Genomic DNA, 57,671 nt, shown 5'->3' with positions numbered 1-57,671 from the left:
TCCTTTGGGGGGCTGCCACCGAACACGCATTCACCAGTCAGAGCTGGCTCACCTTCCGTCAGGCGCTCTCGCTCGGCGGTCACGTCCGCAAGGGTGAGCGCGGCACGAGCGTCGTCTATGCCGACCGGTTTGTGCCGGCCGACGAAAAGCGGCGCGCCAGCGAAACAGGTGACGAAGCGCAGGCCATCCCGTTCCTCAAGCGGTTCACGGTCTTCAATATCGATCAGTGCGAAGGCTTGCCTTCGGAGATCGCAACGACGCCACCTCCGCCACCTGGCCTTATCGAGCCAAAGATTGAATACCTGATCAAGGCGACCGGGATCGACTTCCGCATTGGCGGCAACCGCGCCTTCTACATGCCGGCAGAAGATTATGTGCAGGTACCGCCACCACAAGCCTATTTCGAGCCGATCAACTGGCATCGGACGGCCTTTCACGAGCTGGCGCATGCTAGCGGCCATACATCGCGTCTGAGTCGCGATTTGTCGGGAAGCTACGGAAGCAAGAAGTATGCCTTTGAGGAATTGATCGCGGAGATATCATCCGCATTCGGATGCGCCTCGCTCGGCATCGTGCCGACGGTGCGACATGCCGATTATATCGGCTCCTGGCTTGAGGTGCTGCGAGAGGACAATCGTGCTATTGTGCGAGCTGCCTCGCAAGCCAGCAAGGTTGCGGATTATCTCCTTGGGTTCTTGCCGGAGGAGGTTGGCGACATGACGACGGAGAGAGCGGAACAGGAGGCAGCGTGAGGGTCTCCTCGGCCACCGCGGGTAAGCGAGTGAGAGGGCAGGGTCGTTTTCGCGACGGGTTGAAGGCCGAGAGAGGCTCGCGGCGGCCCGTCGTGGAGACTCGACATCACGAAGGCTGTCCAGAAGATCACCCTGTCGCCCTCACGCGACATTCCCTTCAATAAGCTGGTGCTGAGCCAATCCAATGTTCGCCATGTGAAGGCGGGCATTTCGATCGAGCAACTCGCCGAAAGCATCGCGGCGCGCACCCTCCTGCAAAGCCTCAACGTCCGTGCCGTCGTTGATGCCGAAGGGAACGAGACGGGCATGTTCGAAGTGCCTGCAGGCGGCAGGCGCTATCGCGCCCTCGAACTGCTTGTGAAACAAAAGCGCATGGCGGAGACGCAAGCGGTTCCGTGCGTTGTTCGGGACCAGGGTATCGCGGAAGATGACTCGCTTGCGGAGAATGACGAGCGAGTCGGCCTCCACCCCCTCGATCAGTTCCGCGCGTTCCAGCGCCTCCAGCAAGGTGGCATGAGCGAGGAAGACCGCTGCGTGGCATTTTGTGACCCGGCCGTCGTGAAGCAGCGGCTTCGACTGGCCTCGGTTTCGAGCAAGCTGCACGAGATCTATGCCCACGACGGTATGACGCTCGAGCAACTGATGGCGTTCTCGGTGACAGCCGATCATGTTCGCCAGGAGCAAGTCTGGGAGCAGGTCAGTCGTTCGGGTTACGACGAGCCATACCAGATCCGGCGCTTGCTGACCGAACTAACGGTCCGTGCGTCCGATCGCCGCGCTCGGTTCGTGGGCCTCGAGGCTTACGAACAGGCAGGCGGCGGCGTTTTGCGTGATCTGTTCGAGCAGGACGATGGCGGATATTTGCAGGACCTTGCCTTGTTGGACCGTCTTGTTACCGACAAGCTGAAGCTCGAGGCGGAAAGCATCGCAACCGAGGGTTGGAACTGGATCTCAGTGGCGGTCGATTTCCCCTACGGCCATACCAACGGCCTCCGCGAACTCGAGGGCAAACCTATGGATCTCACCCCGGAGGAGCAGGCCACCATCGACGCACCCAACGGCGAGCATACTAAGCTTGAATCGGATTATCAGGATGCCGACGAACTGCCCGATGAGGTCGACCAGCGGCTCGGCAAGATCGAAGCGGCACTGCTCGCATTCGAACACCGATCGATGATCTACGAGCCGGCCGAGATCGTCCGCACTGGCGTCTTCGTCAGCATCGATTCCGAAGGGCGCCTGTCGGTGGATCGGGGCTATGTTCGGTCGGAGGACGACATGTCCGCGATCGATTCTGACGTCAGGCAGGGCACCGATGCGCAGCCGGTCGAGGGGAAGGAGGGTAGCTCCATTCAGCGCACGTCATCGCGGTCGCAAGTAGCGCTGCTGACACTGAAGAAGATGATGAGGACGCGGCCAAACCTTTGCCGGATCGGCTGATCACCGAGTTGACCGCACATCGTACACTGGCATTGCGCGATGCGCTGGCGGAAAATCCGGCGATCGCGTTCCAGGCGGTGCTGCACAATTTCGTGCTGACTGCCTTCTACGGGTTCTCGTCGACGGGGAGTCCCCTTGAGATCGGACTTCGCACGCCGACCTTCCCCGCTCAAGCCCCCGGCCTGAGGGAGAGCGCGTCCGCGAAGACCGTCGAGGCGCCGCCTGAGTCCTGGAAAGCACGGTTGCCGAAAGGCGAGAAGGACCTGTGGGATGCGCTCACAGCTCTCGACGGTGCCGCTCAGGCGTCCCTGTTCGCTCACTGTGCGTCATTTGCGGTCAACGCTCTCTACGAGCCAGCCAACCACTACGATCAGGGCCGTGTCTCCGCCCATAGTGTTCGCGCGCGTCTCGACCAGGCCAATGTGCTGGCGCGCGCGGTCGGGCTGGACATGGTGCAGGCCGGCTGGCGACCCACCGTCGACAACTATCTTGGCGGGGTCATCAAGCCTCGCATTCTGGAAGCCGTGCGAGAAGCAAGGGGAGAATCTTCCGCGCAGCTGATCGCCCACTTGAAGAAGGCCGACATGGCCAAAGAGGCCGAACGTCTTCTCGATGGTTCGGGCTGGTTGCCGGAACCGCTGCGTCTCGTCGATCCCCATGCGGCGTCACTGGAGCCGGAGGTTGAAGCAGGCCCGCTACCCGAATTTCTCGCCGACGATGAGGATCGGGAGAACGCCGGCGACGATGACCCGCAACAGCTCGACGCGGCTGAGTGACACAGAGCGGGATGGCTCGGGCCATCCCGCAGTTGCCTGGAGACCGGTGTGTAACGCCGGTCCCCATTTTATGGGCGAGCGCTGAGAGGGAGAGCAGGGCCGGGAAGGTTTGAATTGCCGTGGTCTTAAGGGGAGCGCCGCGCGGTTCGACCTGTTCCTGCTCTCCCGAGAAATCCTGCCATGACCGAATCTCTCGCCGGCGGCGCTGCCGCCGCGCCGCTCTCGATGCGTGCCGCCGCAAATCTCACCTCCGCCGCCATCAGGGCCGCGCGACAGCTCCTGACCGAGCTCGAACGCGGCCGTCGCATCGATGCCGCCGTCCTGCGTAGCGCCATGGAGGCAGCCTTCGGCGCCTCAGACGCGGCCGGCGTCTGGAGCTGGAAGACCGCCTATGACGTCTGCGAGGCGGCAACAGTTCTATTTCTTCGCAAGTTCGGTCCGGCCATGCGCGCCAAGGCTGGCTCGACGGCTGCCATGCTGCCAATGCTCGCGAGAATCGCGAGCTGTCTGCCGACCCATACGCGGCGTTCCGAGGACAGTCAGGCGTTCCAGCAATTCTCGACGCCGATCCCGCTTGGGCTGGCCGCATGCGTCGCAGCCGGCATTACGCCTGCCGACCGCGTTCTGGAGCCATCCGCGGGGACCGGATTGCTCGCGATCTTCGCCGAGCTCGCCGGCGGCTCTCTGATGTTGAACGAATTGGCTGAAGGTCGCGCGGCGCTGCTCGATCATTTGTTTGTCAACGTTGAGGTCACGCGGTTCGACGCCGCGCAGATCGATGATCACCTCGACGCGAACGTTGTGCCGAGCGTGGTTCTGATGAACCCGCCGTTCTCCGCGGTGGCGAATGTCGATCGACGGATGGCAGACGCCGCTTTCCGGCATATCGCTTCGGCGCTCGCGCGCCTTTGCGATGGTGGACGCCTCGTCGCCATCGTTGGCGCAGGCCTTGCGCCGGATAACCCGGCGTGGCTAGAGGCCTTTGTTCGCCTCCAGGAGCGCGGACGGGTCGTGTTCTCTGCCGCGATCGACGGCGCCGTCTATGCCAAGCACGGCACTCAGACGGACACGAGGCTGCTCGTAATCGACAAGTGGCCCGCTGCCGATCCGAAGGCTTTTCCTGCATCGCAGGGCATGGCCGGCGATGTTGCCATCTTGCTCAATTGGGTGACCCAGTACGTGCCTCCGAGGCTACCCGTCGCCGCGCCGGTCGTGGCCGACATCGTTAGCCGCCCTGCAATGCCCCGATCGGCGGGCGCTTCCGTATCATGTCTGTCGTCCACTTCGGAAAGCGCAGCGCCAAATCGCGTCGAACTCACGTACGAGACCGTCGAATGGTCGCCGCCGGAAGGCGCCCGCCTCACCGATGCGCTATATGAGGAGTACGGATTACAGTCCATCCGTATTCCCGGATCGTGCTCCCATCCGACGAAACTCGTGCAGTCCGCGGCGATGGCGTCCGTTGCGCCGCCGAAGCCGTCCTACCGTCCGCATCTGCCTTCAAGTCTGGTGGCAGATGGAGTTCTATCGGACGCCCAGGTCGAGAGCATCATTTATGCTGGCGAGGCGCTTTCCGAATTCCTTGCGGGCTCCTGGACCGTCGATGCGACCTTTGATGTTGTGGCGGCCGCGCGCGACGACGCTGAGAATGCCGTCCGCTTTCGCCGCGGCTGGTTCTTGGGCGATGGCACCGGCGCGGGCAAGGGGCGGCAGGTCGCCGGCATCCTGCTCGACAATTGGCTCAATGGCCGCCGCCGGGCGGTCTGGATCAGCAAATCCGACAAGCTGATCGAAGATGCGCAGCGCGACTGGTCCGCACTCGGCATGGAGCGACTGCTCGTTACGCCTCTGTCCCGGTTTCGCCAGGGCACACCGATCCGGCTTTCGGAAGGCATCCTTTTTGCCACCTACGCCACGCTACGCACCGACGAGCGTGGCGAGAAGCTTTCGCGCGTAAGTCAGATCGTTGAATGGTTGGGCTCCGACTTCGACGGAGTGATCGTCTTCGACGAGAGCCATGCCATGCAGAATGCGGCCGGTGGCAAGGGCGAGCGCGGCGATCAGGCGGCCTCTCAGCAGGGGCGCGCAGGCCTGAGGCTCCAGCACGCTTTGCCCAATGCTCGGGTGGTTTATGTGTCGGCGACGGGCGCCACCACGGTCCACAACCTCGCTTATGCCCAACGCCTCGGCCTTTGGGGCGGTGCCGACTTCCCATTCGCCACACGTGCCGAGTTCGTTGAGGCAATCGAGCAGGGTGGGGTCGCGGCGATGGAGGTTCTGGCGCGCGACCTCAAGGCGCTCGGTCTCTACGCCGCCCGCTCATTGTCCTATGAGGGCGTCGAGTACGAACTCGTCGAGCACCAGCTTACACCGGAGCAGGTTCGCATCTACGACGCCTATGCCGATGCGTTCAGCATCATCCATAACAACCTCGATGCGGCGATGCGGGCCGCCAACATCATCGGCGAGACCGGAACGCTGAACGGGCAGGCAAAATCCGCGGCTCGATCCGCCTTCGAGAGCGCCAAACAGCGCTTCTTCGGTCATCTGCTGACCTCGATGAAAACGCCGTCGCTCATCCGGTCGATCGATCGCGATCTCGACGCCGGCCATGCCGCCGTCATCCAGATTGTTTCAACGGGCGAAGCGCTAATGGAGCGCCGGCTCGCCGAGATCCCGACCGAAGACTGGGGCGACGTCCAGGTCGACATCACTCCGCGCGAATATGTGCTCGACTATCTCGCCCATTCCTTCCCGGTCCAGCTCTACGAGCCCTTCACCGACTCGGAGGGCAATCTCTGCTCTCGGCCTGTCTATCGCGATGGCCAGCCAGTCGAGAGCCGGGAAGCCGTCGCACGACGCGGCCGCCTCATCGAGAAACTCGCCTCGTTGCCCCCGGTACCCGGCGCGTTGGATCAAATCGTCCAGCGCTTCGGCACCGACATGGTCGCCGAAGTGACCGGCCGCACGCGCCGTATCATTCGTAAGGGCGACCGGTTGGTGGTACCACCGAGCCGGTTCGGCCAATCTCGCTGAGACATCGGCCTTCATGGACGACGTCAAGCGAATCCTCGTGTTCTCCGACGCGGGCGGCACGGGGAGGAGCTACCACGCCGAGCTGTCGGCCCGGAATCGCCGCTTGCGGGTCCACTATTTGCTTGAGCCCGGCTGGAAGGCGGATGCTGCGATCCAGGGGCTCGGCCGCACAAACCGGACCAATCAGGCGCAGCCCCCGCTGTTTCGGCCCATCGCGACCGACGTGAAGGCCGAAAAGCGCTTCCTCAGCACCATCGCGCGCCGGCTCGACACATTGGGGGCCATTACGCGCGGCCAGCGCCAGACCGGAGGACAGGGCCTCTTCCGGCCCGAGGACAATCTCGAAAGTCAGTACGGGCGCGATGCTTTGCGTCAACTCTACATGCTGCTGGTGCGCGGCAAAGTCGACGGCTGTTCGCTCGAGAAGTTCGAGGATGCAACCGGCCTGAAGCTGACAGATGCCAATGGGCTCAGGGATGACCTGCCGCCGATCACGACCTTCCTGAACAGGTTGTTGGCGCTCACCATCGACCTGCAAAATGTCCTGTTCACTGCTTTCGAGCAGCTCTTGACCGCCCGGATCGAGGGCGCGGTCGCATCGGGCACGTACGATGTCGGATTGGAAACGCTCCGCGCCGAAAGCTTTGTCGTCAGCGGCCGGCGGACGATCTATGTCCATCCGCGCACAGGTGCCGAGACGCGGCTGCTCAGCGTCATCCAGCGCCGGCGTAACCATCCCGTTGGTTTGGATGACGCCCTTACTCGTCTTTCCAATCCTGCCGTCCTGCTGATCAACGAGCGCTCAGGAAGGGCCGCCGTGCAGGTTCCGGCCGCGAGCATCATGCTCGACGACGGCGACATCGAGCGCCGCGTCCGCCTGATCCGCCCTATGGAGCAGCACCAAGTCCGACTGAACATGATGGCGGAGAGCCATTGGGTCGAAGCGGATCGCGAACGTTTTGCCGCGGCCTGGCTGGCGGAGCTCGCCGAGGTGCCTGAGTTCACGGAAAGCACGATCCACGTAGTGGCCGGCTTGCTGTTGCCCATCTGGAAACGCTTGCCGAACGAATCGACCCGCGTCTATCGGCTCCAGACCGATGCGGGCGAGCGCATCATCGGCCGCAAGGTTTCTGCGGCGTGGGTCGCAAACGCCTTCGCGGCGGACGCGCCTACGCTATCGCCGGACACTGCCTTTGCGGCCTTGATGGAAGGACGCACCCTCCTCGATCTCGCGGAAGGGCTCCAGCTTCGTCGCGTCCGGGTGATGGGCGCATGCCGCATCGAGCTATCGGGATTCAACGACACGATGCGCGATCGCCTCCGTGCTTACGGCCTCTTTGGAGAGATCATCTCCTGGAAGCTGCGGATGTTTGTGCCCACAGACGAAAGCGGCGTCGGGATCCTGACAAAGGTGCTCGAAACCTACCCGGTCGCGCGCGTCAGTGAGCGGGTGGCTGCGTGATGTCCCCCGCGCCTTGCGAACTGGCATGCCGCCTCGCGCGCGAGGCCGAGGCCGTGTGCCGATACTATCTCTCCAATGGCAAGCGCGCGGGGCGGTACTGGGTGGTCGGCGACGTCCGCAACAAGCCGGGCCGCTCGATGTTCGTGCGGCTTCAGGAATCACCGAAGGGCCCTGCCGGCAAGTGGACCGACGCTGCGACCGGCGAGCATGGCGACCTCCTCGACATCATCCGCGAATGCCGGGGGTTGCGCGACTTCAGCGCGGCCGCCGAGGAGGCGAGACGGTTTCTGAAGCTGCCTCGTCCCGTGCCCCAGCTGACCTCGAAACCCGTTCGTTCGGTAGCGCCGGCTGGATCGCAGGAAGCCGCCCGTCGGCTCTTTGCGATATCCAGTCCGATCGAGGGGACGGTGGTCGAAAAATACTTGCAGCGTCGCGGGATAACCCACATCCACCATGGTGGCAGCCTGCGCTTCCACCCTCGTTGCTACTATCGACCGGATGAGCATTCGCCCACCGAGACCTGGCCGGCGATGATTGCCCGCGTCACGGACCTCGAGGGGCGGATCACCGGAGCGCACCGAACCTGGCTCGATCCAGACGGCTTTGATCGCGTTCGTCTCGGCAAGGCTCCGATCGACACGCCACGACGGGCTATGGGTGACCTGCTCGGCAACGCCGTCCGCTTCGGTGTGGTGGGCGACGTGCTCGCCGCCGGCGAGGGGATTGAGACCATGCTTTCATTGCGTTACGTGCTGCCGACCATGCCCATGGCTGCCGCGATTTCGGCCAATCATCTCGCAGCAATCATGCTGCCATCTGGCCTGCGTCGGCTCTATATCGCCCGCGATGACGATGCTGCCGGAGATGCCGTACAGGCGATTCTCACCCAGCGCGCCGAAGAGGCCGGCGTTGAAGCGATCACCCTGTCGCCCCGGCTGGGGGATTTCAACGAAGACCTGCACATCTTCGGTCTCGAGGCCCTCCGAGCAGAGTTACGGCTTCAACTCGCACCAGAGGACGTCGTCCGCTTCCTGCATTCGTCGACAGTAGCCGCAGAATAGGCCGGTGCTTCGATCGACGTTGATAGCTCGGTCGTTCCAAGGCCATTGCCGGAAGAGGACGCGACCTCGGCCTTCTAGAGGGCGATCGGACGGCAAGCGGACCGGGCCGGCAATGGCTACGCCCGGCTATTTTCCGCCGCGCGCTGGCGATGAGAAGACATCAGCCATTAGACCGGCGCGCTTTGCATCGCGAAGCAAAATAGCCGGCCTCCGCCATCCTCCGCTGCCGCTTCGGCCCTTGCGGGTTCTGGCCCGTTCCGCCCGCCGTCTGAGTGATCGCCACGAAGGCCGCGATGGGCGCGGCCGATCCGGAAAAGGATCACTCCAATGACCGACAACGACGATATCGAACCGCCGCACGCCTCTTCTCCAACTGACCACGTGCTGACCGAACTACAGCTCTTCGGCTACCGTCCCTTCGACGACCAGCCTGACCCACGACCGCTCCCCGAGGGCAAGATGATCGCTGGCGCCGTCGCCGATGTGTTCGACGCCCTGGTCGCGACGTTGAGCGACACGCGGCTCGAGCCGGACCTGGGCGATCTGCTGTGGTCGACCGTCAACCTGTTCCATCGAGCCGTCGACCGCATCGAACGCCATCTAGACGATAACGAGCAGGCGCAGCAGAAGAGCCAGCGCGAGCAGAATGGCTCTGAGGTCCGATCAGTCGAACTCGAGCGCTTGACGGCCGAGGGCATCACTTTGATCGAGCGCCGCAACTGCCTGGAACTCTTCCGCGATCAGGCCATCGAACGCTTTGAGACTCACACCGGATCCTCCTGGCGCCCTCGATCGGGATCACTGGTGAATCATCGCACGCTGACCGCAGCAATGATCGACTCCCGCGACTTCATCGCAGCAAAACGTCGCGCTGAAACCGAGGTCTTGTTGCCGGAAGGACCGAAGATCGCACTCACCGGCGGGCTAGACTTTAATGACTACCACCTCATCTGGGACCGCCTCGACAAGGTTTACGCCAAGCATCCCGACATGGTCCTGCTCCATGGCGGCTCGCCGAAAGGTGCGGAGCTTATCGCCTCCAAATGGGCGACTAATCACAAGGTGCCTCAGATCGCATTCAAGCCTGACTGGACCAAGTACGCCAAGGCAGCCCCATTCAAACGCAACGACGCCATGCTCGAACTCCTGCCGATTGGCGTCATGCACTTCCCGGGCACAGGAATCCAGGACAACCTGGCGGACAAAGCAAAGCGCCTCGGCATCCCGGTCTGGAGGTTCGGCGGCACATAAGCCGTCTTCTCGCCTCCAAACAGTTGGAGCGGGGGGCATGCGCCGCAACTCCGCCTCCTTTCCGTCTCATGTTCAGAGTTGCGCCGTGGTGGTGGTGGAAGGCGCGACTGGTACATCTATGCACATGGAGCCACCACCATGCTTGCCCTTGGGCTTGCCATCAACACACTCGGCATCGGCTTGTTCTGCTGGGCGATCTTTGCGATCGCTGTGTATGCACTGCCGTTTTTCGTCGCTCTCAGTATCGGAATGACTACGTTTCGGAGCGGCGCCGGCCTCATTGGTGCGGTACTTATCGCGACGGCCGGCGGTGCGCTGACGCTCGTCCTCGGCCAAGTCGCCGTCGCAATTACCCGGTCCTTGGCTTTGCGCATCGCGATCGCGACAGCATTTGCTATTCCCGCCGCCGTTGCCGGCTATCATGTGGTGTTCGCCCTGTCCCAGATTGGGGTGCCTTCGTTGGTTTGGCGTGAAGTCTTCGCTTGCCTGGGCGCGGTTTGCATTGGCGTTACGTCATGGACGCGCTTGATCGTTCCGGCGGAGACCCGCCCGTTCGAGCCGGGTAGGGTGGTGGAGAGTCCGTCCTAACCAGTTCTTACGGCCGGAAGGCCTGAGAGATGACCATTTACCTCCTTCATCGTCGAACAGGTTCGCATAGATCGGCGCGCTGAACGGGAGCGATCGAGCGCGGGAGAGGCAGTCCGCCTCGGAGCTCTCGATCAAGCCGCCGGCGTTCGGGTCTGGCCCACGCAGCCGCGGCGGAGCGGTGTTGCGCCGATCCATTCGTGCGAGACGATACCGCCCTTTGCAGAAAATTGTTTCTCTTTCTGCGCTGAATGGTTCCGACCTCTTGTTCAGCAAAGCCGATATGAGTCATGTCTTCTCCTGAGATTGCGGTTCAGCACGCCGACGCACGTGGCCTCATGGATGGCTTGATCTGGCCGAAGACCGGCTTCGCCTCGATCGTCTGAGCCGCAACGCCGTTGATGCGACTTTCTTCCCCTGGGCTTCGCCCATTCCTCGCGAGTCAAGAAAGTCGCCACAACGGCGTCCTCCGCTGCGCTCCGGCCCGCGGGCGGGTGCGTCGCCGATCGTCTTCGCCCCTAGATCGCCATCGAGGCCGCGGTGGTCGCGGGCTCGAAACACAACAGGAGAAGTGACATGGCTAACATCGGTTCTTTCAAGAAGGTCGGCAACGATTTCCAGGGCGAGATTGTCACCCTGAGCCTGCAAGCCAAGGGCGTCCGCATCGTCGCCGAGACCAACCGGTCCAACGACAACGCCCCCAGCCACCGCATCTATGTGGGGCGCGCGGAGATCGGCGCAGCCTGGTCGAAGCGTTCCGAGGAAGGCCGCGACTACCTCTCACTCAAGCTCGACGACCCCTCGTTCAACGCTCCGATCTATGCGAACCTCTTCGAGGACGAAAGCGGCGAAGGCTACACGCTCCTCTGGTCGCGGCCGCGTAAGAACGGTGAGTAAGCTCGCTCAATCAAGCCCCGCCCGGTTCGCCGGACGGGGCACTTCGCGCCCGGGCTGAGGTGCGGATTACGATTTGCTAAGCCGCGCAGCCCTTTTGAGCGGGTCTTCCGGCTTGCCCCCTAATGCTTCAGCAATCTGCCCGAGCACGGTATCGCTTGCTGATGCGTCGCCGATGGCGCCGACATAACGGCGATTAGACCCGCACGCTCGGCCAGCTCCTCCTGCGTCATTTGTAGATCATGGCGTTTCCGACGCAGAGTCACAGCCATGATCTCTTGAGATCCATGGCGATATGGGAAACTGACCGGAACGATCGTTCTAGCAACGATCGTTTCTATTCGTGTCCGAACATGCTATCGATGTGACGACGCTACGTGCGCGACCGAGCTCGGCCGTGTGTCTACCCAAGGGCTATCCTGGATTCCAACGCGCATCGGAGACCATGGCGTAGCTTATAGGCGTTCTAAAAGCGGGTATGATGCAGGAGCGAGCCCCAGATCCAGACGTAGCTGACAGTGCGCCGAACGAGCCGACGTTGACGGCCTATAACGAACAGCATGTCGTCACGTACGTTCGCCTTCTGCACGGCCGGCGGTGAGGGGGCGGACTGGGGCGAAGTGGCTCAAGTGGTCCGACCGAGAGCCGGACCGTGCGCGGCGCGCATATCAGAGTCATCTTGCTCGTGCCAAATGGGTGACTGAGCAAGGGCGACTCTTACTCGGCGCCTGTCCGGCAAGAACCGCGTCCCCGATCGCGCTTAGAAGACCCACGAACTGCGTAATCGAACGATCCGCCTGGTGCAAGCCGGCCTCGCGTTGATGCGCGGTGGTCACCGCAAAAAATTCTGCGGCCCGGGCGCAGGGATGGGTAGCGTCGTTCCCAAGGCGTGCCGAAAACCGCTCCCTCCATATTCGGCATCCCCCTCCGAGAACCTGCTCCTCCATGATGGCCGCACACACGCTAGCGCCGCCATCCGTGGTGCGCTGTCATCCTGGAGTCCCCAAATGCCCGATCCGATGGCCGGTCTACCCCCGCGCTTCCTGCGTACCCCGGAGGCCGCGCGTTACCTCGGCCTCTCCGGTCGCACGCTGGAGAAGCACCGCACGTACGGCACCGGACCAACATATCGGAAGATTGGCGGACGTGTCGTCTACGCCGTCGATGACCTGAAAGCGTGGGCCGACCGCGGCGCCAAGACCTCGACATCCGATCCCGGCAAGGGGACCGTGCTGCCCGCCAAGAAGCATCCGGCCCTGCGTCCCTATGCAGGTCAGGAACGTCGCTGATAGCCGCGTGAGAGCAGTGACCATGCGGCGCAAACACCATTCCGAGCGCGGCCAGCTTGAGCTCTTTCGGGCGCTGCCCGGCGATCTCGCGCCGCGAGATGCGCAGGATCTGATGGCCTATCCGTTCTTCTCGCTCGCAAAAACGAAGCGGATTGTGCCGATCGATTTCCGCGCAGGTGCGATCTCAATTCGTGTCGAAGCTGTTCCGGAACACGGCATGGCGACCATTTGGGATGCAGACGTTCTGATCTGGGCCGCGTCTCAGATCGTCGAAGCCCGGGATGCGGGCCTGAAGACGTCGCGTCTGATGGCTGCAACGCCATACGAGATTCTAACGTTCGTTGGCCGCGGCACCAGCGCACGCGACTATCACCGTCTGAAGGCGGGCCTCGACAGACTTCAGTCAACGACGGTGCTGACGTCGATCCGCCAGCCGATGGAACGACGACGGCATCGCTTCTCCTGGATAAACGAGTGGAAGGAGACGGCGGATGCAAATGGCCGCCCATTCGGGCTCGAGCTGATCCTGCCGGATTGGTTCTATGCCGGCGTCATCGACGACGCGCTCGTGCTGACGATCGACCGCGCCTATTTCGAGCTCACCGGCGGACTTGAGCGGTGGCTTTATCGTCTTGTGCGCAAGCACGGCGGTCGGCAGGACGATGGCTGGAGCTTTGACCTTGCACACCTCCATGCCAAGTCCGGCATCCTCTCGCCGCTCAAGCACTTTGCTTACGACGTACGTCAGATCGTCCAGCGCCAGACATTGCCCGGTTATCAGCTCGTGCTCACACGGGATCTGAACGGCATCGAGCGGCTGAACTTCGCGCCAACGCCTGTTGATCCCCTGACGGCACGCTTGCGCCGGCGCGGTCTCATTCCAAATTCGGAGGACAACCTGTGAATCAGTTCGTGCTATCGAGGACCGCAACCCTCGTGCTATCGGGGACCCGATCCTCGTGCTATCGGGGACCGGAATCGACCTTAAAGGCTTGTTTCTCTGCGCTTTCCGGCCGCTCTAACTTTACTAACCAGAAATCCTTCGGATTTCTTCTAACGGACCAGGCCGCAAAGCGCTTGGGAGGTGGCCGGCAAAGCCGGCCCGTTCGCCCTGCTGGCCTTCACAAGCCGTACACGCACTTCCCGGCCGTCGAAGCGAACGGCTCCGAGGTCGAGCGTAGGGGAGCGGCGGTATGAGTGATCTTACCGAAGTAGAAGTGCTGTGGCTCGACAAGCGTATCGAAAACCGGATTCGGTTCGGTCGTGTCGTCAAGGAAAGGGAGCTTGAGCGCCATCGGCGCGTCCTGTCATTTGCGCCGGGCAGCATCTTTGCTTTCGCCCGATGGACCTCCAACGACTTTGGGGCAATCATTTCGCGGATCGACATCTTGCGCGCAGTCGCTCCGGGACAGCGCTGCTCGACCGTGCCGTATGTGAAGCCCGGCGGAGAGATTTTGCTGCGTCTGTCCGGCTGGCCGAAGGTCGAACGAGTGCTGCAAATGATCGATGCCGTTGAGGCACTCGGCATCGATCCTGCTGATGTCGCGCCCGATCATTGGCATCACGTTCATAACCGCCTGTCGGTTAACGAAAACCCGCGCCCGTATACGAAAGCGCGCCACCAGGCTTGGCTTCACCGTCAGAGGATCATGCGATGACGGGCCGCATGAAGACGCTGACCACCACGTTTGGTGTCGCTGCTGCGCTCATCGCGACGATCGTCCTGGAGCCGCTTCCGCTTTACATCTGGAACGCATCCGCAAGCGTGCCAATCGGTCTCTACCGCCTCCGACCGGCAGACCAATTCCAAGTCACTGATTTGGTCGCCGTGCAGCCGCCGGAGCCGCTCGCGACCTTCCTCGACTTGAACGGCTATTTACCCATCGGCGTCCCCATGCTGAAGCGCGTGCTCGCCCTTCCGGGGCAAAGTGTTTGCAGAACCGGCCTCGCGATTTCGGTCGACGATGTCGCGGTGGGCGAGGCGAAGGATCACGACAGACGGGGCAGGCCGCTGCCGAAATGGCAGGGCTGCCGCGTCGTTAGCGACGGCGAGCTGTTTCTGATGAACTGGCAGTCGGACGACTCTCTTGATGGCCGGTATTTTGGATTTCTTCCGGCGTCTAGCGTGATCGGCCGTGCGATGCCGGTATGGACGTGGGAGGAGTAATCATGCGTATTCGAGGTGTTCTCCTTGCCATTCCCTTGCTCGATCGATTGTGGGATCATTCCGTCGTCTCGATCGATGTCTGCAAGGCTGGCGCGAGCCCGACCGCGTCCTTTGGTCGGTTGGGCACGCGTGTTTGCGCTGTCGTGCCCCTGATGCTTCTTCTGACCGCCGGTGACAGTGCTGCTTTGGCCCAGAGCGGATCAGCCGCCCAGCCGGCGATCAGTCAGACCGCTCACTCATTTGCCGGTTTCATCAATGAAGCCTCACAACGCTTTGCGATTGCGCCGAACTGGATCCGATCAGTGCAAAGCGTCGAGAGTGCTGGTGACGTGCACGCCAGATCGCCAAAAGGCGCAATGGGCCTGATGCAAATCATGCCGGCGACCTGGGCGGAACTTCGCGAGCGCTACAATCTCGGGAACGACCCATACGACCCGCACGATAACATTCTGGCCGGTACGGCGTACTTACGCGAACTGCTCGATCGGTATGGCTCGCCTGGCGTGTTTGCCGCGTACAACGCGGGACCATCCCGCTATGAAGAGCATCTCGCAGGCGGCTCTTTGCCAGACGAGACGCGAGCATACGTCGCAAAGCTTCCAAATCTGCTAGCCATCGAACTGCCGCCGAGGTGGACGTCGACCCGACAGTCATCAGCAGCTGCGACGCTATTCGTCGCGCGAGCCAATCTCACGAAAACGAGCGATCGGTTGCCGGCGCTCATGCCATCCAGCGGTGTCACGACCGCAATCTCGGCGCCCGATGTTTCGCCCATGGTCCCCCGGCCAATCGGCGTGTTCGTCCCTCGATCGGATTCGGAAGTGTCGCAATGACCAAGTGTGTGGGTTCACAAGCTGGTGGCGTATGGGCGATGCCTTCGGCCCGCGCTCTACTCGTCGCTTCGCTCCTCACCGAGCCACCCTTCGGGTGTCTCGGCCCTTCGGGTAACGATCGCTATCGCAAGCGCTCGGAAGCAGTGGGGGCTCCGCGAGTTGGCTGGCAACTTGCGGCGGCCCTTTGGGGAACCGGCGACCGGGAGACCACGACGGCAGGACGGCGAGATAAAAGGGGCTCGCCGGTCGAACCGCAAGCCATTGGCATGGCATGGGTTCTGGCGTGCCGGTCGGTCGGGACGCGTGCCGCGCCGTGCATTTTGATGAATGCAATCAACGGCGTTTTCGGCACCGTGCATGCTTTTGATGCCTGGGAGGCCCTTCCGTGAGCGTGCGCGACAGCGACTTGCGCGTTCGGCCTGGGCGCATCCGCAGTACCCGCGCGCCGAAGCAAAAGAGCTTCATCAACCAGGTGCTGCGGGCGGCGAAGAGAGCGGGACACACCTCGGGCCAGGCCGCGGCTGGCAGGCGTTCTGCGGCCTATGGGCGCTCGACGTTTGGCCGCGGGCGCCTCGCCTTTAGCCGCGCCAGATTGTTCAGCCCAACGCGGCGCGTCGTGGTGAAGGCCCGCGTGGTTCGTCACAAAGGGAGAGCCTTCCGTTCAGCGCCAATGACGGCCCATCTTTCATATCTGAAGCGCGACGGCGTGACCCGGAGTGGTGAGCGGGCCGAGATGTTCGATGCTGGCAGCGATCGTGCCGATAGCGCGGCTTTCGCGGAGCGCTGTGAGGACGACCGGCATCATTTCAGGTTCATCGTCTCGCCGGAGGATGCGGGCGACATGACCGACCTGAAGGCCTTTACCCGCGATCTCGCCAAACAGATGGAGACGGATCTCGGGACGCGGATCGATTGGGTGGCCGTCGATCATTGGAATACCGACAACCCTCACGTCCATCTTCTCGTTCGGGGGATAGATGAGGAAGGGGCGGATCTCGTGATCTCCCGCGATTATATTAGCCGAGGTCTGCGCGCGCGCGCCGAGGAACTGGTCGCCATCGAACTGGGACCAAGACCAGAGCAGGAGATCCGCAATTCGCTGGAGAGGGAAGTCACAGCTGAACGGTGGACGCGGCTAGATCGGGAGATCCGGCTGGCGGCCGATGAGACCGGCACTATCGATCTTCGCCCCGAGAACCCGGGCAGCTCCGATCCTGAGATCCGGCGCCTGATGGTCGGTCGCCTTCAGCACCTTGAGAAGATGGGCCTTGCTGCCTCCGCCGCACCAGGCGAATGGATGGTCGGGCTTGAGGCCGAGCGTAGCTTGCGCGACCTCGGTATGCGCGGCGACATCATCAAGACCATGCACCGCGCCTTTACCGAGCGTGGAGAACCCCGCGGCGTTGCCGACTTCGTCATCGAGGGTGGACAGCCGACGGCCCAGATTATCGGACGCCTGGTCGACCGTGGACTGCATGACGAACTGACTGGCGAGGCCTACGCTCTGATCGACGGAACAGATGGACGCGCGCACCACGTGCGCTTCCGAGGGCTCGAGGCGTTCGAATATGCACCGCCCGTCGGCGGCATCGTCGAAGTCCGGAGTTTCGGTCCACCCGGCGATCCGCACCCCACCGTGGTGCTCGCGACCCGTTCCGATCTCGATCTTGGTGGTCAGGTCAAGGCAAGAGGGGCAACTTGGCTCGACCACAGGCTCGTCGAACGCAAGGCCATGCCGCTCGCCATGGGCGGCTTCGGCCGCGAGACACGCGACGCCATGGAAGCCCGTACCGAGCATCTGATCCAGGAAGGCCTGGCGCGGCGGCAGGGCCAACGCATCATATTGCAGCGCGACCTCTTGAACACTTTGCGCCGGCGTGAACTGGATGAGGTGGCCGCAAAAGTCTCGGCCGACACGCGCCTCCCTTACATGAAGCGTGACCCCGGGGAGCATGTGGCGGGCACATATCGCCAGCGGCTGACGCTCAGCTCAGGACGCTTCGCCATGATCGATAACGGGCTCGGCTTCCAGCTCGTGCCTTGGTCGCGCGAACTCGAAAAGAAACTCGGCCAACACGTCACCGGCGTCGTGAAGGACGGCGGTGGCATCGAATGGGGTTTTGGTCGGAAGCGCGACCTTGGCCTCTAGCAGTCTCTCCAATTCAGTTGCGGAAGGGCGTTCGGGATGTCCGGAACCAAAATCCTCTGGGGACAGGTGATCGTTGTCGGCCTGATCGTCTTGCTGGCCATCTGGGGAGCAACCGAGTGGACGGCCTGGCGGCTCGCCTGGCAACCGGAGCTTGGGCGGCCCTGGTTCGAACTGTGGGGCTTCAAGATTTACTACCCGCCAGTGTTCTTCTGGTGGTGGTTCGTTTACGATGCCTACGCGCCACAAATCTTTCTCGAGGGTGCCTTCATCGCGGCGTCGGGAACCTTTGTTTCGATCGCGGTGGCGATCGGCATGTCGGTGTGGCGCGCGCGTGAAGCCAAGAATGTCGAGACCTATGGTTCGGCGCGCTGGGCTGGTCTGGATGAGGTTCGAGCGGCCGGACTTCTCGGTCAGGATGGTGTGGTGCTCGGCAAGCTCGACCGGCACTACCTCCGCCACGACGGACCGGAGCACGTCTTGTGTTTTGCGCCCACTCGGTCCGGTAAGGGTGTTGGCCTAGTCGTTCCCTCGTTGCTGGCCTGGCCGGGCTCGGCCATCGTGCACGACATCAAAGGTGAGAACTGGCAACTGACGGCCGGCTTTCGCTCGCGACATGGCCGCGTCCTACTGTTCGACCCCACCAACCCAAAGTCCTCAGCCTACAATCCGCTGCTCGAGGTCCGGCGCGGCGAATGGGAAGTTCGCGATGTCCAGAACGTGGCCGACGTTCTCGTAGACCCCGAAGGATCGCTCGACAAGCGGAACCATTGGGAGAAGACGAGCCATTCGCTCCTGGTCGGCGCCATCCTCCATGTTCTCTACGCGGAGGTGGACAAGACCCTAGCCGGCGTCGCCTCCTTTCTGTCCGACCCGAAGCGGCCGATCGAGGCAACGTTGAAGGCCATGATGACCACGACGCACCTTGGCGAGCAGGGTGCGCATCCAGTGGTCGCCTCGACCGCGCGCGAGCTGCTCAACAAGTCGGAGAATGAACGTTCTGGCGTCCTATCCACCGCGATGTCGTTTCTCGGGCTGTACCGCGATCCTGTCGTGGCCCAAGCAACCCGCCGCTGCGATTGGCGGATTGCCGATCTGATCGCAGATAGCCGTCCCACGACGCTTTATCTCGTGGTGCCGCCCTCCGATATCTCGCGGACCAAGCCGCTGATCCGCCTGGTGCTGAACCAGATCGGCCGGCGCCTGACCGAAGATTTGCACGCCCGCGACCGCCGGCATCGAGTCCTGATGATGCTTGACGAGTTCCCGGCACTCGGTCGGCTTGATTTTTTCGAGTCCGCGCTCGCCTTCATGGCGGGATACGGCATCAAGAGTTTCTTGATTGCGCAGTCGCTCAATCAAATTGAGAAGGCCTACGGGCCTAACAACGCGATCCTCGATAACTGCCACGTCCGGGTCAGCTTCGCGACTAATGATGAGCGGACCGCCAAGCGGGTCTCCGACGCGCTAGGCACGGCGACCGAGATGCGCGCGATGAAGAACTACGCCGGGCACAGGTTGAACCCATGGCTTGGGCACCTGATGGTCTCACGGCAGGAAACTGCGAGGCCGCTGCTGACCCCAGGCGAAGTCATGCAGCTTCCGCCGGCAGACGAGATCGTCATGGTGGCAGGGACGGCGCCGATCCGGGCGAACAAGGTCCGCTACTACGAGGATCGGCGATTCACCGAGCGGGTTCTGCCGCCGCCCGGTCCTGGGACAGCCGGCCGATCATCGCGAACGGACGGATGGTCAGCGCTCCAAGTGCTGAAACCAACTGGAGGTCCAACTGCCAAAGCTGCGGAGGCCGAGGAAGACACAGCAAACAGCGGGCTCCGTCGTGAGCCCGAACTCCCCGATCACGTCGCGATCGCCAAGGAGACGACCGAACTAACGCCGGCAGAGGAATTCGCCGCCGTTCTTGATGATGACGAGGACACGGTCCGGCAGTCCCGGGTTATACGCCAACAGCTCCGTGGTGTCGCCCGTCAAGTCGCCATGGACCCTAATGACGGTATGGAGCTCTGAGCAGTATGCGCGACCGGATGAACGTCTATTTTCCGCCAGAGCTTCTGAAACAGATCTCGGAACTCGCCGATCGCAAGAAGCTTTCCAGGTCCGCGATCGTAGAAGCGGCTGTCGCTTCATTTTTGTCACCGGACGGCGCGGACAGACGGGAGGCGGCGTTTACCCGGCGCCTGGATCGGTTGTCGCGTCAGATGCAGAGGCTCGAGCGTGACGTTGGTTTGGCGGCTGAGACCTTGGCTCTCTTCATCCGTTTCTGGCTGACGATCACGCCACCGTTGCCCAACGACGCGCAGGCGGCCGCGCAAGTAAAGGGAAGGGAGCGCTTTGAAGGATTTGTCGAGGCGCTAGGGCGCCGTTTGCAAAAGGGGCAAAGCTTTCTGCGCGAGATTCCGGAAGATATTCGCCGTCAGGAACCGGTCGAAGAAGCTTAATTGAATCATGGAGAAAGACCGTTTCGCCGTTCCCTTCTTTTTGTTCGCTAACTTACGCCCGCAGTGATTTAGCTGAACTGACGAAAAGCTGGTCACGCTATCGGCTTGCACCAGCTGACAGCAAGAGGGGCCAGCATGCAGATTTCCGGGGCATGGCGCCTCACCGCGCGCGTATTTCTCCCGTTTGCGGTCGGATACTATCTTTCGTATCTGTATCGTACGATCAACGCTTTGATCGCCAGTCGTCTCAGCTCGGATACCGGGCTTGGGACTGCCGACCTCGGGTTGCTTACGTCGGTCTATTTCCTTGTTTTCGCGGCGGCCCAGATCCCCGTCGGCATATCGTTGGACCGCTTTGGTCCTCGCCGCGTACAGAGTGTTTTGCTCTTGCTCGCAGCAGTGGGCGCTTGGCTGTTTGCGGTATCGACCGGCTTCCTGTCACTTTTGATCGCACGTGCAATGATCGGGCTCGGCCTCGCGGCGGCGCTGACGGCTGGACTGAAATCCATGATCCTTTGGTTCCCCAGGGAACGCGTTGCCTTGCTGAACGGCTATATGGTCATGCTGGGCTCGCTAGGAGCGGTGACCGCTACGGCTCCCGTCGAACATCTGCTGGCTTGGATGGGCTGGCGGCAACTCTTTGAGGTCTTGGCGGCGGCCACCGGTGTGACGGCCGCTCTCATCTATGTCGTGGTACCCGAACGAGGCATTGTCTCGTCTATGGCGTCAACCCCCGCGACCCTTAGCTCCGTTTTCGGCGATTGCCGCTTTTGGCGAATGGCCCCGTTGTCGGCGACTTGCATTGGATCGGCCTGGTCCCTGCAGGGATTGTGGGCATCGCTATGGCTGGCCGACGTGGAGGGGCTTGATCGCGCAAGTCTCGTCAGACAGCTTTTCATGATGTCGATCGTACTTAGCGGTGGCGCTTGGTTATTCGGTATGACGGTCCATTGCATCAAACGAAGGGGAATTGGGGCGGAAACAGTATTGGCGCTGGTTGCAGCGCTATTTATCGCAGCTGAGTTTGCTTTGATCTTGCGAGCGCCTCTGCCATCCGTCTTGCCCTGGTCCGTTGTCGCAATTGTCGGAACGGCAACCGTGGTGAGCTTCGCGGTGATACTGGATTACTTTCCGCCGGAGCTTGCCGGTCGTGCGAACGGCGCCTTGAACGTTTTGCACTTTGGTTGGGCCTTTCTGGCACAATACGCGACAGGTCTTATCCTGGAGCAATGGTCTGCGAATGATGGCCGTAGGCCCGTCCAAGCTTATCAAGTCGCGTTCGGTCTCTACATAGCACTGCAGATCGCAGCGTTGGTCTGGTTCGCGCTGCCTTGGCGCCGATCCGTCGCTTCATGGATAAGTTCAATCGTCTTCTTCGAGCCGACCGATGTTTCCTACGCTGTCGAGACAGTTCGGCTCTATGAGGACTCGGTCATCCTCCTGCCAGCGGATGATGATGCGGAGTGGTGAGCAGCAATTCGCGGCGAGCGGATAAGATTAAGTAGCCGTCAAATATCGGTTTCTCAGTCTTTCTTTTTCTACGCCAGCCTACGATCACCGAAAGCGCTTGTTGCGCCAAGTCCATTGGTGCCTTTTCTAATCCTCCCCATATGAGGGAGTCTGAGGACGCTCTCATTCGGTGGGGGCGAACAGTGGCAATCCATTCCATTCAATCCGAAGCGAGCTCACGCGGTGCGCGAATGCTGCGTAGCGCGCTTGGCTCCGCGATTGCCGGCTACCTCGAAGACGAAGCGATCGTCGAGGTGATGCTCAACCCAGATGGGCGGCTGTGGATCGATCGGTTGTCGGATGGTCTGATCGACACAGGCGAAACTCTGTCCGCGGCGGATGGCGAACGCATTGTTCGCCTGGTAGCGCATCACGTGGGTGCCGAGGTGCATGCCGGTTCGCCACGGGTCTCGGCCGAATTGCCAGGGACCGGCGAGCGCTTCGAAGGTCTCTTGCCTCCGGTCGTTGCAGCACCGGCCTTTGCTATCCGCAAGCCCGCCGTCGCCGTGTTTACGCTTGACGACTACGTCGCCAGGGGGATCATGACCTCGGAGCAGGCCAAGATCCTGAGAGGCGCGGTCGACGCAAGGAAGAACATCCTCGTCGCCGGTGGGACATCGACCGGCAAGACAACGCTGACGAATGCCCTCTTGGCCGAGGTAGCAAAGAGCGCCGATCGGGTCGTTCTGATCGAAGACACGCGCGAACTCCAATGCAAAGCGCCCAATCTCGTGGCGCTGCGGACCAAAGATGGCGTGGCTACGCTATCCGATCTCGTTCGGTCCTCGCTGCGACTGCGTCCTGATCGTATTCCGGTTGGCGAGGTCCGCGGTGCGGAAGCACTCGATCTGCTCAAGGCCTGGGGCACCGGTCATCCCGGTGGCATCGGCACTATTCATGCGGGCACCGCGCTCGGCGCACTGCGGCGGCTCGAGCAGCTCATCCAGGAAGCCGTCATCACGGTTCCGCGGGCCCTGATCGCCGAGACCATCAACGTTATCGCCGTGCTGGCGGGGCGCGGCGCCGGCCGTCGCCTCGCCGAGCTTGCCCTCGTCACCGGGCTAGGGGCCGCCGGCGACTACGACCTTTCATCAGCAGGAGACTGACATGCGTCAGCAATTTCGCTTTCTTCGAGGTGCATCGTTGGCCGCCTTCGGCACGGTGGTCTTGGCAGTTCAGCCAGCATGGGCGGCTGGCTCGAACATGCCCTGGGAGCAGCCACTCAACCAGATCTTGCAGTCGGTCGAGGGACCGGTCGCCAAGATCATCGCCGTCATCATCATCGTGGTGACCGGTCTCACGCTCGCGTTTGGGGACTCGTCGGGTGGTTTCCGCAGGTTGATTCAGATCGTGTTCGGTCTGTCGATCGCGTTTGCCGCCTCGAGCTTCTTCCTTTCGTTCTTCTCCTTCGGCGGCGGCGTGGTTATCTGATGGATGAACCCCTCACAGGCTTTGCCGTGCCCGTTCACCGCGCGCTCACTGAGCCAATCCTGATGGGCGGCGCGCCGCGATCAGTTGCAATCGTGAACGGCACGCTTGCGGCAGCCCTTGGGCTCGGACTTCGGCTGTGGATCGCGGGACTTGTCCTCTGGTTCATCGGCCACATGGCCGCCGTCTGGGCCGCCAAGCGCGACCCCGCATTCGTCGATGTGGTGCGCCGACATCTGCGCATTCCCAGTCATCTCAATCTTTGAGTTATCGGTCATGTTGAACCTTGCCGAATATCGTCATTCCAGCGCGCGCCTCGCCGACTTCCTGCCCTGGGCAGCCCTCGTCGACGAGGGAATCATCCTGAACAAGGACGGCTCGTTCCAACGGACAGCAAAGTTCCGGGGGCCTGACCTCGACAGCGCGGTGCCGGCTGAGCTTGTAGCCGTCGCCAGCCGTCTGAACAACGCCGTGCGTCGCCTGGGATCGGGCTGCGCCGTGTTCGTTGAGGCGCAGCGTCACTTTGCGGGGGCGTACCCGCCTAACGTCTTTCCCGACATCGCGTCAGCGCTGGTCGATGCGGAACGAAGGGCTCAGTTCGAAGAGGCGAGTGCCCACTACGAGTCCAGCTACTTCTTGACCTTCCTCTATCTGCCACCCGAGGAGGGAGCCGCCAGGGCAGAGCGCCTGCTCTATGAGGGACGCGATCGGACTGTGGGAGCAGACGCCCGCGAGGTGCTCCGCGGATTTATCGACCAAACCAACCGTGTGCTGCAGCTCGTTGAAGGATTTATGCCGGAATGCGCGTGGCTCGATGATCAGGACACGCTGACCTACCTGCACTCGACGATCTCGACCAAGCGTCACCGCGTTCGCGTGCCTGAAATTCCGATGTACATCGACGCGCTGTTGTCCGACCAGCCGCTGACCGGCGGGCTAGAGCCGATGTTGGGCTCAGCCAATATTCGGGTCTTGACGATTGTCGGCTTTCCGGGTGCGACGACCCCGGGTATCCTGGACGATCTGAATCGTCTGGCATTCTCGTATCGTTGGTCGACGCGCGCAATCATGCTCGACAAGACCGACGCCACCAAACTGCTGACCAAGATTCGGCGGCAGTGGTTTGCCAAACGAAAGTCGATTGGCGCCATTCTCAAGGAGGTCATGACGAACGAGGCGTCGACGCTGCTCGATACCGACGCCCACAACAAGGCGCTTGATGCCGACGCAGCGTTGCAGGAACTGGGGTCGGATCAGATCGGACAAGCCTTTGTTACGGCGACCATCACTGTCTGGGACCGCGATCCCAACACTGCCGATGAAAAGCTGAGGCTGGTCGAGAAGGTCATACAGGGCCGTGATTTCACCTGCATAATCGAGACCGTGAACGCCGTCGAAGCCTGGCTCGGCAGTCTGCCCGGGCACGTCTACGCCAATGTGCGGCAGCCTCCGATTTCGACCCTCAACCTCGCCCATATGATTCCGATGTCGGCTGTTTGGGCCGGCGAGGCGAGGGATCTGCACTTCAAGGGTCCGCCGCTTCTGTTCGGCAAGACCGAGGGATCGACGCCCTTCCGGTTCTCGCTCCACGTCGGCGATGTCGGCCATACGCTAGTAGTGGGACCGACTGGAGCCGGCAAGTCGGTCCTGCTGGCCCTGATGGCGCTACAGTTCCGTCGTTACCCGAATTCGCAGGTCTTTGCCTTCGATTTCGGCGGTTCGATCCGGGCGGCCGCGATCGCCATGGGTGGCGACTGGCATGATCTCGGCGGTGCATTGTCTGACGGGGACGAAAACCCAGTCGCGCTGCAACCTTTGGCCTGGATCGATGATCCTTCCGAGCGAGGGTGGGCGACGGAATGGATCGGCGCGATCCTGGCACGGGAAAAGATCGAGATCACCCCTGAGGTCAAGGATCATCTGTGGTCGGCGCTAACATCTCTCGCTTCGGCGCCGAGGGAGGAACGCACCCTCACGGGCCTGTCAGTCCTTCTTCAATTGAACTCCCTGAAGCGCGCCCTGCAACCATACTGCCTGGGCGGAGCTTCCGGGCGCTTGCTCGATGCCGAATTCGAAGATCTCGGCGAGGCGTCGGTCCAGGCGTTTGAGACCGAAGGCTTGATCGGAACGAGTGCTGCGCCGACCGTGCTGGCGTATCTCTTCCATCGCATCGGGGACCGCCTCGACGGTCGGCCTACACTACTTATTGTCGATGAAGGCTGGCTTGCCCTCGATGACGAAGATTTTGCCGGCCAGCTCCGGGAATGGCTGAAGACGCTTCGCAAGAAGAATGCGTCCGTTATCTTTGCCACCCAATCGCTTTCGGATATTGACGGGTCCGCAATCGCGCCGGCGATCATCGAAAGCTGCCCAACGCGGCTGTTGCTGCCGAACGAGCGGGCGATCGAGCCGCAAATCACAGCGATCTATCGCCGCTTTGGCCTCAATGACCGCCAGATCGAGCTTCTGAGCCGCGCTACGCCCAAGCGCGACTACTACTGCCAATCTCGCCGCGGCAACCGGATGTTCGAACTTGGCCTTGGCGAGGTCGCTCTGGCCTTTACCGCAGCCTCTTCCAAGACAGACCAGGCAGCCATCTCGCAACTCCTCGCCGAACATGGACCTGACGGCTTCGTGCCGGCCTGGCTACAGCACCGTGGCGTCGCCTGGGCCCTCGACCTGATCCCCAACCTCGTCAATCTGGAGAAATCGCTATGAGGCGTCTTGGCCTATTGGCGGCCGCTGGCATGGTCGCGCTGATGCTCGACCTCAGGGTGCCCGCGCGGGCGCAGTGGATCGTCTTCGATCCCAACAACTACGTCCAGAGCGTCCTGACTGCCGCCCGTGAGCTGCAGCAGATCAACAACCAGATCACCTCGTTGCAGAACGAGGCGCAGATGCTGATCAATCAGGCAAAGAATCTGGCAAACCTGCCGTATTCATCCCTGCGCCAACTGCAATCCTCGATCCAGCGGACCCAGCAATTGCTGGCCCAGGCCCAGCGGATCGCCTACGACGTCGATCAGATCGATCGCGCGTTCTCGACCAGCTACGCGCCAGCGACCAGCAGCCAATCGAACCAGTTACTGATCTCCAATGCTCAATCGCGTTGGCAGAATTCCTATGCCGCAACGCAAGACGCGCTTCGCGTCCAGGCCGGCATCGTTGGCAATCTCGACACCAACCGTGTCCAGACCTCCGCGCTCGTCATGTCTAGCCAGGGCGCAAGCGGCGCTCTGCAGGCAACACAAGCTGGTAACCAGATTCTCGCGCTTAACGCGCAGCAGCTCGCCGACCTCACCGCTGTCGTGACGGCGCAGGGCAGGGCGCAAAGCCTTGAAGCAGCGCAACGCGCCTCGGCCCAGGACCAGGGCCGCGAGCAGCTTCGACGGTTTCTTACGCCAGGGCAGGGTTATCAATCATCCAGCGTGCAGATGTTCCACTGATGACGGACATTCGGGCATTCAAGGCGTTGTCGCTGCTGACGACAATCGGCGTTTTGGTGGTCACAGCCTGCACGATTCAGCTTCGCGGTAGTGACGAGTCGCCCGCGCTGCCGAAGACGGAGCGGACGACAGATGGAGCCAACCCTGATCTCGCACGCTGCCGCAGCGTCACTGCTGAGGAAACAGCAGGTTATCGGCATTGCCAGCAGATTTGGGCCGAAAACCGGCGCCGCTTCTTGGGCAGGAAGAACGTTCCCGCAGATCCTGGCCAAGACGATTCCACCGCAGGCTTGGCGTCCGCCCGAAAGGATCAGAGCCGGATCCCGCAAGGTTATCCGGGACCGGCGATGCCTGAGGCGAGCAAGCCATGACTGGTACGGGGATCATTGACCAGTTCCTTGAAACGTTCACGCGATATATTGACAACGGTTTTGGGCTGCTCGGCAGCGATGTCGGATATCTCGCAACGACCCTTGCTGCGATCGACATCACGCTCGCCGCGTTGTTCTGGAGTTGGGGGCCGGACGAAGACATTATCGCGCGCCTCGTCAAGAAAACGCTCTTCGTAGGCGTCTTTGCCTACCTGATCGGCAACTGGAACAGCTTGGCGCGCACCGTCTTCGAGAGTTTCGCCGGTCTTGGACTGAAAGCATCGGGCGCAAGCCTCTCCGCGGCAGATTTCCTGCGACCGGGAAAGATCGCCCAAGTCGGCCTCGATGCCGGTCGACCATTGCTTGATTCGATCTCCAACCTGATGGGCTACATCAGCTTCTTCGAGAATTTCGTCCAGATCGTCGTTCTCCTATTCGCCTGGATTGTGGTGCTGCTCGCCTTCTTCATTCTGGCGATCCAGCTCTTTGTCACCCTGATCGAATTCAAGCTCACGACGCTGGCCGGCTTCGTGCTCATTCCCTTTGGCTTGTTTGGCAAGACTGCCTTCGCGGCGGAGCGCGTTCTGGGCAACGTCATATCTTCCGGCATCAAGATCCTGGTCCTGGCCGTCATCGTCGGCATCGGCTCCACCCTGTTCTCGCAGTTCACCGCAGGTTTCGGCGGTGCACAGCCGACCATCGAAGACGCGATGACACTGGTGCTCGCGGCGCTTTCCTTGCTGGGCCTCGGCATCTTCGGTCCGGGTATCGCAAACGGCCTAGTGTCGGGCGGACCTCAACTTGGCGCCGGCGCCGCGATTGGAACAGGCCTTGCTGCTGGCGGCATTGTTGCAGCTGGCGCGGGACTTGCCGCTGGCGGTGCCGGTCTCGCTGGCGGTGCGGTTGCAGGCGCCGCGCGCGGTGGCGGCGCTGTCATAAGCGGAGCAACAGCCGCCTATCGAAGCGGCGGCCTTGCCGGCGTCGCGGAGGCTGGCGCTTCGGCTGCGTGGAGTCCATTGCGCCGGGCAGCGGCTACCTTCGGAGGTAGCCAAGCGGGCGACCAGGGCGCGAGCGCTCCGGCCGACGGGCAGCCTGATTGGGCTCGCCGCATGAAGCGTGCTCAGATCATTCAGCACGGTGCCTCGGCTGCTGGCCACGCCGTCCGCTCGGGCGATCATGGTGGCAGCGGCTCTTCCGTCGATTTGTCCGAAGGAGAACGCTGAGACGCACCACTACACCTCCGCCGCACAGCAGCGCCTCAAATCCTTCTATCGCACACTTGAAACCGATCACTCGATATCAGGGGCACCCATCGATGTTCAAACGACCAACAGTTCACTACGGGCGCATGCCCGAGCCGATTACGCCTTATCAAAAGGCCGCTCAGGTTTGGGACGAACGCATTGGATCAGCGCGCGTGCAAGCTAAGAACTGGCGCCTGATGGCGTTCGGCTGTTTGATGTTGTCTGCCGGTCTCGCTGGCAGCCTTGTCTGGCAATCGAGCCAAGGCTCGATCACGCCCTGGGTAGTTGAGGTCGATCATCTCGGTCAAGCCCAAAGGGTTGCGCCGGCCAACATCGACTATCAACCTACTGACGCTCAGATAGCCTACCATCTGGCGCGCTTCATCGAGGACGTCAGAGGTTTGCCGGCAGACAGTATCGTTCTGCGCCAGAATTGGCTCCGGGCCTATGATTTTACGACGGATCGTGGCGCGGCTGCACTGAACGACTATGCGCGCAACAATGACCCCTTTGCCAAGCTGGGCAAGGCACAAATCTCAGTGGACGTCTCAAGCGTCATTCGCGCGTCTTCGGAGAGCTTTCGAGTCGCCTGGACCCAGCGCATCTACGACAACGGCTCGTTGAGCGCGACTGAGCGTTGGACCGCAATTCTCTCGATCGTGATCGAGACACCCCGCGATGCCGAACGCCTGCGCAAGAACCCCCTTGGCGTCTACGTCCGCGCCATCAACTGGTCAAAGGAGTTGAGCCAGTGACCAAGATGCCGTTTGACGTTCATTCGAAACGTTCCCTCCAGCAAAGCAGGCTCGGCTCGGCTTGGCCCGAGTTCGTGAGCTCGAAGCGTGCATTTTTATCCGCTTTCCTGCTTTGTTCGTCCGCGCTCGGAGGCTGCGCGACCTACATTCCGCCGGAGATCAGCTATGACGCTGATGTTCCTCCGCTGCCGGCGGCGCCAGTGGCTCTCGACGACAGATCGCGACCGCTTCACGTTCCACCTCTCTGGAAGCCTGCTCTCGGCGGCAAGTTAGGCGCGAAAGAAGACGCTGAGCCGGTGAGCCGCGTAGAGACGGCAAACAGCGCAGCCCGGGTCGAACCGCGCAAGCGGGGCTATTTCAACGCAGCGCAAATCTACGCCTACAGTCCCGGGGCGCTCTATCAGATTTACGCCGCACCGGGGCAGATCACGGATATCGCGCTCGAGGAGGGAGAGCAGTTGACGGGATCAGGACCGATCGCGGCCGGAGATACCGTACGCTGGGTCGTGGGCGATACCGAAAGCGGGAGCGGCGACACACGGCGGGTCCATATCCTGGTCAAGCCGACCCGAGCTTCGATTGAGACCAACTTGGTGGTCAATACGGACCGGCGCACCTACTTGATTGAGCTCCGCTCCCGCGAACGGCCATACATGCCGTCTGTTGCTTGGTACTATCCAGAAACTGCACGGGAACGATCGCGTTCGGTCGCGCAGCCTGTTCTTCCGGACCCGGCGCAGCGCACCTTCCGCTATGCCATCGAAGGGGACAGTCCTCCCTGGCGGCCGCTCGCCGCATATGACGATGGCCGCAAGGTCTATGTCGAATTCCCGGCGGGGATCGTGCAGGGCGAGATGCCTCCGCTCTTCGTCATCGGTCCAGACGGCAAGACTGAACTCGTCAACTACCGCGCTTACGGCAACGTATTGATCGTCGATCGGCTGTTTGCTGCCGCCGAACTGCGGCTTGGCGGCGAGCACCAGCAGAAGGTCCGTATTGTCAGGACCGATGGGAGACCGTCGTCATGAACACTCGGAATATGAACGATCAGGAGCAAGCGGCTCCGCCTGAGACACAAGAGGATCAGTCCAGGGGCTTCCGCTTGAGAGCGGAGCACCCGCGCGTGACACGGTTGTCACGGAAAGTACTGGCGGGAGGGAGCGCGGTCGCCCTGCTTGTCATCGGTGGAGCCGTGCTGTGGTCGCTGCAGAAGAATCGCCCTCGAGACCAGGCGGCCGATGAGCTTTACAGTACCGACCATCACAATGTCGCTGACGGTATTACGGCGCTGCCGAAGGACTACACTGGCATTCCGCGCCAGCCAATCCCGCAACTGGGTCCGCCCCTTCCCGGGGACCTCGGTCGGCCGATCCTTGCGGCCCAAGGCCAGTTGCCGACGATCGGCGCTGATCCAGAACAGCAGCGCCGGGATCAAGAGACCGAAGCAGCCCGCATCAGCCATCTATTCGCTTCGGCGAATGGACGAGAAGTGCGTCCGCCCGCCGCTGCGGCGGTTGGAAACGAGCGCGTCGTGCCTGCGAGCGCGACGAGCACCGGCGACGACGGAAATGCGCAAAACGGTCAGGACCGCAAGCTTGCCTTCGTGAACGCTTCTGTGGACCGTCGCACGGTAAGCCCTGATCGCGTCACCAAGCCGGCTTCACCGTATATCGTGCAGGCTGGGACGGTTATTCCGGGAGCCCTGATCACCGGAATCCGGTCGGACCTGCCGGGCCAGATCACGGCGCAGGTGACCGAGAATGTCTATGACACGCCGACCGGCCGCTCTCTGCTTGTGCCTCAGGGAGCGCGTCTGATCGGCATCTACGATAGCCAGGTCACTTTCGGCCAGTCCCGTGTCCTGCTCGTCTGGACCCGGCTGATTATGCCGAACGGACGTTCCATCGTTCTCGAGCGGCAGCCTGGCGCTGACGCTGCCGGGTATGCAGGCCTCGAAGACCAGGTCGACAATCACTGGGGTGAGCTGTTCAAGGCTGCGGCACTATCGACGTTTCTGGCGGTCGGGACCGAACTTGGGGCCGGCTCGGACACCAACAGCAACGACAGCGCGATCATCCAGGCATTGCGGCACGGCGCCTCAGACTCACTGAATCAGACCGGACAGCAGGTCGTTCGCCGCAGCCTCAACATCCAGCCCACTCTGGCTGTACGACCTGGCTTCCCGGTTCGTGTTCTTGTCAATCGTGACCTCATACTTACGCCCTATAGAGGGTGACAACATGCCAAAACTCAAAATTGGAGAGCTTCCAGACGACAAGCCGGTCAAAGTGAGTACCGAGCTGCCTGCGGCCGTGCATCGTGATCTCATTGCATATGCGGAAGCGCTTACGCGTCAGGGTGGCCAAGTGGTCGATCCGACTAAGCTCATCGCTCCCATGTTAGCGCGCTTTATGGCCACGGATCGAGGATTTTCTAAACTGAAACGTGAAGGCCACGTACCGGCCGCTGGCGAAGGACAGTGATGCTCAAGGTTTCCGAAACTGTTGGTCGATGCTAATTCTAGGCGCTGCCGAGCTGGCGCCAAGAGCCGAGATATCTTGTCGGAAAGGTGTGTTCGCGCCGGATACAACTCCGATTATCAGGTTTTCTCGGTTTTCAGACGCGAGGCGCTGGGCCAACTGCAGTTATTCGGTCGCCTTGAAGCGCGTTACACTGCTCCGGCCATCGACGCTGACAGGCACGTCACCCTCGACCGTGGCCCGCCGTACGACGCGATGCTGGTCCCCGTAATCGTTGACCGCGTAATGCTGCGTTGCGCGGTTATCCCATATTGCAATATCGCCCTCTAGCCAGTTCCAGCGCACAGTGTTTTCGGGCGCGGTGATGTGAGATTGGAACAGATCGAACAACTTTTGTCCGTCGTATTTGCCGACCCCAACAAAGTGCTTCACCAAGGCGCCGAGCACTAGCGTCCGCTCGCCTGTCTCGGGGTGGACGCGTACAGCGGGATGCTCGGTCTCAAAAGCCGTTCTGGTGAACACCTCGTCAAAGTGCTTCTTGTCGACCTCGCGGACACGCGCGATCCCGGCGTAATCGAAAACGTTACTGTGAACGGCCCATAGGCCGTCGGCAAGGCGTTGTAGAGGCGGCGGCAGATCAAGATAAGCGGCAGCTGTGTTCGACCACACGGTGTCGCCTCCGAACCTTGGCATTACAACGGCCCGCAGGACCAAAATCTTGGGATAGGCGTCGGCGAAGGTCCCATCCGTATGCCAAACGTCTGCGCGACCGCCGCCGCGAGTGGAGTCCAGTTCGAGGAGCGACGCCATCCCCTTGGTGGCACCAAGCATCGGATGCGGCACTAACTTTCCGAGACGAGCGGCAAAGCGCTCCTGCTCGGCGTCATTGAGATGTCCTTGATTACGGAAGAAGATCACCTTGTGCTTGAGCAATAAGCTGTTGATCGCAGCGATCGCGTGATCCGGTAAATCGCCTGATAGCTTGATATTTTTGATTTCGGCGCCGATGCGCGCTGCTCGTTTCACCACATCGGTGCTCGGAATGACGCCACCGATCAAAGCCGTTGTGCTCATGTTGCTTTTGTAAGCCCTTGCAGTTTCTCTCTCTCGCCTCTCGGAGCGAATGATCTTCAGCAAGCATCGTGCCAGGCGAAAGACGACCATGTACCGCCAATGGGCACTGAACGAATCGTGGTATTCGGCGCGAGTCATCGAACTGAGCCGATGGTTGGACCGAGTGACGAAAAAACTCGATCACCGACCTCCCCCTTCTAATGTCGAACCGTGAAAGCCGAAGCGGACAGCAGGAGGCGCCAACCTAGGCGGCGCTGGCAAGCCACAAGGCCGAATGGACTTTCGATATTCGCGCTGTACTGGACCTGACACGAGATTGTGCCTCTGTCAGAATACAGACAAGTGTCTACAGCGCGGTAAGCCCGAGCTGACTGTTCGGTTAATAAATGTCGCGAGGTAATTGTATGCCCGGGTTAATCTCTACTAATGCCGCTGGAGCGTGTGAGAGCTGCAGATGTAATGTCCATCGGCGCTGTTGGCCACGGTCATGCACATTATCGTCTCAGTCCTGAGCCAGGATAAGAGCTGCAACTTCCAGGTCCTGTGCCAGTTTGCTCGCCGCTAGGCCGGTGGCGACACCAACGCGATCGGGCGCAGGGCGGTTCTGGCTCATCTTGCGCTTGCCTTCGACCATGGTGATCGGGATGCGCACGCCGGCGATTTCACGCAACTGGACGGCAATGAAATCCGCGGGCGCATCGCTGACGGCCCAGGGCGTCGCACGTGACGTCTCATGGATATTCGTCAGACGCGTCACGATCTCAAGCAGGCGTTTAGGATCCTCGAAGAACTCAATCGGTCCATGGGCGTGGACCGCGATGTAATTCCATGTAGGCACCACGTGTTCAGTTTGACGCTTGCTTGGATACCAGGATGGTGTCACATAAGCCTCTGCGCCACTAAAGATCGCCAGAGCTTCTCCAATCGGGGCCGTGCGCCATTGCGGATTGCCCTTCGCCAGGTGCCCGTACAGCGCGCCGTGTTTGCCTTCGCTCTCATCGAGGAAGAGCGGAAGAGGCGTCGCAAGTGGCCCATCTGATGTCGCCGTGATCAGGTTGGCCAATCGGGCGCAGCGGATTGTCGCTTGAATGCTCTTGAGGTCGTCATCTCGAAAGTGGGATGGTATGTACATAGAGGGTCTCCGTTGGCTGTCGTCCAGATAAAACCCAAGTCAAGAAGCTAGAAAACCGGCAGTTTCGGTAGCTCCCGTAGAGGTGCTCCGCTTCCTCTTTTGACGTGAAGTTTTCGGATTTGTCCGGGACGTGACCCGCCACTAAGTATTTGTTCCAGAAGGCGAAGGAGTTAGAGTCCAGCCCGAAGAGGGACGGACAGATGAGGCGAGCAAGGTTCAGGAAGAGCAGATTATCGCGGTATTAAAGGAGGATGAGGCTTGGGCGAAACGGCTGACCTGGCTCGCAGGCATGGGATCTCCGAAGCGACGATCTACAATTGAAAGGCTAAATTCGGCGGCATGGATGTCTCTGAGACCAAGCGCCTGAGGCGCTGGGAGAGGAGAGCGCGAAGCTGAAGAAGCTTCTGGCCGAGCAGATGCTCGACGCGGCCGCCCTTCGCGAGCTGCTTTCAAAAAAGCGATAGGGGCCGTCCACGCCGGGGATCTGCCGCGTGCCGATCTCCGCGCCTGCGTCCACCAGCCGACGTTAGCTCCTTGCGCAATGCAGGAAGCTTCCCCCCGGTCCGGCAGCGCGACAACGAAGTAAGCGCGCGACGCGAGGGAGAGCCCTGGTTTAAGTGAAATATATAGCCAGCCCCGGTTTCACCAACGCTACGGCGTGCACCGGTTCCGACTCCATACATGTGAATCGAAAGTTAGGGGCATGAGGGAAGGCCCTCCGGGCTGGCTGGCGGACCCTCGACCCCGAGCCTGAGCACAAGGCCGTGCATGTCCCCACGGTTCGTCCCAAGAGCAAACTGCAGATTCTTGCTAACGATCGGCTAAGATCCTCGCCGGGTTAGCGCGCGATGTGCTAGGTCAAGCCGCAGCGCCCATCGTGCGGAACGTCGCGGCACAGGCCCCAGGAGCTGTCTTGAGGCCGCGACTGCGGTCTTCTCGCCCGGCCTTCTGAGAAGTGTTCGCTTTGTAACACGGCTGACCGCCCCCGAGAGGGGCGTGGTATTCTGCCGAATGCCAGACCGATCTCCCGCCGAATTATTCGCACCGCTCGCTTGAACTGCTCGGCCGGCACCAGGCCGCCCTAACCGGCAATCCGAAAGCGAAGCGCGAGCTCGGGCAGATGGCCCGCGAGTACAAACAGATGGCGGACTGGCACGACCACAACCCCCAGCATCGAGAGTAAGGCCGCCTCGGCCTGTCCTGATTCACGGCTGGGGCCGGATTAACCGCCTTCGCCCAGTGTTAGTACACGTATGGATCGAAATGATCCTGTATCGGCAATTGGCGGTACAGCGGTCTGCGCGGCGATCGTCGCCATCTTCGAGATCAAGGTGGCAATGGATCGTAGGCGCTTCAAAAGTAGCGCCGCCTCATGGCGCAGCTATCGTTTACGAACTTGTGGCGAAGGGATTGGATTGTTGATGCGCCCTGGCCGATAGCCCCCGCCGTGCCAGAGCACAACGGCCCCGGCTGTCGCCGATTGGCTGGGGCCGCTTTTATGCGGGCGAGGCGCACTTGGGGCTTGCAATGCGGGGGGGCGCAAATGACAAGCGCGGGCCACGCTTTCGGTAAGCGCCTTCACGCCGACCTTGCCGCACAGCATCAATCCCCTTTGAGATTCGCTCTGGAGGCCAACAAGGATCGCCTGATGGCAACATAGCTATGTCCTTAGGTGCAGCGGTTCGGGAGTGGCCCGACGGGGGCTATGCCACTTTGATCCGATCGAAAGGGATGAGGTGGCAGTTTGAACAGCATTCCCGCGTTCGGCTCAGTGCGGCAGGACTTCCATGTTCTTCACCTCACTACGACGTGCCTTCGCAGGCAGGGAATCGCTGAAGTCAACTGGAGTGATGCAAATATTCCTGCCTCATTGCCTGGATCGTAGCGCAACTGTATCGCAACATTTCTCGTTCGGCTGCCGGTCCGACGGACTTTGAGACGATAGCCGTAGCCATCCAGCGTACTGGCTCTGACTCACTTCAGATGAAGTTCGACGGACGTCTGGCACTTTGATTGGAGAGGATCTCACAGTTCTGCTTCAGAAAGTCGGTTTGAAGCTCAGGAGCCGCGGTGATTGCGCAAACGCGCCCGCAAGGACCTACCAAGAATGGCCGGTCGCACTGTCGCGGGAAGTTGGTTATACTGTCGCTCTCAACGGAGGGGGATCCGTGTCCTACAGCATTAGGTGTCATCGAACGGGGTTTAGCCGGAGGCATTTTTCAGTTCAAAGTTTGAGCGCAAGAGAAGCCCTGTGTAAGGCGGAGTGTCTTGAGAGATCGGGAGTAGACATAGACTATATTGATACTCCCTCAGGCGGACGTGTCGACCTCCGCACGTTCCGGAAGCTGGCTGAGACGGAGGGCGGCTTCGAACAAGAACTTCCCAGCCAATGATGATGATCATACCTACGCTTTCAGGAAAATACTCAAACATTTGAGCTCGCACCTACGAAGCCCTGTCACTTCAAAGCTGGCGCCTTCACGTTTCAATGCGTCGCGTTTCGGCCTGGAATCTCCCAGGCCCTTCGGATACCTGGGCCGGCCAATTTGCGTTGTCTCGAATACGCGCATCGTTGCCCTCGCTAGCATCCATCAACTTCGCGCAGATTCCACCATGCACAAGAACTAACAAGACGAGCGGCTGCCATGAACGATGGACATTGATTTGGTTCACTCTCAAGAACGCGGCTTCTCAAGCGACTTCAGTATTGCGAGCTGCCTCGGACTGCCACCGAAGCAGTGTCCCCTGCCGTTTAGATTGTTTCAGTCGAGAAGATGCTGCGCATTTCCGGCAGCGTTCAAAAGACCGTTCACAGTCTTCAAGCCGAGCCCGTCTTACAGCAGGATGCATGATCCGGCGAAGCAGCCTAGTCTGCACAGTAGGCGACCGCTGTTGAGCCACGAGCCTACGACAGCTTTCCGGGCCGGCAGCCTCAAAGCCGAGACCTTACTCGCCATAGCGAAGGACGTGCAGATTGCCGACAGACGCGCACGTGGGGTACGGCGTGGTTTTGGTCCGGCGCAAACTATCCATGCTTGCTTGGCCTGCCGGTCCAGCTTCGCGAGCTGTCCTAGACATGCACTACTTCCGGCGCTTGACCTTGCGCGGCACTTAGCTAGCCAAGGCGCCACGCTGACCTAAAGAGTGTTCGCCGTCGGGGCCTGTGAAACAGGCAGTGTGATTTTGCTTTGGGAGGAGTTCCTGGTTCATAGTAGCCAGCGGGAGCGAAGATGAAACAGAAATCCGGACCGAGAAAAGCACCGGCAGAACAAGTTGTAAAAAGACATTAGGCGACAGACCCGCCGGCATTATTCGGCGGAAGAGAGGATCCGCATGATGCTGTGCGCGGCAAGGAGAACATCTCGAGATCTGCCGCCCAGAAGGCATCGCTGCCTCGATGTGTTACAGTTGGTTCAAGGAGTTGTCTGACGACGGACGTCAGCTCTCAAACGAATGTCGACAACTTGACCCTGCAGCCCGCTACGAAGTCCCTGCTGAACCTCCAATTCTCAATTCGGCACGGCCCTTGCTTGGTTAGAGGTACCATCACGTATTGCTCCAGATACGGCGATGTTAGGGGCGGGCTCGGCGTCGCGAGCGTCTGGTCCGCCCCGCCGATTTGCTGTGGCTTGCGACTTCGGCGCCTAAGCGGCCATGCCATAGCCTCGAACACACGTTAGATCAGAGATGCAGACTGGAACAGTAGTCTCCTACAGTGTTGAGAAGGGCTGGGGCTTCATCAGACCCGACAGCTGCGACGGCATGGATTTGTTCGTTCACATTTCGGACCTTTGCGACTGCACAGGGGCTGATCTGGTGCCGGGGACGCGCGTGTCTTTCGATCGTCGCTTCAACAAACGCCGCTCAAAGTACAGAGCCGCCGAGGTCAGACTAATCAATTGAGATGCCGTATTTTCTGAAGCACGGGTTGCTTATCATTTGATATCGGAACGGCGATGCAGGAGCGCTTCCCTTGCAGGGCGCATTAAAATTTACGGTCGATCTTCTGAAGAATCTTGCCAACTCCAAGAGTCCTTTTGGCGTAGTGACGTGCCACCTGGATGTCGTGCGCAAACCTGGTCAAAATCGTTCAATGAAGCATCGAAGATGTTGGACCAGTTTAGAACGACGGCGTCATCTGACGGCAGCGTTTTGGCACGGACCTCGTACAAATGCGATCGTCCCCAAACAGCCGAAACTGGACGGCCGCGCCGACGGAAAGACTATCATACACGGATTCGGCGACGCCCGCGGTGACGCTCAGCGTATTGCGGTCGACGATCTTGACGAGATCCTAGCCACGCCGCGTGTATTGGCCATCGGTATATTCCAGGCATGCCAACAACGCCGGCGTTGAGCGTAGCGAAGATCAGACACGAACAGGCTCGGCACGATTTGCCGGTCGAGATGGACGATGCGCGCTTTCACTTGCTCGCTCTCGACATTAAGCTCGGCCAGCCGCTGATCGAGTTCTCGGATCGAGTTAATTACCTCGAGGCCGAACTTGCGTCAGCCCGCGACGGAGTCTTCATCGGGAGCCCTACAATGATGCTCCTTCGCTGGTCGAAGTGCGCAGCACCTCCAGCGCTTTGATGTCACCGTGATTGTTTCAGATCTCGCAGGAGAGCCAGATCTCGGCTGCGCGATTGGGAGTACTGGACGCGTTATCTTCACCGGCGGCCCGATCGCACAATTCCGTCGGTTTCTTACGCGCTACGGGCTCTGATGCTGCTGCCCTCACGACTCTTTGCGGCTTTCCACGGCCTTTGTCGCCGTACTTGACGCCGATTTCGTTTTGCAGACGCCGCTTTCAGAATCGGGCTCCGCCTTACCGTCGTTCCGTTGCTCAATCCGACAAAATGGTATTGGCGCGCTCTTCTGGGAGTGGCTGCCATAGTGTCTTAGCGCCATGTGGTTCGCCGACGCTTGTGCCACTCGACTGGACTGCGGACGCGCTTCCCCATGCGGACTTAATCGAGCGAACGTTGGCACTGTTTAACGAGCCGAGCGTTGGTCGAGTTGAGGATTCGCATGCTCGAAGCTGTACTGTGCCGTCCTCGTCCATTGCGACTCGAATCAACCCGGACCTAACGCTTTATCGTGGAGGAATACGGTGAACTGTTGCGGTACTCGAGCGCGGGTTCCTATCGACGAACAGATACTCTTCAGATCGTCCCACAGCTATTTGGGGGATCAAGCGGGCTGGAGGACAGGCGCAGTCTGCCCCTGCCATAACTTGCGCGATCGACGATGCTTGTCAAAGTAGAGATCCAAGACAGCGCGTCGGCCAAGTCGACAGCGTCCTTCATCAAAAGCCCCGTGAAGGTGACGTTGCCCTGGCATGCGGCCTGCCCGGTCACAACACCGATCACAGTCCATCCGAACCCATCGCGTCAGATCGCGTAGCGAGCTAATCTGGGTGAGAGCTCGATCGCGTTTCACCACTGTGCTCATAGCCGACGCGGCGCTATGGGATGCTTTGCCACTCAGATAAGTCTCGCGGGATACCCATCTTTGTAGGATCTCCAGCCCACGGCCAATGACATCTCCCGTTCGCTAACCCTTCTGCTGCGATGACTGGCGAGATATACTGGCCTAAAACCTGACCATCAAACAGGAGAGCGCATCCTCCCGGCACGATAATGATCTCGGCTAGACCGGCGTATGTTTCATACCTCCATTTCATAGCTAACTACCGGGTTAACCCCTTTGATATTGACGGCAACGCAGGTGCGACTCGGCGCCTTCACTCAAGAGAACTCGACGCTGTCCCTGCCGCGCCCACGCTGCCGGTGAAGTTAGCCCGACGTGACTCGGCGCTTGTGCTGGTCCGAAAAAGCGCTGTCCCTACCACGCCCCACTAACTTCAGTGGCCAACCTTGCCATAACAACGCTAACCACCCTCGCCTTCGCGGGAGTGTCTGAAGCTCCCACGGGCTGCGGAATTGTAGCGCCAAGAGCGATCATGGGACGCCTACCAGGATTGGTGGCTGGCCGACGGCGTAAAGGCGCACTATCGGTGTGGTAATGGCCGCACGAGATGGGCACATGTACATACACGATTGCCCGCGCCAAGCTTGGGCAACTACGGGCGCTCACCTCAGCCACGTAGAAACGGGCCCCGAGCATATCTGGCGAGGATGCAGACAAGCCGGCACTACACCGTGGTGATACGGGGCGCGGCGTGTGCGATGCGACGAGCCGCATGCAGGTTGACGACGTGCTCAAGCTTTACGTCAGCAACAATGCGGGCGCTACGGTGTCCTTGTCAGAACTCGTCACACCGGTCATGGAAACCAGTCCCCTCCAGTTCGTGCGCTCCAACGGCTACCCGGCCATGCGTATTGCCGGCAAGGGCTGCACCCGGGATAGCCGGCGACGCGATGATGGAAATGGAAAGACTAGCCTCAAACTGCCCCCAGGTTTCACAGTCGAGTGGATTGGACAGTCTCTGCACGAAAGCAATCTGCCTCGCAGGCGCCAATCCTGCTTGCTCTCTCCATGTTGGTCGTCTTTCTGGTGCTGGCTGCGCTTTACGGGAGCTGGTCAATTCCGTTCTCGGTGACGCTTGTCGTGTCGCTTGGAATAATCGGTTCCGTTCTCGCGGCCCATCTGCGCGGGCTCGAAAAAGACGTCTTCTTCACCATCGGCTTTACTACTATCATAGGTTTTTCGGCCAAGAACTCGATCCTGATCGTCGAATTCGCCAAGAACCTTCGCAGTCAGGGCGTGGGCTTACGAACGCCGTCGTCGGAGCAGCCAGGCTTCGATTGCGTCCGATCCAAATGACCTCACTGGCCTTTCCACTCGGTGTGGTCCCATTGATGCTTGCCCGCGGCGCTAGCGCCGAAACCCAGCGCGCCATCGGGACCGGGGTATTCGGTGGCATGATTTCAGCAACGCTCCTCGCTGTGTTCTTTGTGCCCGTCTTCCACGTCTTCGTCACGGAACATTTCGGTGCACGCAAAGACTGGGCCTCCATGCAATAAGCGAAGGGTGACCTCGACTCTGGAAGAGATCTCAGGGTCGATTCAAGGTGATCGACACGGTGCGGGAGAAGTTCAGTTGTCGGACTACGAGGCGATCACGCACCCCCAGGCGATACTTGTTCTGCCGTCGCTTCGCCCGGTTTGGACTTGTGGTTCATCTTCGCTTCTGATGGCTACGATGAACCACAAATCTCCTCGTAGAGAACTTGGGCAACTCGTCCGAGCAGATGGCCGGCGGACGTCATCCGCCGCCGGCTATCCTACGCTGCCCGGGGCCTGGGGGCTGGGCAGCGGTCGACTTAGTGCTCGTAAGCCTGCCGATCGCCGATTCGTAACCCGCCAACTATTCCGGCAAGCTCCGAACCCGAGAAATCGGTGGTCTTACGCGTTCACCAAGCGCCTGAGCTTTCCGGTTTAATGGACACGGGGTTCAGCTAAACCCGTCTTGCGCCCGAACTCAACCGGGTTGACATAGGCGTGGTCGAGTCCATGCGGGTATTGTTGCAAAATCTTTCAGTTTAGCTGAACCCATCGGCGCGTGCCTCGTCTCTAGTTCTGTAGATCTTTCCTGCCGTCCGTTCGGTCTTGAGAAGAGAAGAAGCTCTCCGTGGCCGCATCGTCCCACGCTTCCCGGAACGGCTCATGCTGCAAACGATGCCATGGTCGGCCATCAGGCGCTAGAACTGCTCGCTCGTGTGCTGGCGCACCAGTCGGGTGCTTCGTGATGATGGATGATACCTGGGCGACAACCCTACTTTCACGCCGCCACCAAATATCTCGCTGGTTGCCGACGCATTCCTCGGGATCGCGACAGCAAATGACGCCGCATGGCCGGCGCTACGGGCGACCTCATCAGTTCGAGAGGTCGCCGGGCCCAAAGATATCGATTTGGCCCTGCTTAGACTACGCATCCTCACGATCCGCAAACAGCATTGGGAAAACGGCCTTAAACTGGCTCCAAGGCTGCAAGCCAATTTGAACCCAGCACCAGTTCCCCGAGGTTCGGTGGACATCAATGCCAATCACCCGTCGCATTCGCACCTCCTGCCAGACACGAGCCGAGAACTTAGGGCTGGTCGCCTCCGACTCGCCCGGTTGCGCCGAGAGCGCGCGCCCGCAGCTCTCGTCGGGTCATTTGGAACCGAGAGTTTTTAGGCGCGAGCAGCCTTTTCGGAGTTTGTGCTGAAGCCGATGCCGCGCCCTCAGCTAGCGCGTGTAGCAGGGACAGCGTCGGGTTCTCACTCACTCGAGGCGCCGAGGCACGTCCGCGCTGCTCCGGAAGCTACATGCGTGCATCGACAGCTAGGAGTCCAAGCCGAGGCACCGGAAGCACGGTGCGGGCAGCCCGATACACACGACACATGCAGGCCGCATTGATATCACGCGGACTGCGCTGCAGGATCAGCCGGTTGAACAGCCCGCAGAAGCTGGTGAGCGATTTCGGGCTCAACACGCGGGTGCGGCTGTCGGGACTGGGAGCTGCCCCTCACGGCCGCATCAGCAAGATCGGCCGCAGTTATGCGCGCGCCATGCTGGTCGAGCCGGTCTTGGCTGCGACCAAGGCGCCCGGTCCACTGCATGCGTTTGGTACTGCCGGTTCCGGCCGTGGCGGGCGATCCTAGCGATAGGCTATCGCACGCAGGTTCACTCCAGGGCCGCACGCCCATCCCACAGGTTGTCCGTCACGGTCTGGGTGAGTCCTAGTGGCTCCAAAATTTCGTTGGCATAGGATCAGCTCGGCTATGCCAACGTATAGCTTTCGAAGGAATTCCTCCGCCGGCATTGTTGAGGAGGACACGATCATTGGGAGAGCCGAGGCGACGCTATCGGAGGCCATACAGTTGATCACACTTCTGTTCAGATGAGTTTTGTCATCCTGATTGGGACTGTACTGCGCACTCCAGAACACGAACGCGGAGATCGCAGGCCAAGCTTGGCAATGCGCTCGGCACGGAACAGGCTCGCCGAGGCTGGCGGACAGTTCTTCTCTAGAACCGCATGAATTCAGGGCTAAGAGGTTAACTTGAAGGCGGCTCTCCGCTCTCCTCGCTGGACCAGACGGGAAGATGAACTGTTGCGCGAGCTTGTTGATGCAGGCGCGCCTGTGGAATCCATTTGCGAAACGCTCCACAGGTCCGAGCCGGAACTTCGGAGGCGTGGCTACTACATTGGCCTACCAAGGAAATGGTTTAAGCGAAGAGTCGCCCTCTGACGTTGAGGCCGCGCTCGACTGCGATCCTGGTTTTGGCAAAGTAAGGCCACTAACTGAGGCCACCTCTTTCATTCAGTAGAAGAGGGCGACGTCGACTTCTGGGCCCGCCGGCATACGAGGATGATGAGCGCGCGCATTTGTCGCGCGGCTATGCGCTCAGTCGGGCCGGCGCCGGGCTGGCTTGATTGAGCCCGGCGATCGAACGTCAGCATCTTCGTCGACCCCACTCAGTTCGGACTGAACGAGGATCTCAGCACCTACACGCCCGACTTCTTGCAGGATGAGGGACTGTGCCGCGACGCCGGTGTTGCCTTCCACTTTGCGCCGGATGCACAGGAAGTTTATCCGAGTCATTTCGAGACCTTAATTGAACCGGGCGACCTCGCCAAAGCTGTGCGGAGCCTTCAGGCCTGGACATTTTCGCGGTGTCGCTACTGTCGTATGTCAGTTGTTGAACATGGTGCAGCCCGACGTGCTGTTTTTTTTGGCCAGAAGGATTTTCAGCCAATGCGCAGTCGTGCGTCGCATGGCGCGGTTGATCTCAATCTCCCAATCGAGATCGTCACCGTACCGACCGCTGCCGAGCAGGATGGGCTCGCGATGAGCAGTCGCAACCAGTATCTCGGCAAGGAAGAACGTCAGCGGGCCCTTGCGTTCAATCGTGGACTCTCCGCCGCGCTCGATGAATTCCGCTCGGGAGAAAGGCCAATTGCGATCGCCAAGGGGCATTTAGAGACAGTTGACCGACTCCAGTATCTTGAACTTGTGGACGGTGCCGCCGACAGTCCACTGCGACGCCCCGCGGAGCTTTGTGCAGCAGCCTACGTTGGATGGACCCGGCTGACCGACAAGGTAATACTGGCGTTGCCAACTCCATAGCGCACTGCGCAGCCAACATTACGCAGCATATTGAGCTGGAAGAAGTGCTCAAGCCAACTGTTCCGACAGACGTGTCGATTGGTGCCAAGGGCGAACTCCGAGCAAAGTTGTTCAGCGAGTTAGCGATGCGGAGAGGGGGGCTTGCGGAATATTGTAGGCCCGAGAATTTTGCCTCTGGCAAGGTCATACTTCGCGGGGCTGCGACCAGCGAGCGTTTCGACAAACCTTGGTATAGTCTTTTGCAGCCCATTCTATATTTCCCACTTACCTTTGTAGAGTTGAGCACCCGTCAGGTCGTTTGTACTTTCGATCTCGAACCCGGATCATTCGATCGACGGGGCGGCGCGAAGCCCGAAGTGACGCCTTGCTAGAAGTCGTTGCGTTCCAATCAGGTGTGAGGACGAATCTTGAGTCTGACCGTTAGCCGGTTGCACGCAAAAAGACTTGGGGGGCTGTGCCTTAAGAAGGTGCCCACTATTCGAGATCGCGATGAGCGATCAGAACAGCGCAACCAACCTTCATTCAAGCGACGAAGATGAAGAAGCGGAGGATCGGGCACGCTATGCTCAGCAACGTGTGATTCCTTAGAGTAGCCGATAACGCTTCCCTCATACTACGGGCTTTAGCGCAGTCGCCGCATTGATGATCATTGCTGTACCGCAATTTGCTGGCGTATTTGCATCCCCCTCTGGAAATGCGAGTCGAGATGGCATTTACCGAGCTTTTCATCAAACGTCCGGTATTGTCTATTGTCGTTAGCCTCCTGATCTTGCTGATCGGCTTTCGGGCGGCGACCGTACTGCCGATCCGGCAATATCCCAAGCTATCTAATACGGTCGTCAATATCACTACTTCCTATCCTGGCGCCTCCGCCGACATGATCCAGGGGTTCATCACGACTCCCCTGGAGCAGGCCGTCGCTTCCGCCGAGGGCGTCGACTACATCAGCTCCTCATCGGTGCTCGGTACCTCGACGATCCAAGTCTACATCAAGCTGAATTTTGATCCCAACGAGGCGCTCACCGAGGTGCTCTCCAAGGTCAACTCAGTGAAATATTTGATCCCAAAGGAATCAAACGATCCGGTCATCACCAAATCGACCGGTCAAACAACCGCTGTCATGTATATCGCGTTCTCCAGCGAGGAATTGACGGCAAGCGCGATCTCCGACTACCTCTCGCGCGTCGTGCAACCCGTTATGGCAACCGTGGATGGCGTCGCAGCGGCGGACATCCTGGGCGGTCAGAGTTTTGCGATGCGGCTATGGCTCGATCCTGCGAAAATGGCTGGGCACGGCGTGTCGCCGGCCGAGGTTTCGGCTGCAATCGCCGCCAACAACTTCCAGGCCGCGGCTGGCCAGGCCAAGGGCTATTTCACTATCTCCGATGTCACGGCAAATACGGATCTGCGGAGTGTGGATGATTTCAAGCGGATGATCGTCAAAGCCAACGACGGTGGCTTTGTGCGCATGGAAGACATTGCGGTAGTCGAGCTTGCCGCGCAGACGGCAGACACTAGCGTCGCGATGAACGGCGAGCACGCGGTCTTCATCGGCGTGCAGGCGAGCCCGCAAGGCAATCCGCTAAACATAGTGCGAGGCGTTCGAGGGCTGTTTCCAGAAATGGAGCGTAACCTGCCGCCGTCGCTGACGATGAAAGTGGCCTACGACTCCACCCAGTTTATTCAATCATCGATCGATGAAGTGGAGAAGACGCTCATTGAGGCTGTCGTGGTCGTGGTGATCGTGATCTTTCTGTTCCTGGCCTCACTGCGGTCGGTCATCATTCCTGTGGTCACTATTCCGTTGTCGCTCGTGGGTGTCTGCAGCATGATGCTCGCGCTGGGGTTTTCATTCAATCTCCTGACTCTCCTTGCGATGGTTCTCGCGATCGGTCTCGTGGTCGACGACGCGATCGTGGTGGTGGAGAACATTCATCGCCATTTAGAAGAAGGTGCGACGCCCCTACTGGCTGCTACAAGGGGCGCGCGCGAGATCGTCGGTCCCGTTATCTCCATGACGATCACCTTGGCTGCGGTATATGCGCCGATTGGGTTTCTCGGCGGCCTCACCGGTGCGCTGTTCCGCGAATTCGCGTTTACGCTGGCGGGAGCTGTGATCGTGTCGGGCGTGATCGCGTTGACGCTGTCGCCCATGATGTGCTCGCTCTTCCTGAGGCGCGCCGAGGGGGGCCGATTTGCAAGGCTTGTGAACCGCGGGTTCGGCGCCATAACACGATGGTACGGCCGCAAGCTCGACCGCTCGCTCGAATATCGCCCAATTACCGGGCTATTTGCGCTGACCATGTTAGGCCTTGTCGGTTTTCTCTACATGAATATTTCCAAGGAGCTCGCGCCGGAGGAGGATCAAGGTATCGTATTCGCGCTAACGAAGGCGCCCAAATACGCCAATATCGACTACCTCGACTATTACGGCGCCAAACTTGAAAACGCGTTCAAGAAATTTCCAGAGAGTGACTTGAGCTTCGTGCTCAATGGCATCAGTGGCCAGCAGAGTGGCATGGCCGGCATGTTGCTCAAGCCGTGGGACGAGCGCAAGCGATCATCGATTGTACTAAAATCCCTCGTTCAAGCCGAGCTGTCCAAAATCGAAGGTATTAACGCGTTTGCCTTTAGCTTGCCTCCGCTTCCGGGCGGTTCGGGTGGCCTACCAGTGCAGATGGTGATTAATTCGACGGTTGGCTTCCAATCCGTTTACGAGCAGATGTCCAAGCTGAAGGATGTCGCGCGCAAGAGCGGTCTGTTCATGGTGAGCGACTCCGACCTCGAGTTCAACCAGCCGGTGGTGCGAATCAAGGTTGATCGGTCTAAGGCCAACGAGCTTGGCATCACCATGCAGACTATCGGTAGCGCGCTCGCCACCTTACTTGGCGGAAACTACGTCAATCGCTTCAATTTGCAGGGCCGTTCCTACCAGGTGATCCCGCAGGTCCCACGTCAGGAGCGCCTGGCGACGCAAGCAATCGGGAGCTATTATGTGAAGACTGCGACGGGCTCGATGCTCCCGCTGTCTACTGTAGTCTCCATCGAGACTGCGACCGATCCGAACGCTCTCACCCACTACAATCAGCTCAACTGCGCGACCTTTCAGGCCGTGCCGATGCCTGGCGTCACGATCGGTCAGGCTGTGGACTTCCTGGAAGCCGAGGCAAAGAAACTGCCCGCAGGCTTCAGCCACGATTTTCTGGCCGACGCCCGCCAATACGTATACGAGGGTAACCAACTGGCGATTACCTTTGCATTTGCAATCATCATCATATTCTTGGTGCTTGCGGCGCAGTTTGAAAGTCTGCGCGATCCTTTCATCATCATGATCAGCGTACCGATGGCAATCGTGGGCGCCTTGATCCCGCCATTTTTTGGCTGGGCAACTATGAACATCTACACCCAGGTCGGACTGTTGACACTGGTGGGGTTGATTTCCAAGCACGGCATCCTGATGGTTGGGTTCGCCAATGAGCTGCAGCTCAAGGAGAGACTTGACCGTCGCTCGGCTATAGAGATGGCGGCGCGCGTCCGACTGCGTCCAATCTTGATGACTACGGCGGCAATGGTCACGGGCTTCATACCCTTGTTGACTGCAACGGGAGCTGGCGCCGCGAGCCGCTTCTCGATTGGGCTCGTGCTCGTCGCTGGCATGACTGTCGGCACGCTGTTCACGCTTTTCGTGCTGCCGGCGGTCTATGTCGTGTTCGCGTCGGACCACCGCGCCGACGCGAGCTCCGGCCGCGCGAAGAACGCCGCCGAGTTCGGCCTCACCGGCGCTGCTGATCCCCAGCTGGCCAAGCAATGACGATAAATTCAATCCAGGTTCGCTCAGTGTCAAGCGAGGGAGCCTGCGATCGCTTCACGCTCCGTTACGCATTGAGATCTTCACGCCCGTGGTGCCGAGCTTGGCGGCTATCGGGGGCTCGGAAGAACACATCGGTGATCCCCGGCTGCTCCGCTAAGGTGAATTTCACCGTACATTTCAAGGCAGCGGAATGCCCAAGCTCGACATCGCCGGGGGAGAAGGGAATTGATCCTCGCTGACAAAAGGCGCGTTGCTATTTATCCCAGGGCTCTTGAAGGAGAATTGTTTGCTTCCGTCTAACCGCGTTGCGTTGCTAGCCGAAAAATGATGGCGCTGAACCGCTTAGGGGTCGACACGCGCCGTGGGAACGGCCCGTATCCATGGCCGACGCACTTACCGCTTTCGATACGAGGACCATTGATCGACAAGCCGAGAAACAAGCCGACGCGTTTTGGCTGAATGATCGTTGCCGGGTATCGGGAAGTGCAGCACAGCTTGCGTTGCACGATCGAAAGTCGAGAACAAGAGCAACTGCTGAACGCAAAAACGGCCGCTGCCATTGTGAAGAAGGGCGGAGCTGCTAAGCGAATGTTCAGCATCTGCCGCAACCCGATGACCAATGGCCGCGCTGGCTCCCCCGACGTGTGACCCGACCCTCTGGAGTGGGAAAATTAAGGAAATGCCTGAGTTTGATGCTGCTATCTGGTTTCTGGCCGCAACGACGTGTTTTGCTGCCTTTGTAAATGGAGCCATTGGCTACGGCTTTTCGTCGCTCACTGTACCCTTTGCGCTAGGGTCTGTACCTAATTAGCGAACTCTGATTCCCTCGCAGCGGGTTGATTCCACGCGGGGGACTTCGATGCGCAAAGGACTGTTCTGGCTCAACGACAAGCAATGGACTCTGATAGAGCCGCATCTGCCAACGAACCAGACCGGACCGGTGCGCGATGACGATCGACGCGTCATCAGCGGTATCATTCACATGCTTCAGTGCGGCGCACGCTGGCGCGATTGACCGCCCGACTATGGTCCGTACACGACGATCTACAATCGTTTCAATCGCTGGGCCAAGCGCGGACATTTGCGGGCGATCTTTGAAGCGCTCGCCCGCTGCGGCAAAGACGGCGTGACTTTGTCCATCGACTCCACCACGATCAAAGCGCATCGCTCGGCGAGCGGCGGAAAAGGGGGGAGCATGAACAAGCGATCGGCCGCTCGCGCGGCGGGCGGACCACGAAAATCCACGCGCTGAGCGACCCTGACTGCAGACCTTGCGCATTTCATCTCACTCCAGGCCAGGACGCTGATATTGCCGCAGCGCCAGCCCTTTTGGAACTCGCGAAACCCATGTCTGCCCTCATTGGCGACAAAGGGTACGACGGCGACGGCTTTCGAGCCGAAATCGTCGATCGTGGTGCCAAGCCCGTCATCCCAAACAAATCCAACAGGGTCACTCTCCACAGCTTCAGCAAACGCGCCTACAAGGGGCGCAACGTCATCGAGCGCTGTTTCTGCCGCCTCAAGGATTTCAGGCGTGTCGCAACTCGCTACGACAAACTAGCCAGGAACTTCTTGGCTGCCATCCATCTCGCCGCCATCGTTGCCTATTGGATCAATTGAGTCCGAGCCCTAGTTTTCTACACCAATCGCATTCTCAACCCCGCCATTGTCATCATCGAGGTCTTCGTCAACGTTTACGTCCTCCTCATCAATCTGAAGGGCGTGCGGGTGGTTTGGAGACGAGTGTTTCCCATCTTGCTCGGGCTCTTGCCGGGCGTTGCGCTCGGCGGCTATGCCTTGACCTCGCTTCAGCCGGGCTGGATCAAATTCGCCACCTACACGATCATTCTGCCCCTGATCCTGCTGCAAGCTGCGGGTTGGCGCCGCCCTATCGGAGCAAGCTGGCTGATCGGCCTGCCATTCGGGTGGATGCTGGGCGTTCTCTATTCGCTGACGACAATCTCCGGGCCTCCCATAGCGATGCTGTTTAACAACCAGGGCTTGGTCAAACACGAATTTCGCGCCGGCCTAGCGCTGGTTCGCGTGGTGGAATCGAGCGTTACCGCCTTCGTCTACTATCAGCTCGGCTTGTTCATTTACGAAAGCGGCAGCTTGCTCTATGTTTTTGTACCGAGTGTCCTGCTTGGCGTCCCGCTGGGGTCCTACGTCATTCGCCGGCTTGATGCGGAGATATTCCGACGCATCTGTATGAGCTTTGATGCTTGGATCGTGGGCTTCGGCTTGTCACGGGTGCTGATTGAGCTCGATCTAGTGCAGAGCGCCTGGGCTTATAGCGTGATGGCGGCGGCGATACTGATCGATCTCTCCCTGCTATACTTGTTCTTTACAACGCACAATCCAAATCTCATCTCGGCGAACTGCGGATATAAGCACCTGAACGATGCCGGCGGGCAACTCGGTATCGAATGCGCGCGCGTCCTGGACCTGATCGACGCCGCCCTCTTCGGCGGCGATGATGATGGCTTGCAAATCTGGTTGATTGCTCCAGACGGCCCAGCCCACCGCCGCCGGGAACCCGGGATCACAGGACAGCCCTGATGCCGCCATGCTACTCGAAATGGCTGTTGCCGGCGGCGACACGCTGGCCCAGAACAAACGAACTGAGGCCCAATGGCTGCGCGGGAACCATCTGGCGGCCGGAAACCAGGGACGAACGAATGTCAAAACCATCGGGGCCGACATTAACCGCTTGCGCGTGGTAGCGGAGCTCGTTGTAGTGATCTCTTGAGACAGCGCCGCCACTCGTGATGAGAGCTTCCGATTGTGCAAAGTTGTCGGAAAAAGGACGGCCGTGTTAGCGCCAACTGCATAGAGGCCTGGGGCGCCGTCGGCTTTGTAGGCGTTGCGACAAGCATGCTGAGCGTTGCGATTTGGCTGTCGCAGACCAGCAAAAATCATTGCCCTCGTGTGGCCAGCTCATCCGGGAGAGATTGGCCGAAACACCGCCATCCCCAGGGGCTCGACGATCACCCCTACTTGTCGCTCTGCGTGTGACGCAGTTCAGCATTTGTGACGGCATCGCATTTGCAGGGATGAAGAACGTCAACTTGAGGCCATCATCGTCGAGCCGCGCGTCGCTTGCAGGCGACGCACGCAGGATGAGGGGCGCCGCGCCCGCGAGTCCGTTCTCTCAGGAGCGTCCGTGATACCATGTGCCAATTTGTCTGCCGGCCTGCTTGGGACACGCCTGACATTTTTTGTGGCCGGATTCGGCCTCGCGGCCTGGGCGCCTTTGGTGCCACTCGCCAAGGAGCGGCTCGCGGCGGATGACCGCATGCTTGGTCTACTGCTGCTCTGTCTCGGAACGGGATCTGTCGTCGCGATGCTTTTGACCAGCGTGTTGAACTCGCGGTACGGCAGCAAGCCCATTATCCTCGCGGGTGGACTTGGACTCGCGATCATCCTGCCGTGCCTTGCAATTTCCGACACACCTGTAAGGCTCGGTGCCACGCTATTTGCTTTCGGCGTTTCACTCGGCTCGATCGATGTAGCAATGAACATCCACGCGATTGAACTGGAGCGCGCCACGGGCCGTCTATTGATGTCCGGCTTCCACGCTCGGTACAGCATTGGGGAAGTCACCGGCTCTGCCGCGGTCACCTTGTTAGTCTCCCTGCAGTGTGGCTCGCTTCTCTCGACGTTGGTCTGTTCGGCGTTAGTAGCGATCGCGATTGTGACGGCCTGGCCGAGGTTGCTGGCGACGGGTTCGAGACAGCAGGGGCCATTATTTGTCTTGCCCCACCGCAGTGTGTTGCTCATAGCGGTGCTCGCGGGTATCACCTTTCTTGTAGAAGGTGCAATGCTCGATTGGAGCGCTTTGCTTCTCGTTGAACGAGATCTTCTCGCGGAGGCGCACGGGGGCATTGGTTATATGCTCTTCTCAATCGCCATGGCCGCAGGGCGTCTCAGCGGAGATGCCGTGGTGGCGCGAATCGGCGACCGTGCCACATTGATGCTCGGGACTGTACTAATGGTAACAGGCTTTTTGGCCGTGGTAGCCGCGCCCGTTGCGTTGATTGCTATGGCAGGGTTCCTGCTTATCGGATTGGGTATTTCAAATGTTGTACCCGTACTGTGTCGACGCGCCGGCAAACAGAACGTGATGCCAGCAGGCATAGCGATAGCGGTCATCACGACCGGCGGCTACGCGGGTATACTCGTCGGGCCGGCCGGCATCGGGCTCATCTCACACATATTTGGCTTGCCAATGGCGTTCGGGATGTTAGGCGCGCTCATGTCCATCGTGATGCTGTCGGCGAGGATGATGACCGACCATCGCTAAGGCATTGGTCAAGAGGAAGGGAGCGCCGGTTCGCTCCGGCTAGTGATCGCCCGTCGGCGGTTGAGATTTAGAGTCGATGAGCTCTCAACTGCTGGCAGCACGTCTCGATCTGATCTTTCCTTTCCTGCAAGTCGGCAGGGGTTCTTGGCGGCGAACTGAGGGCAGCTGTTGACAATGAACGTTCGTCAACTTGCGAAGCAAGATTGATCGTTACGTGAGCGGCGAGTCTGCTAGGACGGACGTTCACCGCCGGGCGATCGTGGTATCGCCCCTTATCCGGGAACAAGCGAATCACTCTGGTGCCGTCCGTCGCTGTCAGCCCGATACGCCCGATATGCCAGCTGAATGCCATCCTTTAGCGAAGTCGTGGCGCGCCAGCCGAGCCCAGACAGCCGACGCACGTCGAGCAGCTTGCGTGGCGTGCCGTCCGGGCGCGACGTATCGAAGCTGATCTCACCGCGAAAACCGACGGCGGCCGCGATCATGAGTGCGAAGTCGGCGATGCTGATGTCCTCGCCGCTACCGATATTGACCAGTTCCGACGAGGAATAGGTCTTCATCAGATGGATGCAGGCATCGGCGAGATCATCGACATAGAGGAATTCGCGGCGCGGCGTGCCGGTGCCCCACACCACGACGTTGCGGCTGCCCGAAATCTTGGCCTCGTGGAAGCGGTGGATCAGCGCGGCGACGACGTGGCTGTATTCGGGGTGATAATTGTCCCCGGGGCCGTAGAGATTAGTCGGCATCACGCTGATGAAATCGGCGCCGTACTGGCTGCGATAGGCCTCGGCCATCTTGAGGCCGGCGATTTTGGCGATGGCATAGGGTTCGTTGGTCGGTTCCAGCGGGCCGGTCAATAACGAATCCTCTCGCAGCGGCTGAGGCGCCAAGCGCGGATAGATGCAGGAGGAGCCGAAGAACATCAGCTTCTCGCACCCATTGGCATGCGCCGCCTGGATGACGTTGCTCGATATCGCCAGATTGTCGTGCAGAAACTCGGCGCGCAGCGTGTTGTTAGCGACGATGCCGCCGACCTTCGCGGCGGCGAGGAACACGGCTTGCGGCCGCTTCGCGGCAAACCAGGCGTTCACCGCGGCCTGGTCGCGCAAGTCGAGCTCGCTGCGCGGCACCGTCAAGAGATCGGCCTGTTCGCGTGCTAGCCGGCGCATCAGCGCCGCGCCGACCATGCCGCGATGGCCCGCAACGAAAACCGTCTTACCCTTCAGTTCAAACGACGTGCTTGCCATTGGTCGCATCCTGCTTGGCTTCAACGAGATCGCTGGCGACCATTTCCTTCACCAGTCGCGAGAACGGCGTCTTCGGAGCCCAGCCGAGCTTGGCGCGCGCCTTGCTGGCGTCACCGATCAGGAGATCAACCTCGGTCGGACGGAAATAGGTCGGATCGATCTGCACCAGGGTCTTGCCCGAGGCCTTGTCCACGCCGACCTCCTCGACGCCCCTGCCGCGCCATTCGATGCTGCGCCCGACCTCGGCAAACGCCACCTCGACGAACTCGCGGACCGACCGCGTCTCGCCGGTCGCCAGCACGAAGTCGCCGGGCTCGTCGACCTGCAGGATCCTGTGCATGCCATCGACATAGTCGCGGGCATGGCCCCAGTCGCGCTTGGCGTCGAGATTGCCGAGATAGAGCGTGTTCTCGAGGCCGACCTCGATGCGGGCGACGGCGCGGGTGATCTTGCGCGACACGAACGTCTCGCCGCGGGTCGGGCTCTCATGGTTGAAAAGGATGCCGTTGCTGGCGAAAATGCCATAGGCCTCACGGTAGTTCACCGTGATCCAATAGCCATAAAGCTTGGCGACGCCATAGGGCGAGCGCGGATAGAATGGCGTGGTTTCCTTCTGCGGCACCTCTTGCACGAGCCCGTAAAGCTCCGAGGTCGAGGCCTGGTAGAACCGCGTCTCCTTTTCCATGCCGAGGATGCGGATCGCTTCCAAAAGGCGCAGAACGCCGATTGCGTCGGCGTTGGCGGTGTATTCCGGGCTCTCGAAACTGACATGGACGTGGCTCTGGGCGGCCAGGTTATAGATCTCGGTCGGCCGGATCTGCTGCACCAGCCGGATCAGATTGGTCGAATCCGTCATGTCGCCATAGTGCATCAGGAACGGCACGCTGCCGGCATGCGGATCCTGGTAGAGATGATCGACGCGCGCGGTGTTGAACGAGGACGATCGGCGCTTGATCCCGTGCACGTGGTAGCCGAGACCGAGCAAATACTCGGCGAGATATGCTCCGTCCTGCCCGGTGACGCCGGTGATCAGCGCAACGCGTCGCTTTGAGTCCTGAACCGTCATGGTCTCTCGTAGTTTCGCCGGAAAGAAAAGCCCTGTGAAACGCTATTGGAAGCCGTTTCTCGTGAAGTCTAGACGGCGCAAGCCCGCTCCACCCGCAGTTTGAGGAAAGCGATCGTTATGTCCAGTCATACACATCAGCTAGGAAAGCACACTATATACATTGTTTTAAATCGGACTGGATTGTGTGAACGCATTGATCTCCAAAACATCAAAGTCAATTAACGCTCGCATCCTGGCTTATATCTCTGACGATCCTAAGTAGGCGAGATGCATGCGATCGCGGTTGCGAGCGCAAGGGCGCGCTTGTCCGGGCTATATCTCCAACGAGATAGAAGCTGACCATCTGTGTTCCTATCTAACCTCAGGCGCAAGTACGCATACGCGTGGTCTCGTCACGGCTTGCGAGAGCGACGAGCTGGAGCCGCAGTCATCGATGCATTTCGCCCGATGACGGGATGCAAGCAAGCGTACAGTCAAGCTTGCACGCCAATTCGTAGTCAAGAAAGCCCCCCTACCGTTAACTTCCGGACAGAACACCCGGTCTTCGCGGTCGATTCATCGCCCGTGATCAGCGCTGTTGCCAATGTCAAGCTCGCGGCAGGCAGTGGAGCGGCCGACACAAGACAAGATGAGAAAGAGTAGTAAACGTTGGTATAGATGCTCCAACGTTTCGATATCGAAAGTTTACGCTCGTACAATAGAGCTTCGCTGCCAATCGTCTAGTCTCGATGAGCGTAACTTGCCTTCGTACGAGTATGATGGGCCTCCTAAATCCAAGCCGGCAAAATGTTTCAGGTAGAACAGAACAATTCAAGCTAGAGCTGCTGCGCAGTTTGTACTCGATCGGCAGCCAAAAGCGGAATGTAGTCGGCCGAAGCGATGATGGCTAAAGGAGGTCTAACTCACGCTTGCGAATGCGGCGGCGATACAGGCGGCCGCGAAAAAGCCCGAACTTGACGCCTGTTACCATCGTGCAGGCGATTTCATGATCGGATTCCTGTAGGCGGGACCTCGGGCCCCTTGAACTTGGGCTGCATTGATCGATATGTGTGGAATTGTTGGCATTTTGGGGCGTGGTCCGGTCGTTGGCCAGTTGGTCGCGTCGCTCAAGCGATTGGAATATCGTGGCTATGACTCCGCAGGCCTCGCGACTCTCGAAGGTCTCCGTATCGAACGCCGGCGCGCTGAAGGTAAGCTGAGAAACCTTGAAGAGCAGCTGCGCTATTATCCGCCGTTGGGTCATATCGGCATCGGTCATACCCGCTGGGCGACTCATGGAAAGCCGACCGAGAGCAATGCTCACCCGCATGCGACAGAAAATGTCGCGGTCGTTCATAACGGGATCATTGAGAATTTCCGCGAGCTGCGAGCCGAACTGGAGCGGAATGGAGCCCACTTTAACTCAGAGACAGACACGGAGGTGGTGGCGCATCTCGTCGAATCTTATCTCAACAGGGGCTACTCGCCGCGGGATGCGGTACAAGCGTCACTGCCACGGCTGCGCGGTGCCTTCGCGCTGGCATTCCTTTTCAAAGCCCACGATGATCTTTTGATCGGTGCGCGTAAGGGGTCGCCCCTTGCGATCGGACATGGTATCGGCGAAGTGTATCTAGGATCGGACGCGATTGCGCTCGCGCCTTTGACCGACACCATCACCTATCTTGAAGACGGCGACTGGGCCGTGCTTACCCGCACGATGTGCGTGATTTATAGCGCAGACGGATCTGTCGTCCAGCGGGAAACATCAAAGTCTGGCGTATCGTCACTCCTTGTGGACAAAGCGAATTATCGCCACTTCATGGCCAAGGAAATCCACGAGCAGCCGACAGTGGCCGGCAAGACATTGGCGCATTATCTCGACATGGCGGCCGAGCGCGTCGCCCTGCCGGTCACATTGCCGTTCGACTTTAAATCCGTTCAGCGCATCTCAATTACCGCGTGCGGGACTGCAGGCTATGCCGGGCACATCGCCAAATACTGGTTCGAGCGGCTGGCGCGCTTGCCTGTCGAGATCGATGTAGCGTCCGAGTTCCGCTATAGGGAGGCGCCTTTGCGCCGGGGCGATCTCGCGATCGTCATCTCGCAATCGGGCGAAACCGCTGACACGCTAGCTGCACTGCGATACGCCAAGGACCAGGGCGTGCACACGATATCTGTGGTCAACGTCGCGACGTCGACGATTGCGCGCGAGAGCGAATCCGTTCTGCCGACGCTGGCGGGGCCGGAAATCGGCGTCGCCTCCACCAAGGCATTTATCTGCCAGCTGATGGTATTGGCGGCGCTTGCCGTCGCAGCAGGCAAAGAGCGCGGTAAACTGTCTGAGATCGATGAAACGAGGCTCGTGCGTGAGCTTATCGAAGTGCCGCGGTTGATTGCTGCGGCGCTGTTGATCGAGCCGCAGATCGAGAAGCTCGCGCGTTATATCGCCGATTCAAGGGACGTGCTCTATCTCGGTCGTGGCACATCGGCTCCCTTGGCGTTCGAGGGCGCACTCAAGCTGAAGGAAATTGCTTATATCCACTCAGAAGGTTATGCCGCCGGCGAGCTCAAGCACGGACCGATCGCACTGATCGATGAGGCCGTGCCTGTGGTGGTGATCGCACCTTATGACGATGTCTTCGAGAAGACCGTCTCGAATATGCAAGAAGTTGCGGCTCGGGGCGGCAAGATCATCCTGATCACCGATTCGAAGGGTTCTTTGGAAGCGACGGTGGACACACTCATGACCATTGTGCTGCCTGAGATGGTCGCACGCTTTACGCCGATGGTCTATGCCATTCCGGTACAACTCTTGGCTTACCATACCGCTCTCGTAAGGGGCGCGGACGTGGATCAGCCGCGTAATCTAGCAAAATCGGTGACTGTGGAATGAGGCTACAGTGTTATGTCGGTCCTTGAGGCCACGAATCGCCTGGGCGAGCTCAGAAAGAGAACGATCCCGGTATCACAGGTCAATCATAGACCGATCCAGCTCGATGAGCAGCAGTCAGCCCTGCTTGCGTCATCATCGTCTACCGACTAACGTCCTGGGAGCGAGCGTTACCTTCCTCTTGTTCGAGCCGAACGGTCGATAACAAGTGGAAATTCCGGATAATTGGAAGATCGAAGTCGGCTCTCGGTTACCAGCCCGCGATCTGCTTTGCAGGGCCAAATCAGCCTGAAGCCACAAAAGATACTCTCTAACTCATCCTCCCACCTCGCCGATGTCGACGAACAAGTCGCTGCACAACAGCTTCGGGCCGCTCCGTCGCAGCTTATTCACTGGCGGCGCATACGCGCGACAACTTACTTTTCCCGATTGCCAGCATCCGAGCGATGTCGGGCACGTCGAGCATGCACTTCGATTGCTCAGGATTAGCAGTCCAGTTTGTCCCTTCGATCGCGCGTGGCAGGGGTTCACGCAATCCGGTTGGGCCACACGCGCCACCGCGGCTCTCCGACCTGTGAAGTGGCCCCCGGATTTGGGACCGGAAGCCTAGTTGGAATGTAGCCGTTCCGTTTGGTAAACGGAGCGGACGATGACGAAGAAGACGAGACGGAAGATCGACGCGGCGCTGAAGGCGAAGATCGC

At 60.2% G+C, this 57,671-nt stretch carries 40 protein-coding genes and 7 pseudogenes (1 of these 47 running past the window's edge); 41 read left to right on the top strand and 6 right to left on the bottom strand.

Annotated elements, in window-relative coordinates; genetic code table 11:
- The 8 genes and pseudogenes from I6F20_RS27340 to I6F20_RS27310 form a co-directional block, all read left to right on the top strand.
- Positions 1-752, top strand: partial view of an ArdC family protein gene (locus I6F20_RS27340; protein WP_225128631.1) — the 3' portion only. It extends 202 nt beyond the left edge of the window; the window shows 752 of its 954 coding nt (coding positions 203-954); its start codon lies beyond the left edge, outside the window; its stop codon occupies positions 750-752.
- A 105-nt stretch (positions 753-857) separates the two neighbouring features.
- Positions 858-2,968: pseudogene (locus tag I6F20_RS27335) on the top strand (ParB/RepB/Spo0J family partition protein).
- A 180-nt stretch (positions 2,969-3,148) separates the two neighbouring features.
- On the top strand, positions 3,149-6,004 hold the full coding sequence (locus tag I6F20_RS27330; protein WP_518513073.1) for a strawberry notch-like NTP hydrolase domain-containing protein: 2,856 nt from the start codon (positions 3,149-3,151) through the stop codon (positions 6,002-6,004).
- A 13-nt stretch (positions 6,005-6,017) separates the two neighbouring features.
- On the top strand, positions 6,018-7,466 hold the full coding sequence (locus I6F20_RS38410) for a strawberry notch C-terminal domain-containing protein (protein WP_518513072.1): 1,449 nt from the start codon (positions 6,018-6,020) through the stop codon (positions 7,464-7,466).
- Complete coding sequence (locus I6F20_RS27325; RefSeq protein ID WP_225128629.1) at positions 7,466-8,527, top strand: DUF7146 domain-containing protein; 1,062 nt, start codon at positions 7,466-7,468, stop codon at positions 8,525-8,527. The genes I6F20_RS38410 and I6F20_RS27325 overlap by 1 nt, the downstream gene beginning before the upstream one ends.
- Positions 8,528-8,854: 327 nt before the next feature.
- Positions 8,855-9,778 carry a DUF2493 domain-containing protein gene (locus I6F20_RS27320; protein WP_225128627.1) on the top strand — a complete coding sequence of 308 codons (924 nt, stop codon included), beginning with the start codon at positions 8,855-8,857 and terminating at the stop codon, positions 9,776-9,778.
- A gap of 138 nt (positions 9,779-9,916) precedes the next feature.
- Positions 9,917-10,366: a hypothetical protein gene (locus I6F20_RS27315; protein WP_225128625.1), complete on the top strand. Its 450-nt coding sequence runs from the start codon at positions 9,917-9,919 to the stop codon at positions 10,364-10,366.
- A 573-nt stretch (positions 10,367-10,939) separates the two neighbouring features.
- The gene (locus tag I6F20_RS27310; RefSeq protein WP_128948358.1) at positions 10,940-11,260 is read left to right on the top strand and encodes a DUF736 domain-containing protein; all 321 of its coding nucleotides are present in this window, start codon (positions 10,940-10,942) and stop codon (positions 11,258-11,260) included.
- Between the two features lie 66 nt (positions 11,261-11,326).
- Here I6F20_RS27310 and I6F20_RS27305 read toward each other — a convergent pair.
- Positions 11,327-11,529 (bottom strand): annotated as a pseudogene (locus I6F20_RS27305) (helix-turn-helix domain-containing protein).
- A 209-nt stretch (positions 11,530-11,738) separates the two neighbouring features.
- Here I6F20_RS27305 and I6F20_RS27300 point away from each other — a divergent pair.
- The 21 genes and pseudogenes from I6F20_RS27300 to I6F20_RS27200 all read left to right on the top strand — a co-directional run.
- Positions 11,739-11,983, top strand: a pseudogene (locus I6F20_RS27300) (DUF2285 domain-containing protein); the annotation flags it as partial.
- Between the two features lie 281 nt (positions 11,984-12,264).
- Positions 12,265-12,546 carry a helix-turn-helix transcriptional regulator gene (locus I6F20_RS27295; protein WP_008561544.1) on the top strand — a complete coding sequence of 94 codons (282 nt, stop codon included), beginning with the start codon at positions 12,265-12,267 and terminating at the stop codon, positions 12,544-12,546.
- 22 nt (positions 12,547-12,568) lie between these two features.
- Complete coding sequence (locus tag I6F20_RS27290; RefSeq protein WP_225128623.1) at positions 12,569-13,450, top strand: replication initiator protein A; 882 nt, start codon at positions 12,569-12,571, stop codon at positions 13,448-13,450.
- A 289-nt stretch (positions 13,451-13,739) separates the two neighbouring features.
- Positions 13,740-14,204, top strand: a complete 465-nt coding sequence (locus tag I6F20_RS27285; RefSeq protein WP_225128622.1) for a DUF2840 domain-containing protein — start codon at positions 13,740-13,742, stop codon at positions 14,202-14,204.
- The gene (locus I6F20_RS27280; protein WP_225128621.1) at positions 14,201-14,713 is read left to right on the top strand and encodes a S26 family signal peptidase; all 513 of its coding nucleotides are present in this window, start codon (positions 14,201-14,203) and stop codon (positions 14,711-14,713) included. Before I6F20_RS27285 ends, I6F20_RS27280 begins: the two co-directional genes overlap by 4 nt.
- A gap of 2 nt (positions 14,714-14,715) precedes the next feature.
- Complete coding sequence (locus I6F20_RS27275) at positions 14,716-15,546, top strand: lytic transglycosylase domain-containing protein (protein ID WP_225128620.1); 831 nt, start codon at positions 14,716-14,718, stop codon at positions 15,544-15,546.
- A gap of 385 nt (positions 15,547-15,931) precedes the next feature.
- On the top strand, positions 15,932-17,695 hold the full coding sequence (locus I6F20_RS27270; RefSeq protein WP_225128619.1) for a DUF3363 domain-containing protein: 1,764 nt from the start codon (positions 15,932-15,934) through the stop codon (positions 17,693-17,695).
- A gap of 36 nt (positions 17,696-17,731) precedes the next feature.
- A complete protein-coding gene (locus I6F20_RS27265) occupies positions 17,732-19,720 on the top strand; it encodes a conjugal transfer protein TraG (RefSeq protein ID WP_225128618.1) in 1,989 nt (662 codons plus the stop codon).
- Between the two features lie 5 nt (positions 19,721-19,725).
- Entirely contained in the window at positions 19,726-20,151 is a 426-nt protein-coding gene (locus tag I6F20_RS27260) for a ribbon-helix-helix domain-containing protein (RefSeq protein ID WP_225128617.1), read from the top strand.
- Positions 20,152-20,286: 135 nt separating this feature from the next.
- On the top strand, positions 20,287-21,621 hold the full coding sequence (locus I6F20_RS27255; RefSeq protein ID WP_225128616.1) for an MFS transporter: 1,335 nt from the start codon (positions 20,287-20,289) through the stop codon (positions 21,619-21,621).
- Between the two features lie 230 nt (positions 21,622-21,851).
- On the top strand, positions 21,852-22,766 hold the full coding sequence (trbB, locus tag I6F20_RS27250) for a P-type conjugative transfer ATPase TrbB (protein WP_225128792.1): 915 nt from the start codon (positions 21,852-21,854) through the stop codon (positions 22,764-22,766).
- 1 nt (position 22,767) lies between these two features.
- Positions 22,768-23,091, top strand: a complete 324-nt coding sequence (locus I6F20_RS27245) for a TrbC/VirB2 family type IV secretion system protein (RefSeq protein ID WP_225128615.1) — start codon at positions 22,768-22,770, stop codon at positions 23,089-23,091.
- Positions 23,091-23,354, top strand: a complete 264-nt coding sequence (locus I6F20_RS27240) for a VirB3 family type IV secretion system protein (protein WP_225128614.1) — start codon at positions 23,091-23,093, stop codon at positions 23,352-23,354. Before I6F20_RS27245 ends, I6F20_RS27240 begins: the two co-directional genes overlap by 1 nt.
- Positions 23,355-23,364: 10 nt before the next feature.
- Positions 23,365-25,806: a conjugal transfer protein TrbE gene (trbE, locus tag I6F20_RS27235; RefSeq protein WP_225128613.1), complete on the top strand. Its 2,442-nt coding sequence runs from the start codon at positions 23,365-23,367 to the stop codon at positions 25,804-25,806.
- Entirely contained in the window at positions 25,803-26,534 is a 732-nt protein-coding gene (trbJ, locus tag I6F20_RS27230; RefSeq protein WP_225128611.1) for a P-type conjugative transfer protein TrbJ, read from the top strand. The genes trbE and trbJ overlap by 4 nt, the downstream gene beginning before the upstream one ends.
- A complete protein-coding gene (gene trbK-alt / locus I6F20_RS27225) occupies positions 26,534-26,905 on the top strand; it encodes a putative entry exclusion protein TrbK-alt (RefSeq protein ID WP_225128609.1) in 372 nt (123 codons plus the stop codon). The genes trbJ and trbK-alt overlap by 1 nt, the downstream gene beginning before the upstream one ends.
- Positions 26,902-28,128, top strand: a complete 1,227-nt coding sequence (gene trbL / locus I6F20_RS27220; RefSeq protein WP_225128607.1) for a P-type conjugative transfer protein TrbL — start codon at positions 26,902-26,904, stop codon at positions 28,126-28,128. The genes trbK-alt and trbL overlap by 4 nt, the downstream gene beginning before the upstream one ends.
- 92 nt (positions 28,129-28,220) lie before the next feature.
- Positions 28,221-28,904 (top strand): conjugal transfer protein TrbF, encoded by a 684-nt coding sequence (gene trbF / locus I6F20_RS27215; protein WP_225128605.1) that lies wholly within the window; start codon positions 28,221-28,223, stop codon positions 28,902-28,904.
- Positions 28,901-29,932: a P-type conjugative transfer protein TrbG gene (trbG, locus tag I6F20_RS27210; protein WP_225128604.1), complete on the top strand. Its 1,032-nt coding sequence runs from the start codon at positions 28,901-28,903 to the stop codon at positions 29,930-29,932. The genes trbF and trbG overlap by 4 nt, the downstream gene beginning before the upstream one ends.
- Complete coding sequence (locus tag I6F20_RS27205) at positions 29,929-31,140, top strand: TraB/TrbI/VirB10 family type IV secretion system protein (protein ID WP_225128603.1); 1,212 nt, start codon at positions 29,929-29,931, stop codon at positions 31,138-31,140. The genes trbG and I6F20_RS27205 overlap by 4 nt, the downstream gene beginning before the upstream one ends.
- 4 nt (positions 31,141-31,144) lie before the next feature.
- Positions 31,145-31,387, top strand: coding sequence for a DUF2274 domain-containing protein (locus I6F20_RS27200; protein WP_128931751.1), 243 nt, complete (start codon positions 31,145-31,147; stop codon positions 31,385-31,387).
- Between the two features lie 162 nt (positions 31,388-31,549).
- Here I6F20_RS27200 and I6F20_RS27195 read toward each other — a convergent pair whose 3' ends face one another.
- Entirely contained in the window at positions 31,550-32,458 is a 909-nt protein-coding gene (locus I6F20_RS27195) for a TauD/TfdA dioxygenase family protein (protein WP_225128602.1), read from the bottom strand.
- Positions 32,459-32,960: 502 nt separating this feature from the next.
- Positions 32,961-33,590, bottom strand: coding sequence for an FMN-binding negative transcriptional regulator (locus I6F20_RS27190; RefSeq protein WP_225128601.1), 630 nt, complete (start codon positions 33,588-33,590; stop codon positions 32,961-32,963).
- 200 nt (positions 33,591-33,790) lie between these two features.
- Here I6F20_RS27190 and I6F20_RS27185 point away from each other — a divergent pair.
- The 3 genes and pseudogenes from I6F20_RS27185 to I6F20_RS27175 all read left to right on the top strand — a co-directional run.
- Positions 33,791-34,048 (top strand): annotated as a pseudogene (locus I6F20_RS27185) (transposase); the annotation flags it as partial.
- Positions 34,049-37,277: 3,229 nt separating this feature from the next.
- On the top strand, positions 37,278-37,493 hold the full coding sequence (locus I6F20_RS27180) for a cold-shock protein (protein ID WP_225128600.1): 216 nt from the start codon (positions 37,278-37,280) through the stop codon (positions 37,491-37,493).
- A gap of 2,302 nt (positions 37,494-39,795) precedes the next feature.
- Positions 39,796-40,579, top strand: a pseudogene (locus tag I6F20_RS27175) (efflux RND transporter permease subunit).
- A gap of 414 nt (positions 40,580-40,993) precedes the next feature.
- Here I6F20_RS27175 and I6F20_RS27170 read toward each other — a convergent pair.
- Positions 40,994-41,280 (bottom strand): annotated as a pseudogene (locus I6F20_RS27170) (IS3 family transposase); the annotation flags it as partial.
- Positions 41,281-41,988: 708 nt separating this feature from the next.
- On the opposite strand from I6F20_RS27170, the gene I6F20_RS27165 reads away from it, so the two are divergent.
- The 8 genes and pseudogenes from I6F20_RS27165 to I6F20_RS27130 all read left to right on the top strand — a co-directional run bounded on the left by I6F20_RS27165 (position 41,989) and on the right by I6F20_RS27130 (position 51,784).
- A complete protein-coding gene (locus tag I6F20_RS27165) occupies positions 41,989-42,201 on the top strand; it encodes a transposase (protein WP_463671666.1) in 213 nt (70 codons plus the stop codon).
- A gap of 800 nt (positions 42,202-43,001) precedes the next feature.
- On the top strand, positions 43,002-43,670 hold the full coding sequence (locus tag I6F20_RS27160) for a pantoate--beta-alanine ligase (RefSeq protein WP_463671667.1): 669 nt from the start codon (positions 43,002-43,004) through the stop codon (positions 43,668-43,670).
- Between the two features lie 706 nt (positions 43,671-44,376).
- Positions 44,377-47,481 carry an efflux RND transporter permease subunit gene (locus tag I6F20_RS27155; RefSeq protein WP_225128599.1) on the top strand — a complete coding sequence of 1,035 codons (3,105 nt, stop codon included), beginning with the start codon at positions 44,377-44,379 and terminating at the stop codon, positions 47,479-47,481.
- 459 nt (positions 47,482-47,940) lie between these two features.
- Entirely contained in the window at positions 47,941-48,129 is a 189-nt protein-coding gene (locus tag I6F20_RS27150; protein ID WP_225128598.1) for a hypothetical protein, read from the top strand.
- 211 nt (positions 48,130-48,340) lie between these two features.
- Positions 48,341-49,101 (top strand): annotated as a pseudogene (locus tag I6F20_RS27145) (IS5 family transposase).
- A 30-nt stretch (positions 49,102-49,131) separates the two neighbouring features.
- Positions 49,132-50,040 (top strand): sulfite exporter TauE/SafE family protein, encoded by a 909-nt coding sequence (locus I6F20_RS27140; RefSeq protein WP_225128790.1) that lies wholly within the window; start codon positions 49,132-49,134, stop codon positions 50,038-50,040.
- Between the two features lie 7 nt (positions 50,041-50,047).
- Positions 50,048-50,230 carry a hypothetical protein gene (locus I6F20_RS27135; RefSeq protein WP_225128597.1) on the top strand — a complete coding sequence of 61 codons (183 nt, stop codon included), beginning with the start codon at positions 50,048-50,050 and terminating at the stop codon, positions 50,228-50,230.
- A gap of 432 nt (positions 50,231-50,662) precedes the next feature.
- A complete protein-coding gene (locus I6F20_RS27130) occupies positions 50,663-51,784 on the top strand; it encodes an MFS transporter (protein WP_225128596.1) in 1,122 nt (373 codons plus the stop codon).
- Positions 51,785-52,056: 272 nt separating this feature from the next.
- Here I6F20_RS27130 and I6F20_RS27125 read toward each other — a convergent pair whose 3' ends face one another.
- Positions 52,057-53,034 carry a GDP-L-fucose synthase family protein gene (locus I6F20_RS27125; RefSeq protein ID WP_275945408.1) on the bottom strand — a complete coding sequence of 326 codons (978 nt, stop codon included), beginning with the start codon at positions 53,032-53,034 and terminating at the stop codon, positions 52,057-52,059.
- The gene (gmd, locus tag I6F20_RS27120) at positions 53,015-54,100 is read right to left on the bottom strand and encodes a GDP-mannose 4,6-dehydratase (protein ID WP_225128595.1); all 1,086 of its coding nucleotides are present in this window, start codon (positions 54,098-54,100) and stop codon (positions 53,015-53,017) included. Before gmd ends, I6F20_RS27125 begins: the two co-directional genes overlap by 20 nt.
- Positions 54,101-55,145: 1,045 nt before the next feature.
- Here gmd and glmS point away from each other — a divergent pair.
- Positions 55,146-56,972, top strand: a complete 1,827-nt coding sequence (gene glmS, locus I6F20_RS27115) for a glutamine--fructose-6-phosphate transaminase (isomerizing) (protein ID WP_225128787.1) — start codon at positions 55,146-55,148, stop codon at positions 56,970-56,972.
- Positions 56,973-57,671 lie beyond the last annotated feature (699 nt).

This window comes from Bradyrhizobium sp. IC3123 (assembly GCF_020193625.1).
GTDB classification, from domain to species: domain Bacteria; phylum Pseudomonadota; class Alphaproteobacteria; order Rhizobiales; family Xanthobacteraceae; genus Bradyrhizobium; species Bradyrhizobium yuanmingense.
The sequence above is the reverse complement of the archived record's forward strand: the minus strand, read 5'-3'. Positions and strand labels throughout refer to the sequence as shown.

What these genes read in the sequence shown, in the direction of transcription:
- I6F20_RS27330 (WP_518513073.1), top strand. Translation starts at nt 3,149, where the DNA reads ATGACCGAATCTCTCGCCGGCGGCGCTGCCGCCGCGCCGCTCTCGATG.
- I6F20_RS38410 (WP_518513072.1), top strand. Translation starts at nt 6,018, where the DNA reads ATGGACGACGTCAAGCGAATCCTCGTGTTCTCCGACGCGGGCGGCACG.
- I6F20_RS27325 (WP_225128629.1), top strand. Translation starts at nt 7,466, where the DNA reads ATGTCCCCCGCGCCTTGCGAACTGGCATGCCGCCTCGCGCGCGAGGCC.
- I6F20_RS27320 (WP_225128627.1), top strand. Translation starts at nt 8,855, where the DNA reads ATGACCGACAACGACGATATCGAACCGCCGCACGCCTCTTCTCCAACT.
- I6F20_RS27315 (WP_225128625.1), top strand. Translation starts at nt 9,917, where the DNA reads ATGCTTGCCCTTGGGCTTGCCATCAACACACTCGGCATCGGCTTGTTC.
- I6F20_RS27310 (WP_128948358.1), top strand. Translation starts at nt 10,940, where the DNA reads ATGGCTAACATCGGTTCTTTCAAGAAGGTCGGCAACGATTTCCAGGGC.
- I6F20_RS27295 (WP_008561544.1), top strand. Translation starts at nt 12,265, where the DNA reads ATGCCCGATCCGATGGCCGGTCTACCCCCGCGCTTCCTGCGTACCCCG.
- I6F20_RS27290 (WP_225128623.1), top strand. Translation starts at nt 12,569, where the DNA reads ATGCGGCGCAAACACCATTCCGAGCGCGGCCAGCTTGAGCTCTTTCGG.
- I6F20_RS27285 (WP_225128622.1), top strand. Translation starts at nt 13,740, where the DNA reads ATGAGTGATCTTACCGAAGTAGAAGTGCTGTGGCTCGACAAGCGTATC.
- I6F20_RS27280 (WP_225128621.1), top strand. Translation starts at nt 14,201, where the DNA reads ATGACGGGCCGCATGAAGACGCTGACCACCACGTTTGGTGTCGCTGCT.
- I6F20_RS27275 (WP_225128620.1), top strand. Translation starts at nt 14,716, where the DNA reads ATGCGTATTCGAGGTGTTCTCCTTGCCATTCCCTTGCTCGATCGATTG.
- I6F20_RS27265 (WP_225128618.1), top strand. Translation starts at nt 17,732, where the DNA reads ATGTCCGGAACCAAAATCCTCTGGGGACAGGTGATCGTTGTCGGCCTG.
- I6F20_RS27260 (WP_225128617.1), top strand. Translation starts at nt 19,726, where the DNA reads ATGCGCGACCGGATGAACGTCTATTTTCCGCCAGAGCTTCTGAAACAG.
- I6F20_RS27255 (WP_225128616.1), top strand. Translation starts at nt 20,287, where the DNA reads ATGCAGATTTCCGGGGCATGGCGCCTCACCGCGCGCGTATTTCTCCCG.
- trbB (WP_225128792.1), top strand. Translation starts at nt 21,852, where the DNA reads ATGCTGCGTAGCGCGCTTGGCTCCGCGATTGCCGGCTACCTCGAAGAC.
- I6F20_RS27245 (WP_225128615.1), top strand. Translation starts at nt 22,768, where the DNA reads ATGCGTCAGCAATTTCGCTTTCTTCGAGGTGCATCGTTGGCCGCCTTC.
- I6F20_RS27240 (WP_225128614.1), top strand. Translation starts at nt 23,091, where the DNA reads ATGGATGAACCCCTCACAGGCTTTGCCGTGCCCGTTCACCGCGCGCTC.
- trbE (WP_225128613.1), top strand. Translation starts at nt 23,365, where the DNA reads ATGTTGAACCTTGCCGAATATCGTCATTCCAGCGCGCGCCTCGCCGAC.
- trbJ (WP_225128611.1), top strand. Translation starts at nt 25,803, where the DNA reads ATGAGGCGTCTTGGCCTATTGGCGGCCGCTGGCATGGTCGCGCTGATG.
- trbK-alt (WP_225128609.1), top strand. Translation starts at nt 26,534, where the DNA reads ATGACGGACATTCGGGCATTCAAGGCGTTGTCGCTGCTGACGACAATC.
- trbL (WP_225128607.1), top strand. Translation starts at nt 26,902, where the DNA reads ATGACTGGTACGGGGATCATTGACCAGTTCCTTGAAACGTTCACGCGA.
- trbF (WP_225128605.1), top strand. Translation starts at nt 28,221, where the DNA reads ATGTTCAAACGACCAACAGTTCACTACGGGCGCATGCCCGAGCCGATT.
- I6F20_RS27205 (WP_225128603.1), top strand. Translation starts at nt 29,929, where the DNA reads ATGAACACTCGGAATATGAACGATCAGGAGCAAGCGGCTCCGCCTGAG.
- I6F20_RS27200 (WP_128931751.1), top strand. Translation starts at nt 31,145, where the DNA reads ATGCCAAAACTCAAAATTGGAGAGCTTCCAGACGACAAGCCGGTCAAA.
- I6F20_RS27195 (WP_225128602.1), bottom strand. Translation starts at nt 32,458, where the DNA reads ATGAGCACAACGGCTTTGATCGGTGGCGTCATTCCGAGCACCGATGTG.
- I6F20_RS27190 (WP_225128601.1), bottom strand. Translation starts at nt 33,590, where the DNA reads ATGTACATACCATCCCACTTTCGAGATGACGACCTCAAGAGCATTCAA.
- I6F20_RS27180 (WP_225128600.1), top strand. Translation starts at nt 37,278, where the DNA reads ATGCAGACTGGAACAGTAGTCTCCTACAGTGTTGAGAAGGGCTGGGGC.
- I6F20_RS27155 (WP_225128599.1), top strand. Translation starts at nt 44,377, where the DNA reads ATGGCATTTACCGAGCTTTTCATCAAACGTCCGGTATTGTCTATTGTC.
- I6F20_RS27150 (WP_225128598.1), top strand. Translation starts at nt 47,941, where the DNA reads ATGATCGTTGCCGGGTATCGGGAAGTGCAGCACAGCTTGCGTTGCACG.
- I6F20_RS27135 (WP_225128597.1), top strand. Translation starts at nt 50,048, where the DNA reads ATGCTACTCGAAATGGCTGTTGCCGGCGGCGACACGCTGGCCCAGAAC.
- I6F20_RS27125 (WP_275945408.1), bottom strand. Translation starts at nt 53,034, where the DNA reads ATGGCAAGCACGTCGTTTGAACTGAAGGGTAAGACGGTTTTCGTTGCG.
- gmd (WP_225128595.1), bottom strand. Translation starts at nt 54,100, where the DNA reads ATGACGGTTCAGGACTCAAAGCGACGCGTTGCGCTGATCACCGGCGTC.
- glmS (WP_225128787.1), top strand. Translation starts at nt 55,146, where the DNA reads ATGTGTGGAATTGTTGGCATTTTGGGGCGTGGTCCGGTCGTTGGCCAG.